The sequence below is a fragment of the Nocardia thraciensis genome (assembly GCF_054782435.1).
Genome location: NZ_BAAGSM010000033.1, coordinates 284988 through 340864 on the forward strand (window position 1 = coordinate 284988; position 55877 = coordinate 340864).

The 55877-nt window shown below is 68.1% G+C and carries 56 protein-coding genes (2 of these 56 cut by a window edge); 27 read left to right on the forward strand and 29 right to left on the reverse strand.

Annotated elements, in window-relative coordinates:
• The 3 genes from ACYVLQ_RS22465 to ACYVLQ_RS22475 form a co-directional block, all read right to left on the reverse strand.
• Positions 1 to 327: the 5' portion of an acyl-CoA synthetase gene (locus ACYVLQ_RS22465; protein WP_460699469.1), read on the reverse strand. Its footprint begins 1326 nt before the window's first position; 327 of the gene's 1653 nt are visible here — the first part of the coding sequence; the start codon lies at positions 325 to 327; its stop codon lies beyond the left edge, outside the window.
• Positions 328 to 671: 344 nt separating this feature from the next.
• Positions 672 to 2213 (reverse strand): acyl-CoA synthetase, encoded by a 1542-nt coding sequence (locus ACYVLQ_RS22470; protein WP_460699470.1) that lies wholly within the window; start codon positions 2211 to 2213, stop codon positions 672 to 674.
• Positions 2214 to 2243: 30 nt separating this feature from the next.
• On the reverse strand, positions 2244 to 3281 hold the full coding sequence (locus ACYVLQ_RS22475; RefSeq protein ID WP_460699471.1) for an LLM class F420-dependent oxidoreductase: 1038 nt from the start codon (positions 3279 to 3281) through the stop codon (positions 2244 to 2246).
• An 82-nt stretch (positions 3282 to 3363) separates the two neighbouring features.
• Here ACYVLQ_RS22475 and ACYVLQ_RS22480 point away from each other — a divergent pair, with 82 nt between their 5' ends.
• From ACYVLQ_RS22480 to ACYVLQ_RS22500, 5 genes are read left to right on the forward strand one after another with little or no spacing between them, the layout of a single operon-like run.
• On the forward strand, positions 3364 to 4362 hold the full coding sequence (locus tag ACYVLQ_RS22480; protein WP_460699603.1) for a Zn-ribbon domain-containing OB-fold protein: 999 nt from the start codon (positions 3364 to 3366) through the stop codon (positions 4360 to 4362).
• Positions 4363 to 4377: 15 nt separating this feature from the next.
• Positions 4378 to 5409 (forward strand): thiolase domain-containing protein, encoded by a 1032-nt coding sequence (locus tag ACYVLQ_RS22485; RefSeq protein WP_460699472.1) that lies wholly within the window; start codon positions 4378 to 4380, stop codon positions 5407 to 5409.
• The gene (locus ACYVLQ_RS22490; protein ID WP_460699473.1) at positions 5406 to 6575 is read left to right on the forward strand and encodes a thiolase domain-containing protein; all 1170 of its coding nucleotides are present in this window, start codon (positions 5406 to 5408) and stop codon (positions 6573 to 6575) included. The genes ACYVLQ_RS22485 and ACYVLQ_RS22490 overlap by 4 nt, the downstream gene beginning before the upstream one ends.
• Complete coding sequence (locus ACYVLQ_RS22495) at positions 6572 to 7456, forward strand: TIGR03619 family F420-dependent LLM class oxidoreductase (protein WP_460699474.1); 885 nt, start codon at positions 6572 to 6574, stop codon at positions 7454 to 7456. The genes ACYVLQ_RS22490 and ACYVLQ_RS22495 overlap by 4 nt, the downstream gene beginning before the upstream one ends.
• Positions 7453 to 7869 carry a nuclear transport factor 2 family protein gene (locus ACYVLQ_RS22500; RefSeq protein WP_460699475.1) on the forward strand — a complete coding sequence of 139 codons (417 nt, stop codon included), beginning with the start codon at positions 7453 to 7455 and terminating at the stop codon, positions 7867 to 7869. Before ACYVLQ_RS22495 ends, ACYVLQ_RS22500 begins: the two co-directional genes overlap by 4 nt.
• 13 nt (positions 7870 to 7882) lie before the next feature.
• On the opposite strand, the gene ACYVLQ_RS22505 is transcribed toward ACYVLQ_RS22500, so the two are convergent.
• A complete protein-coding gene (locus tag ACYVLQ_RS22505; protein ID WP_460699476.1) occupies positions 7883 to 9139 on the reverse strand; it encodes a cytochrome P450 in 1257 nt (418 codons plus the stop codon).
• Positions 9140 to 9273: 134 nt separating this feature from the next.
• Between ACYVLQ_RS22505 and ACYVLQ_RS22510 the strand changes: the two genes are divergently transcribed.
• Together ACYVLQ_RS22510 and ACYVLQ_RS22515 are read left to right on the forward strand one after the other, a co-directional pair.
• Positions 9274 to 10440: a steroid 3-ketoacyl-CoA thiolase gene (locus ACYVLQ_RS22510; protein WP_460699477.1), complete on the forward strand. Its 1167-nt coding sequence runs from the start codon at positions 9274 to 9276 to the stop codon at positions 10438 to 10440.
• Between the two features lie 358 nt (positions 10441 to 10798).
• The gene (locus ACYVLQ_RS22515) at positions 10799 to 11215 is read left to right on the forward strand and encodes a helix-turn-helix domain-containing protein (protein WP_011207048.1); all 417 of its coding nucleotides are present in this window, start codon (positions 10799 to 10801) and stop codon (positions 11213 to 11215) included.
• Positions 11216 to 11469: 254 nt separating this feature from the next.
• Here ACYVLQ_RS22515 and ACYVLQ_RS22520 read toward each other — a convergent pair whose 3' ends face one another.
• From ACYVLQ_RS22520 to ACYVLQ_RS22540, 5 genes are all read right to left on the reverse strand, one after another.
• Positions 11470 to 12495 (reverse strand): hypothetical protein, encoded by a 1026-nt coding sequence (locus tag ACYVLQ_RS22520; RefSeq protein ID WP_460699478.1) that lies wholly within the window; start codon positions 12493 to 12495, stop codon positions 11470 to 11472.
• Positions 12496 to 12583: 88 nt separating this feature from the next.
• Positions 12584 to 13096, reverse strand: coding sequence for an ImmA/IrrE family metallo-endopeptidase (locus ACYVLQ_RS22525; protein ID WP_460699479.1), 513 nt, complete (start codon positions 13094 to 13096; stop codon positions 12584 to 12586).
• An 11-nt stretch (positions 13097 to 13107) separates the two neighbouring features.
• Positions 13108 to 14397: a hypothetical protein gene (locus ACYVLQ_RS22530; RefSeq protein ID WP_460699480.1), complete on the reverse strand. Its 1290-nt coding sequence runs from the start codon at positions 14395 to 14397 to the stop codon at positions 13108 to 13110.
• Between the two features lie 369 nt (positions 14398 to 14766).
• Positions 14767 to 15684, reverse strand: a complete 918-nt coding sequence (locus ACYVLQ_RS22535) for an SDR family oxidoreductase (RefSeq protein WP_460699481.1) — start codon at positions 15682 to 15684, stop codon at positions 14767 to 14769.
• 32 nt (positions 15685 to 15716) lie between these two features.
• Positions 15717 to 16496: an SDR family oxidoreductase gene (locus ACYVLQ_RS22540; protein WP_460699482.1), complete on the reverse strand. Its 780-nt coding sequence runs from the start codon at positions 16494 to 16496 to the stop codon at positions 15717 to 15719.
• 50 nt (positions 16497 to 16546) lie between these two features.
• Here ACYVLQ_RS22540 and ACYVLQ_RS22545 point away from each other — a divergent pair, with 50 nt between their 5' ends.
• The 7 genes from ACYVLQ_RS22545 (at position 16547) to ACYVLQ_RS22575 (ending at position 21606) form a co-directional block, all read left to right on the forward strand.
• On the forward strand, positions 16547 to 17311 hold the full coding sequence (locus ACYVLQ_RS22545; RefSeq protein ID WP_068022545.1) for an enoyl-CoA hydratase family protein: 765 nt from the start codon (positions 16547 to 16549) through the stop codon (positions 17309 to 17311).
• Positions 17311 to 18189 (forward strand): CoA transferase subunit A, encoded by an 879-nt coding sequence (locus ACYVLQ_RS22550; protein ID WP_460699483.1) that lies wholly within the window; start codon positions 17311 to 17313, stop codon positions 18187 to 18189. Before ACYVLQ_RS22545 ends, ACYVLQ_RS22550 begins: the two co-directional genes overlap by 1 nt.
• Positions 18186 to 18944 carry a CoA-transferase subunit beta gene (locus ACYVLQ_RS22555; protein WP_460699484.1) on the forward strand — a complete coding sequence of 253 codons (759 nt, stop codon included), beginning with the start codon at positions 18186 to 18188 and terminating at the stop codon, positions 18942 to 18944. The genes ACYVLQ_RS22550 and ACYVLQ_RS22555 overlap by 4 nt, the downstream gene beginning before the upstream one ends.
• Positions 18941 to 20014 carry an NAD(P)H-dependent flavin oxidoreductase gene (locus ACYVLQ_RS22560; RefSeq protein ID WP_460699485.1) on the forward strand — a complete coding sequence of 358 codons (1074 nt, stop codon included), beginning with the start codon at positions 18941 to 18943 and terminating at the stop codon, positions 20012 to 20014. The genes ACYVLQ_RS22555 and ACYVLQ_RS22560 overlap by 4 nt, the downstream gene beginning before the upstream one ends.
• A 10-nt stretch (positions 20015 to 20024) precedes the next feature.
• Positions 20025 to 20327 (forward strand): hypothetical protein, encoded by a 303-nt coding sequence (locus tag ACYVLQ_RS22565; RefSeq protein WP_460699486.1) that lies wholly within the window; start codon positions 20025 to 20027, stop codon positions 20325 to 20327.
• Positions 20328 to 20512: 185 nt separating this feature from the next.
• The gene (locus tag ACYVLQ_RS22570) at positions 20513 to 21394 is read left to right on the forward strand and encodes a helix-turn-helix domain-containing protein (RefSeq protein WP_460699487.1); all 882 of its coding nucleotides are present in this window, start codon (positions 20513 to 20515) and stop codon (positions 21392 to 21394) included.
• Positions 21391 to 21606 (forward strand): DUF397 domain-containing protein, encoded by a 216-nt coding sequence (locus tag ACYVLQ_RS22575; RefSeq protein WP_460699488.1) that lies wholly within the window; start codon positions 21391 to 21393, stop codon positions 21604 to 21606. The genes ACYVLQ_RS22570 and ACYVLQ_RS22575 overlap by 4 nt, the downstream gene beginning before the upstream one ends.
• Positions 21607 to 21675: 69 nt before the next feature.
• On the opposite strand, the gene ACYVLQ_RS22580 is transcribed toward ACYVLQ_RS22575, so the two are convergent.
• The 6 genes from ACYVLQ_RS22580 to ACYVLQ_RS22605 form a co-directional block, all read right to left on the reverse strand.
• Positions 21676 to 23679, reverse strand: a complete 2004-nt coding sequence (locus tag ACYVLQ_RS22580; protein ID WP_460699489.1) for a molybdopterin-containing oxidoreductase family protein — start codon at positions 23677 to 23679, stop codon at positions 21676 to 21678.
• Positions 23680 to 23730: 51 nt separating this feature from the next.
• Positions 23731 to 24882 (reverse strand): acetyl-CoA C-acetyltransferase, encoded by a 1152-nt coding sequence (locus ACYVLQ_RS22585; RefSeq protein WP_460699604.1) that lies wholly within the window; start codon positions 24880 to 24882, stop codon positions 23731 to 23733.
• Positions 24883 to 24928: 46 nt separating this feature from the next.
• A complete protein-coding gene (locus tag ACYVLQ_RS22590; RefSeq protein WP_460699490.1) occupies positions 24929 to 25543 on the reverse strand; it encodes a TetR/AcrR family transcriptional regulator in 615 nt (204 codons plus the stop codon).
• 101 nt (positions 25544 to 25644) lie between these two features.
• A complete protein-coding gene (locus ACYVLQ_RS22595; protein ID WP_460699491.1) occupies positions 25645 to 26382 on the reverse strand; it encodes a hypothetical protein in 738 nt (245 codons plus the stop codon).
• Between the two features lie 99 nt (positions 26383 to 26481).
• Positions 26482 to 27276 carry an SDR family oxidoreductase gene (locus ACYVLQ_RS22600; protein WP_460699492.1) on the reverse strand — a complete coding sequence of 265 codons (795 nt, stop codon included), beginning with the start codon at positions 27274 to 27276 and terminating at the stop codon, positions 26482 to 26484.
• 13 nt (positions 27277 to 27289) lie between these two features.
• Entirely contained in the window at positions 27290 to 28492 is a 1203-nt protein-coding gene (locus ACYVLQ_RS22605; RefSeq protein WP_460699605.1) for an acyl-CoA dehydrogenase family protein, read from the reverse strand.
• 87 nt (positions 28493 to 28579) lie between these two features.
• Here ACYVLQ_RS22605 and ACYVLQ_RS22610 point away from each other — a divergent pair, with 87 nt between their 5' ends.
• The 5 genes from ACYVLQ_RS22610 (at position 28580) to ACYVLQ_RS22630 (ending at position 34368) form a co-directional block, all read left to right on the forward strand.
• On the forward strand, positions 28580 to 30148 hold the full coding sequence (locus tag ACYVLQ_RS22610) for a FadD3 family acyl-CoA ligase (RefSeq protein WP_460699493.1): 1569 nt from the start codon (positions 28580 to 28582) through the stop codon (positions 30146 to 30148).
• On the forward strand, positions 30145 to 31035 hold the full coding sequence (locus tag ACYVLQ_RS22615) for an enoyl-CoA hydratase (protein WP_460699494.1): 891 nt from the start codon (positions 30145 to 30147) through the stop codon (positions 31033 to 31035). The genes ACYVLQ_RS22610 and ACYVLQ_RS22615 overlap by 4 nt, the downstream gene beginning before the upstream one ends.
• Entirely contained in the window at positions 31036 to 32166 is a 1131-nt protein-coding gene (locus tag ACYVLQ_RS22620) for an acyl-CoA dehydrogenase family protein (protein WP_460699495.1), read from the forward strand.
• A gap of 67 nt (positions 32167 to 32233) precedes the next feature.
• Positions 32234 to 33280, forward strand: a complete 1047-nt coding sequence (locus tag ACYVLQ_RS22625) for an acyl-CoA dehydrogenase family protein (RefSeq protein ID WP_460699496.1) — start codon at positions 32234 to 32236, stop codon at positions 33278 to 33280.
• The gene (locus ACYVLQ_RS22630; protein WP_460699497.1) at positions 33277 to 34368 is read left to right on the forward strand and encodes an acyl-CoA dehydrogenase family protein; all 1092 of its coding nucleotides are present in this window, start codon (positions 33277 to 33279) and stop codon (positions 34366 to 34368) included. The genes ACYVLQ_RS22625 and ACYVLQ_RS22630 overlap by 4 nt, the downstream gene beginning before the upstream one ends.
• Before the next feature lie 144 nt (positions 34369 to 34512).
• Here ACYVLQ_RS22630 and ACYVLQ_RS22635 read toward each other — a convergent pair whose 3' ends face one another.
• A complete protein-coding gene (locus ACYVLQ_RS22635) occupies positions 34513 to 35910 on the reverse strand; it encodes an amino acid permease (RefSeq protein ID WP_460699498.1) in 1398 nt (465 codons plus the stop codon).
• Positions 35911 to 36072: 162 nt separating this feature from the next.
• Here ACYVLQ_RS22635 and ACYVLQ_RS22640 point away from each other — a divergent pair, with 162 nt between their 5' ends.
• Together ACYVLQ_RS22640 and ACYVLQ_RS22645 are read left to right on the forward strand one after the other, a co-directional pair.
• Complete coding sequence (locus ACYVLQ_RS22640) at positions 36073 to 36825, forward strand: DUF427 domain-containing protein (protein WP_460699499.1); 753 nt, start codon at positions 36073 to 36075, stop codon at positions 36823 to 36825.
• Between the two features lie 157 nt (positions 36826 to 36982).
• Positions 36983 to 37672 (forward strand): TetR/AcrR family transcriptional regulator, encoded by a 690-nt coding sequence (locus ACYVLQ_RS22645; protein ID WP_460699606.1) that lies wholly within the window; start codon positions 36983 to 36985, stop codon positions 37670 to 37672.
• On the opposite strand, the gene ACYVLQ_RS22650 is transcribed toward ACYVLQ_RS22645, so the two are convergent.
• Together ACYVLQ_RS22650 and ACYVLQ_RS22655 are read right to left on the reverse strand one after the other, a co-directional pair.
• Positions 37669 to 37989, reverse strand: a complete 321-nt coding sequence (locus tag ACYVLQ_RS22650) for a hypothetical protein (protein WP_460699500.1) — start codon at positions 37987 to 37989, stop codon at positions 37669 to 37671. The genes ACYVLQ_RS22645 and ACYVLQ_RS22650 overlap by 4 nt on opposite strands.
• Positions 37989 to 39203: a Rieske 2Fe-2S domain-containing protein gene (locus ACYVLQ_RS22655; RefSeq protein ID WP_460699501.1), complete on the reverse strand. Its 1215-nt coding sequence runs from the start codon at positions 39201 to 39203 to the stop codon at positions 37989 to 37991. Before ACYVLQ_RS22655 ends, ACYVLQ_RS22650 begins: the two co-directional genes overlap by 1 nt.
• Positions 39204 to 39428: 225 nt before the next feature.
• Here ACYVLQ_RS22655 and hsaA point away from each other — a divergent pair, with 225 nt between their 5' ends.
• The 4 genes from hsaA to hsaB are packed head-to-tail and all read left to right on the forward strand — an operon-like array spanning position 39429 to position 42991.
• Positions 39429 to 40592 (forward strand): 3-hydroxy-9,10-secoandrosta-1,3,5(10)-triene-9,17-dione monooxygenase oxygenase subunit, encoded by a 1164-nt coding sequence (hsaA, locus tag ACYVLQ_RS22660; RefSeq protein ID WP_460699502.1) that lies wholly within the window; start codon positions 39429 to 39431, stop codon positions 40590 to 40592.
• 13 nt (positions 40593 to 40605) lie between these two features.
• Entirely contained in the window at positions 40606 to 41481 is an 876-nt protein-coding gene (hsaD, locus tag ACYVLQ_RS22665; RefSeq protein ID WP_460699503.1) for a 4,5:9,10-diseco-3-hydroxy-5,9,17-trioxoandrosta-1(10),2-diene-4-oate hydrolase, read from the forward strand.
• A gap of 3 nt (positions 41482 to 41484) precedes the next feature.
• Positions 41485 to 42384 (forward strand): iron-dependent extradiol dioxygenase HsaC, encoded by a 900-nt coding sequence (gene hsaC / locus ACYVLQ_RS22670; RefSeq protein ID WP_460699504.1) that lies wholly within the window; start codon positions 41485 to 41487, stop codon positions 42382 to 42384.
• Positions 42385 to 42400: 16 nt separating this feature from the next.
• Positions 42401 to 42991 carry a 3-hydroxy-9,10-secoandrosta-1,3,5(10)-triene-9,17-dione monooxygenase reductase subunit gene (gene hsaB, locus ACYVLQ_RS22675; protein WP_460699505.1) on the forward strand — a complete coding sequence of 197 codons (591 nt, stop codon included), beginning with the start codon at positions 42401 to 42403 and terminating at the stop codon, positions 42989 to 42991.
• 230 nt (positions 42992 to 43221) lie between these two features.
• Here hsaB and dmpG read toward each other — a convergent pair whose 3' ends face one another.
• Genes dmpG through ACYVLQ_RS22690 form a run of 3 tightly spaced genes read right to left on the reverse strand, consistent with a single transcriptional unit; the run spans position 43222 to position 45980 of the window.
• Positions 43222 to 44259 (reverse strand): 4-hydroxy-2-oxovalerate aldolase, encoded by a 1038-nt coding sequence (dmpG, locus tag ACYVLQ_RS22680; RefSeq protein ID WP_460699506.1) that lies wholly within the window; start codon positions 44257 to 44259, stop codon positions 43222 to 43224.
• 14 nt (positions 44260 to 44273) lie between these two features.
• Positions 44274 to 45185, reverse strand: coding sequence for an acetaldehyde dehydrogenase (acetylating) (locus ACYVLQ_RS22685; RefSeq protein ID WP_460699507.1), 912 nt, complete (start codon positions 45183 to 45185; stop codon positions 44274 to 44276).
• 9 nt (positions 45186 to 45194) lie between these two features.
• Positions 45195 to 45980, reverse strand: a complete 786-nt coding sequence (locus ACYVLQ_RS22690) for a 2-keto-4-pentenoate hydratase (protein WP_460699508.1) — start codon at positions 45978 to 45980, stop codon at positions 45195 to 45197.
• A 129-nt stretch (positions 45981 to 46109) separates the two neighbouring features.
• Between ACYVLQ_RS22690 and kstD the strand changes: the two genes are divergently transcribed.
• Both kstD and ACYVLQ_RS22700 read left to right on the forward strand, forming a co-directional pair.
• Positions 46110 to 47822: a 3-oxosteroid 1-dehydrogenase gene (kstD, locus tag ACYVLQ_RS22695; RefSeq protein WP_460699509.1), complete on the forward strand. Its 1713-nt coding sequence runs from the start codon at positions 46110 to 46112 to the stop codon at positions 47820 to 47822.
• Positions 47823 to 47954: 132 nt separating this feature from the next.
• Positions 47955 to 48818 (forward strand): MaoC/PaaZ C-terminal domain-containing protein, encoded by an 864-nt coding sequence (locus tag ACYVLQ_RS22700; protein ID WP_460699510.1) that lies wholly within the window; start codon positions 47955 to 47957, stop codon positions 48816 to 48818.
• Positions 48819 to 48973: 155 nt separating this feature from the next.
• Here ACYVLQ_RS22700 and ACYVLQ_RS22705 read toward each other — a convergent pair whose 3' ends face one another.
• The 8 genes from ACYVLQ_RS22705 to ACYVLQ_RS22740 form a co-directional block, all read right to left on the reverse strand.
• On the reverse strand, positions 48974 to 49483 hold the full coding sequence (locus ACYVLQ_RS22705; protein WP_460699511.1) for a hypothetical protein: 510 nt from the start codon (positions 49481 to 49483) through the stop codon (positions 48974 to 48976).
• Positions 49480 to 50754 (reverse strand): DUF58 domain-containing protein, encoded by a 1275-nt coding sequence (locus tag ACYVLQ_RS22710; RefSeq protein ID WP_460699512.1) that lies wholly within the window; start codon positions 50752 to 50754, stop codon positions 49480 to 49482. Before ACYVLQ_RS22710 ends, ACYVLQ_RS22705 begins: the two co-directional genes overlap by 4 nt.
• Positions 50751 to 51713 carry an AAA family ATPase gene (locus ACYVLQ_RS22715; RefSeq protein WP_460699607.1) on the reverse strand — a complete coding sequence of 321 codons (963 nt, stop codon included), beginning with the start codon at positions 51711 to 51713 and terminating at the stop codon, positions 50751 to 50753. Before ACYVLQ_RS22715 ends, ACYVLQ_RS22710 begins: the two co-directional genes overlap by 4 nt.
• Before the next feature lie 28 nt (positions 51714 to 51741).
• Positions 51742 to 52245 (reverse strand): hypothetical protein, encoded by a 504-nt coding sequence (locus tag ACYVLQ_RS22720; protein WP_460699513.1) that lies wholly within the window; start codon positions 52243 to 52245, stop codon positions 51742 to 51744.
• The gene (locus tag ACYVLQ_RS22725; protein ID WP_460699514.1) at positions 52242 to 53198 is read right to left on the reverse strand and encodes a DUF4129 domain-containing protein; all 957 of its coding nucleotides are present in this window, start codon (positions 53196 to 53198) and stop codon (positions 52242 to 52244) included. Before ACYVLQ_RS22725 ends, ACYVLQ_RS22720 begins: the two co-directional genes overlap by 4 nt.
• A gap of 480 nt (positions 53199 to 53678) precedes the next feature.
• On the reverse strand, positions 53679 to 54857 hold the full coding sequence (locus tag ACYVLQ_RS22730; protein WP_460699515.1) for a lipid-transfer protein: 1179 nt from the start codon (positions 54855 to 54857) through the stop codon (positions 53679 to 53681).
• Entirely contained in the window at positions 54854 to 55270 is a 417-nt protein-coding gene (locus ACYVLQ_RS22735) for a MaoC family dehydratase (RefSeq protein ID WP_460699516.1), read from the reverse strand. Before ACYVLQ_RS22735 ends, ACYVLQ_RS22730 begins: the two co-directional genes overlap by 4 nt.
• Positions 55267 to 55877, reverse strand: partial view of a bifunctional MaoC family dehydratase N-terminal/OB-fold nucleic acid binding domain-containing protein gene (locus ACYVLQ_RS22740; RefSeq protein ID WP_460699608.1) — the 3' portion only. Its footprint extends 322 nt past the window's final position; only the last 611 of its 933 coding nucleotides appear in the window; the start codon falls outside the window, past its right edge; the stop codon is at positions 55267 to 55269. The genes ACYVLQ_RS22735 and ACYVLQ_RS22740 overlap by 4 nt, the downstream gene beginning before the upstream one ends.

Here is a 55877-nt window from a genome sequence, read left to right on the forward strand (position 1 = left end):
GCGCCGCTCGTGAATCAGCGCGACCATATCCGAGTTGTCGATGATGTACTGCAACTCGTTCTCGACATATCGGAAGTTCACGTTGACCATCACGGCCCGCGCCTTGAACACCGCGATCATGGCCTCCACGGCCTCGATGGTGTTGCGGGAGTAGATGCCGACCTTGTCGCCCGGCCGCACACCCTGCCCCTGCAGGTAGTGCGCGAGCCGGTTGGCTCGATCCTCGAGCTCGGCGTAGGTCACCGAGCGAGTGTCGTCGGCCAGCGCGACGCGGTCCGGCACGAGGTCGATGGTGTGTTCGACAAGGTCCGCTATGTTGTGGCTCACAGGACAAAAATAGAACGTGTTCTTGGTCCTGACAAGAGCCAATTTACACCGTTTACGAATACCTCTGTTCGACGATAGGCCCCCGCCGGTGGCGCCGTGAGCGATTCGATGAAATACGTTGTGGTCCAACGACTTATGCCCCACCTGGCATCGCCCAGGTGGGTTTCAGCCGAGCACCCGACCGGACTACACCGGTCGACAGCACTCGCATCAGTACGGTTCTGTTATAACTGTTAGCTATTAATCTTCCTCACCAGTCATTCCGGCATGCTTTTGGCCGGAATCCACCTCGCATCGCAGAGATTCCGGCCAAAAGCGCGCCGGAATGACTGGGAGACAAAGCGCTACGCCTTCACATACCGATCCCGGATCTTGCGCTTGTAGAGCTTGCCGTTGGGGTCACGGGGCAGCTCGTCCATGTAGTCGATGCTGCGGGGCAGTTTGTACTTCGCCAGCCGACTTGCGGCGAACTCCATCAGCTCCCGCGTGAGGGCCGCGTCGCCGACCACACCCTCGGCGGGCTGCACGACGGCCTTGACCTCCTGACCCCAATCCTCATGCGGCAGACCGAATACCGCGACATCGGCGACCTTGGGATGGGTGATCAGCTCACCCTCGATCTCGACGGGATAGATGTTCACCCCGCCGGAAAGGATCAGATCCGAGCGCCGGTCGTGCAGGAACAGGTAGCCGTCGGAATCCATGTGGCCGATGTCGCCGACGGTGAACAGATCGCCGACGCGCGCATCCTCGGTCTTGGCCTTGTCCTTGTGATACTCGAAATTGGAGCCGCCCATCCGCATGTAGACCGTGCCGATCTCGCCGGGCGGCACCTCGTTGCCGTCGTCGTCGAGCACCTTGACCACGGCGTACGGCCACGCCTTGCCGACCGATCCGGGCTTCTCCAGCCACTCCGCACCGCTGATGGACGTCCCGCCGCCCTCGGTGGCGGCGTAGTACTCGGTGACGACCGGGCCCCACCACTCGAGCATTCGGCGCTTGGTCTCCTGCGGGCACGGCGCCGCGCCGTGGATCATGCAGCGCAGCGACGACACGTCGTATTTCGCGCGAACCTCCTCCGGCAGCGCCAGCAGCCGGTGGAACTGGGTGGGCACCATGTGACTGTGGGTGACGCGGTGCCGGTCGATCAGCCGCAGCATCTCCTCGGGTTCCCACTTGTCCATCAGAACGACCTTGTGCCCCAACTGAATCGAGATGGAGGCGAAGTTCAGCACCGCGGTGTGGTACAGCGGCGAGCCGCAGATATGGACGTGGCCGTCGAACGGCTGGATGCCGAACAGTCCGAAGAATCCGGTCGCCTGCGGCCCGACCACATCGGGGTCAGCGCCGGTGAGCGGACGCCGAACCCCCTTGGGACGCCCCGTGGTTCCCGACGTGTACAGCATCGGCGCACCGGTGGTGCGGGCGTCGGGCCGCCCGCTCTCCCCCGCACCCAGTTCCTCGAGCGGCCGAAAGCCGTCCACCGAACCAACCGAAAAACGCGCGTCCGCAGGAACTTTCGCCTCGTCGGCAGCACCGCGGGCGGCCGCGGCGAAACGCTCGTCGGCGACGAACGCCTTCGCCTCGCTGTCGCCGAGGATGTAGGCCACCTCCGGACCGGTGAGATGCCAGTTCACCGCGACGATGTACAGCCCGGCCTGATACGCCGCGAAGTACACCGCGAGCGCCTCGGCGGTGTTGTGCACCATCGACACCAGCACGTCCCCGGTGCGCAGGCCACGCGCCCGCAGGCCGCGGGCGAACCGGTCGGCCTGCGCGGCCAGTTCCGCGTAGCTGACCTCCCGGCCCGACGGATCGACCACCGCGATCTTTTCGGGTGCCGCGGCGGCAATATTCCACAATCCCAGCTGCTGTGCCTGCTCCATCGAAGTCACTCCTCGAACTTAGAACGTGTTCTACACATGGACAAGAGGTGCGAGGCGCTCGAATTGCGCCGTATCGCGCACCCCGACCAGGAGCATGGTGACCCCCGCCTGTTCCCACACCTTCAGCTGGTCGCGCACGTGCGCCTCGTCACCGATGATGGTGGTGTCGAGGATCAGCTCGTCCGGCACCGCGGCCGCCGCCTCCTCCTTCCGCCCCGACCGGAACAGGCGGGTGATCTCGTCGACCTGGTCGGCGTATCCCATGCGCCGGTACACCTGGGCGTGGAAGTTCAGCTCCTCCGCGCCCATGCCGCCGATGTAGAGCGCCATGAACGGGCGCAGCCGATCGAGTTCACCTCGGGTGTCGTCGGTGAGAATGACCTGCGCGGTGGCGGCGATCTCGAAATCCTCCCGCGAACGCCGGGCACCCGGCCGCGAGAAGCCCTCGTCGAGCCATTCGTCGTACATCCCGGCCAGCCGCGGCGTGTAGTAGATCGCCAGCCAGCCGTCCGCGATCTCGGCGGTCAGCGCCACATTCTTGGGCCCCTCGGCACCCAGCCAGATCGGCAGATCCGCACGCAGCGGGTGTGTGATCGGCTTGAGCGGCTTGCCCAGTCCGGTCGCGCCCGGCCCGGTGTAGGGCATCGGGAAATGCGGCCCCTCGCTCACCACCTTGCCCTCCCGCGCCAGCACCTGCCGGATGATCCCGACATACTCGCGGGTCCGCTGCAACGGCTTGGCAAACGGCTGGCCGTACCAGCCCTCCACCACCTGCGGACCCGAGACGCCGAGGCCGAGGATGTGCCGCCCGCCGGTGAGGTGGTCCATGGTCAGCGCCGCCATGGCCGTGGCCGCGGGCGTGCGCGCCGACAACTGCACCACCGAAGTGCCCAGCCGCACCCGGCTGGTCTGCGACCCCCACCAGGCCAGGGGCGTGAACGCGTCCGAACCCCACGATTCGGCGGTGAACACCGCGTCGAATCCGGTTTCCTCGGCGGCGGCCACGAGTGCTCCGACATTCGACGGCGGCTGGGCGCCCCAATATCCGAGCTGCAATCCGAATCGCATTCCACGTCCTTCCGTCGCATGGCTACTATTGCCACCAGAATAAGAACCTGTTCTACTCGATATCGTGACTCAGGGGAACACCATGACCGGCACAATCGCCGAGGGAAGTGGGCCTGGAACGGGAACCGTTCCGGACGTGCTCGCCGCAGAACTGCGCATGAAGTTCGACTACACCCGCTCGGTCGGACCGACCATCGGCCGGTTCCTGACCGGGCTGCGCGACGGCCGCATCGTCGGCGTGCGCGGATCCGACGGCCGGGTGTTCGTGCCACCGGCCGAATACGATCCGGTGACCGCCGATCAGCTCACCGACTTCGTGGACGTGGCCGATGTCGGCATCGTGCAGAGCTGGAGCTGGGTTCGAGATCCCTTGCCCGGCCAGCCTTTCGATCGTCCGTTCGCCTGGGCGCTGATCAAGCTCGACGGCGCCGACACCGCGCTGCTGCACGCGGTCGACGTGGCCTCCGCCGACGACCTGCGCACCGGGATGCGGGTGCGGGCGCGCTGGGCCGCCGTCCGCACCGGCAGCATTCACGACATCGCGTGCTTCGAACCCGGCGAGACCTCGGCCGCTCCGAGCGCGGCTGTCGAAACAGAGCCCGTCACGGGCATCGTCACCCCGATCGACCTGCGCTACAAGCACACCGCCGCGCCGCAGGAGACCGTCTACCTGCGGGCCATCGCGGAGGGTCGCCTGCTCGGCGCCCGCGCCTCGTCCGACGGCAAGGTGTACTTCCCGCCGCGCGGCGCCGACCCGCGCACCGGCGAGCCGACCGACGATTACGTCGAACTCGCCGACACCGGCGTCGTCACCACCTTCTGCATCGTGAACGTGCCGTTCCAGGGCCAGCGCATCAAGCCGCCGTACGTGGCCGCCTACGTGCTGCTCGACGGTTCCGACATTCCGTTCCTGCACCTGGTGCTCGGCTGCGAGGCGAGCGAGGTCCGGATGGGCATGCGGGTCAAGGCCTCCTGGAAGCCCCGCGAGGAGTGGACCCACGAGGGCCTGGACAACATCTCGCACTTCGAGCCCACCGGCGAGCCCGACGCCGACTACGACTCCTTCGCGCAGCATCTGTAGAGAGGCGCAAATACCTTGAGCGACAACACATCCGATATCGCGGTGGTGGGGTTCGCCCACGCACCGCACGTCCCCGAGACCTACGGCACCACCAACGGCGTCGAAATGCTGGCGCCGTGCTTCCGACACCTGTACGACAAGCTCGGCATCAGCGTCTCCGATATCGACTTCTGGTGCTCCGGGTCCTCGGATTACCTTGCGGGCCGGGCCTTCTCGTTCATCTCCGCGATCGACTCGATCGGGGCGGTGCCGCCGATCAACGAATCGCACGTGGAGATGGACGCCGCCTGGGCGCTGTACGAGGCGTGGGTGAAACTGCGCTCCGGACAGGCGAAGACGGCGCTGGTGTACGGATTCGGCAAGGCCTCCGCCGGGACACTGCGCCAGGTTCTCACCCTGCAGACCGATCCGTACCTGGTCGCCCCCCTGTGGCCGGACGCCACGTCGATGGCCGGGCTGCAGGCCCGGGCCGGGCTGGACGCTGGTCGCTGGACCGAGCGGGATATGGCCGCGGTCTCCGCCACCGATGACGCCGAGATCGAAAAGCGGCTCGCCGCACCGTATGTCGCCGATCCGCTGCGCGAGCACGATATCGCCCCGATCACCGACGGCGCCGCCGCGATCGTGCTGGCGGTGGGCGATCGAGCGCGCGAACTGTGCGAGCGCCCGGCCTGGCTGACCGATATGGCACATCGCATCGACACCCCCATCCTGGGCGCCCGCGATCTCACCGTCTCCGCCTCTGCCACTGCCGCTGCCCAGGCCGTAACCGGTGGCGACACTGGCGGATTCGATATCGCCGAGCTGCACGCGCAGTTCAGTCACGAGCAGCTGATCCTGAAAGAGGCTCTCGGCCTGGACGATTCGACCCGTATCAACCCCTCGGGCGGGCCCCTGTCGGGCAACCCGATGTTCGCGGCGGGCCTGGAGCGCATCGGCTTCGCCGCGACGCAGATCATGAACGGCGACGCCGGGCGCGCCCTCGCCCATGCGGCGAGCGGCCCTGCGCTGCAGCAGAACCTGGTGGCCAAACTGGAGGCACGATGACCAACCTCGCCGCGGTGCTCGGCACCGGACAGACCCATCACGTGACGAAACGATCGGACGTGTCCATGGCAGGCATGTGCCGAGAGGCGATCGACCGCGCGCTCGCCGATGCCGAGCTCACCATGGCCGATATCGACGCGGTCGTCGTCGGCAAGGCGCCGGATCTGTTCGAGGGCTCCATGATGCCTGAGCTGTTCCTCGCGGATGCGTTGGGCGCCACCGGAAAACCACTGCTGCGCGTGCACACGGCGGGTTCGGTCGGCGGCTCGACCGGCATCGTCGCGGCCAATCACGTCCAGGGCGGCGTACACGGCAAGGTGCTGGCGGTGGCGTGGGAGAAGCAGTCGGAATCCAATGCCATGTGGGCGCTGTCGAATCCGGTCCCGTTCACCAAGCCGGTGGGCGCCGGTGCCGGTGGATATTTCGCGCCGCACGTGCGCGCCTACATCCGCCGCGCCAACGCGCCGCTGCACATCGGGGCCATGGTCGCGGTGAAGGACCGCCGCAACGGCTCGAAGAATCCCCTGGCCCACCTGCAGCAGGCCGACATCACCATGGAGTCGGTGCTGGCCTCGCAGATGCTGTGGGATCCGATCCGCTTCGACGAGACGTGTCCCTCCTCCGACGGAGCCTGCGCGATCGTGCTCGGTGACGAGTCCTCGGCCGCGGCCGCGGAGGCCAGCGGAAAGAAGGTCGCGTGGGTGCACGGCACCGCGATGCGCACCGAACCGCTCGCCTACGCCGGTCGCGACCAGGTCAGCCCGCAGGCCGGGCGCGAGGCCGCGGCCGCGCTGTGGCGGCAGGCCGGGATCACCAATCCGCTGGAGGAGATCGACGCCGCCGAGATCTATGTTCCCTTCTCCTGGTTCGAGCCGATGTGGCTGGAGAACCTGGGCTTCATGCCCGAGGGCGAGGGCTGGAAGCTGACCGACGCCCGGGAGACGGAGATCGGCGGGAAGCTGCCGGTCAACCCGTCCGGCGGCGTGCTCAGCTCCAACCCGATCGGTGCCTCGGGCTTGATCCGCTTCGCCGAGGCGGCCAAGCAGGTGATGGGCCGCGCCGGGGACTACCAGGTCGACAACGCGCGCAAGGCCTTCGGGCACGCGTACGGCGGCGGTTCGCAGTACTTCTCCATGTGGGTCGTGGGCTCGGAGCGTCCCGAATGAAGTTCACGCTCGGTGTGGCGATGAGCCCGCTGGAGCAGTTGCCGGAGCTGGCGAAAACCGCCGAAGAGTGCGGGTTCTCGTCGATCGCGCTGCCGGATTCGCTGTTCTACATGCAGGAGCAGGCGGCGAAGTACCCGTACACGCCCGACGGCAACCGGTTCTGGGGTCCCGAGACCCCCTGGGCGGATCCGCTGATCGCCGCCACCGCCATGGCCGCGGCCACCAGCAGCATCCAGTTCTACACCAACGTGCTGAAGCTGGGCTCCCGCAATCCGCTGCTCCTGGCCCGGCAGGTCGGCTCGGTCGCGGCCCTGAGCGGCGACCGGTTCGGATTCGGGGTCGGAATCGGCTGGGCTCCGGAGGAATTCGAATGGTGCGGCGTGCCATATGCGCGCCGCGGCGCCCGCGTGGACGAGATGATCGAGGTCATCCGGCTGGTACTGGGCGGCGGGATGGTCGAATTCCACGGTGAATTCTTCGATTTCGGACCGTTGCAGATGAGTCCCGCGCCGAAGCGGCCGGTACCGTTCTACATCGGCGGGCATACCGAGCCAGCGTTACGCCGCGCGGCCCGTGTAGGCGACGGCTGGTGTTCGGCAATGATGAAATACAAGGACATCTGCAAAACCATCGGCAAACTCACCGCGCTCCGCGCCGAATACGACCGGACTGACCAGTCTTTCGAAATCCAGGTCGTATGTATCGATCGTTTCGGGCGCTCTGGCTACTCGGAACTTGCGGCCGCGGGAGTCACCGACACCATCGTGGTGCCGTGGGTGTTCGACGGCCTCGGCTTCGATGCCGACTTGGCCGCCAAGCAGGAGTCGCTGCACCGCTTCGCCGAGCAGTTCATAGCCGATCCGATCGGAGTTCCCGCATGACAACGACCACCGAACACCCCGCGCGCATCGCCGGGCGCGCCTCGCAGGCCGCGGTGCGCGCCCGCGACAAGGCCGCCTGGCTGGAGCTTTTCGCGGCCGACGGCATAGTGGAGGACCCGATCGGGCGTTCGCATTTCGACCCCGAGGGCAAGGGCCACCGCGGCCGCGATGCGATAGCGGCGTTCTGGGACAAGGCGATCGCGCAGACCGAGTCGATCGAGTTCGTCTTCGACGACTCCTTCGCCTGCGGTAACGAGGTCGCGTTCACCGGCCTGATCCGCACGCACATCGGCGGCCAGGTCATCGACGCCGAGGGCGTGTTCACCTACCGGGTCGACGAGGCGGGCAAGATCGCCGCCCTGCGCGCCTTCTGGGAGACCGAGCGGGCGATGAAGACGATGAAACCAGCGTGAAGGCGTCTTGTCGTCAGTGCGCCACCGGGCAGCCCGCGGTCTTGTAGTCGACCTGGAACTCCTTGATGCCGTTGAGCCAGCCCGACTGCAGGCGGCGCGGATCGCCGAGCTGGGAGATGTCGGGTAGGTGGTCGGCGATGGCGTTGAAGATCAGGTCGATCTCGAGCCGGGCCAGGTTGGCGCCGATGCAGAAGTGGGCGCCGGTGCCGCCGAAGGCCAGGTGCGGGTTGGGATCCCGCAGGATGTCGAAGGTGAACGGGTCGTCGAAGACCTCTTCGTCGAAGTTCGCCGAGCGATACATCATCACCACTCGCTCGCCCTTCTTGATCCGCACGCCGCTCAGCTCGGTGTCCTCGAGCGCGGTCCGCTGGAACGAGGTGACGGGGGTGGCCCAGCGGATGATCTCCTCGGCCGCGGTCTTGGGCCGCTCGGCCTTGAAGAGCTCCCACTGATCCGGGTTCTCGAGGAAGGCGATCATGCCGTGCGTGATGGCGTTGCGAGTGGTCTCGTTACCGGCCACCGCGAGCAGGATCACGAAGAAGCCGAACTCCTCGGAGGTCAGCGACTCCCCGTCGATATCGGCATTGACCAGCTCGGTCACGATATCGCTGGCGGGACAGCCCTTTCGCGCCTCGGCCATCTGATACGAGTAGCCGAGGATCTCCGCGGACGCGGCCACCGGGTCGGCGGTGGACTCGGGATCGTCGTAGCCGGTCATGTCGTTGGACCACTGGAAGACCTTCATCCGGTCCTCCTGCGGCACCCCGATCAGCTCGGCGATCGCCTGCAGCGGCAGCTCACACGCCACCTGCGTCACGAAATCGCCGGATCCGGCCGCCGCGGCCGTCTCGACGATCGACTTGGCCCGCGCCGACAGCTCGGCGCGCAGCCCGTTGATCGCGCGCGGCGTGAAGCCCTTGGAGATGAGCTTGCGCATCCGCGTGTGCTGCGGCGCGTCCTGGTTGAGCAGCACGAACCGCTGCAGCTCGATCTGCTCGCGGGTGATGTCGTCGTTGAAGCGCGGGATCGCGGTGTTCTCGAAGTTCGAGAACACGTCGCTGCGCCGCGACACCTCCTTGACGTCGGCGTGCTTGGTGAGCACCCAGAATCCCTCGTCCCGGAAGCCGCCGGTGCTGGGCGACTTGGGGTTCCACCAGATCGGGGCACTGCGGCGCAGCTCGGCCAGCTCTTCGACCGGCACCCGCTGGGCCCAGATCTCCGGATCCGTGACATCGAAACCGTCGGGAACGTTCGGCCGCGTCGTGCTCACCAGCTGTCTCCTTCGAATAACTGAAACAGGTTCTATCGCCATTGAAGCATAGGCGGTAGAACTAGTGAAGAAGCGGATAACTAGACTGAGAATGATCGCAGAACCTGTTTCAGTTTCTGCCCGAAAGGAATGACATGGGCACTCCCGTCATCGTCGAGGCCGCGCGGACGCCGATCGGCAAACGCGGCGGCTGGCTGGCCGGACTGCACGCCGCCGAGGTGCTGGGCGCCGCCCAGCGCGGCGTGCTCGAGCGCGCACACGTGGACCCGGCGCTGGTCGAGCAGGTCATCGGCGGCTGCGTCATGCAGGTGGGCGAGCAGGGCAACAACGTCACCCGCACCGCCTGGCTGCACGCCGGACTCCCCTGGCAGACCGGCGCCACCACCATCGACGCCCAGTGCGGCTCGGCCCAGCAGGCCAACCACCTGATCGCCGGGCTCATCGCCGCCGGCGCCATCGATACCGGCCTGGCCTGCGGCGTCGAGTCCATGAGCCACGTGCCGCTGGGCGCGAACGTCGGCGAGAACGCCGGGCCCCGCCGCCCCGCCAGCTGGGATATCGACATGCCCAACCAGTTCGAGGCGGCCGAGCGAATTGCCAAGCGGCGCGGCATCACCCGCGACGACATCGACGAATTCGGCGTTCGCTCACAGCGTCTGGCGGCGCAGGCCTGGGCCGAGGGGCGTTACGAGCGCGAGGTGCTCACCGTCACCGCGCCACAGGTGGACAAGGAGGGCAACCTCACCGGCGAGAAGTTGGACGTCGATCGCGACCAGGGCCTGCGCGACACCACACGGGAAGGCCTTGCCAAGCTGAAGCCGGTGCTCGAGGGCGGCATCCACACGGCCGGAACGTCGTCGCAGGTCTCCGACGGCGCCGCCGCGGTACTGCTGATGGACGAACAGGCCGTAGCCCGTGCGGGTTTGCGCCCGCGCGCCCGCATCGTGACGCAGGCGCTGGTCGGCGCGGAGCCGGAGTTCCATCTCGACGGTCCGGTGCAGGCGACCAGCCGACTGCTGGAGCGGTCGGGCATGAGCATGTCCGATATCGACCTCTTCGAGATCAACGAGGCGTTCGCCTCGGTGCCGCTCTCGTGGGCCTCGGTACACCGTCCGGACCTGGACCGGGTCAACGTCAACGGCGGCGCGATCGCACTCGGGCATCCGGTGGGCAGCACCGGATCGCGCCTCATCACGACGGCCCTGCACGAGCTGGAACGGTCGGACAAGTCGATCGCCATGGTCCTCATGTGCGCCGGTGGCGCACTTGCGACAGGCACGATCATCGAGAGGATCTCGTAACCCCCCGCTTTCAGGGGCAAAGGTTGAATCTTCATCCCCTAAACCGACAAACGTGGCGTACGACACACAATGCGCGGTACAGAAGGACGGATGAGATGTCAGCTATCCTGCGGCTACCGAAGGCCCGGCGAGCGAGACCCGCTCGACGGGCCAATACCGGGCTCCACCAGCGGTTCCCAACAACCGGTGCGGTGGCCCGCAAACGCCGCGGCCACAACCGCTTCCCGAACCGGTCGCCTGGAAGCTTCAAGGAAATCACGAATCAGGCGTAGGTTTTCAGTTACTCAGCCGCTAATATCAATGATACGTATCCGAGATAACGACTGTTAGTACAGCGAAGGGAATTGGGCGGCTCACAATGGCTGATTTCGCGGCGCGGCTGAACAAGCTGTTCGAAACCGTGCATCCCCCGGGGCGTAAGCCGCACACCAACGCCGAGGTGGCGGCTGCGCTGACGGCCTCCGGCCATCCGATCTCGAAACCGTATCTCTCGCAGTTGCGGTCGGGACAGCGGACCAACCCGTCCGACGAGACGGTGGCCGCGTTGGCGAAGTTCTTCAAGGTCAAACCGGACTACTTCTTCAACGACATCTACGCTGCCAAGATCGATCACGATCTCGAGCTGCTGTCCCAGCTGCAGGGCTATGGACTGCGTCGGTTGTCGAGTAGGGCGTTCGATCTTTCCGAGGAATCGCAGAACCTCCTCACCTCCATGGCGGAGAAGCTGCGAGCGAGCGAGGGTCTGCCCGAGATCCCGCCGGACGGCACGGAATAGCAAGTCCCACAAGGCGACACAGTGCGGTGACTCGGAGCCGCGCTGTGTTTGTTTTGCGGCTGAGACCGAAGCGGGAACGCTTCGGCCTCAGCTGTGTCCGCACTCGGCTCGGACCCGCCGGGTCCATGCCATGCCCGGACGCACTTCCGGCAATGTGACCCACGCCGCAATACCGGTCGGTCGGGCGAATCCCCGGCGTCTGTGATTCGATCTGCCCGCGCCGAACATTGTGACCGCCGGGGCACCAGCGTTGTTCAGCCCCGCTGGGACGCGGCGGGCCGCGGCTCGGCCGGGGTGGCGTCGAAGGCCCGGGCGATGGCGCGCACCCAGCCGCGCGGGCTCATGCCCTCGGGCGGCCTGATCCAGCGCGCGTCGACGATCACGTCCCCGAGCGGATGGCGCGCCCAGTACGCGACCTTGTCGGCCCGCTCGCTGACCGACCCCGCCGGCTCGCCCGCGACCACCAACTCCATGCCGCCGCCGGACTGGACGTAGAGCGCGTCCATGATCTGCGCGACCTGATCGGAGGCCCTGAGCTGCGTGCTGGAGGGGGTTTTCTCGGAGGCCACCACCTCGGGGAAGCGGCCGACCATCGTGCGATGCAGGGGCCGAATCTGCCGCAGCAGCAGGCGCGCTCGCGCCCACAGCTCGATCACGATCCAGACCGCGCCGATCGCGATGAGCAGGCTCGCCACCTGCCACGCGGGCCAGTACCACCCCGCCTGCCCCGGTCGGGCCGGTGCCACATCCATGGCCAGGCGGCGGATCGACAGCACCGCCAGCACGCCGACCAGGATGGTTCCCGAGGTGTAGAGGGCGATCCCGCGGCCCAGGCCCGTCCAGTCCAGATTGCGCAGGCCGGTGAAGGCGACGAAAACGCACGCCAGCAGCGTCACCACCCAGCCGAACAGGATCGACCACGCCAGCGTGATCGCGATGGCGACGATTCCGGCGGCGTAGATGAGCGCGCCGATCTGGCGCAGGTTCTGCCGCGACACGACCGGCCAGGCCGCCGCGGCCACCACCGAGGTCGCCACGGAGAACAGCAGCCATGCCGACACCTGGATCCGGTCGGCGAGCATCTGGCCGCGAATTCCGTTGGGCAGCAGGTGGTCCAGGGCCACGCCGACCTCGGGGATGGATACCGTGGCGGCCGCGGCGACCGCCGCCACGGCGACCACGATCGCGACCCGCGCGGTCGTGGCGGGCTTCACCAGGACGCGTCCGACGCGGGCGCCGGCGGCCATCCAGACCAGCAGGGCAGTCAGCCAGAACGTCATGCCGTCACCTCGCTCGAGCTGTGTCCCAGGTCGGATGACCGAGGGCCCTCCGTGGTTACGCAGGCTGCCGCCTCCGGGCCTGACTCGCTCATCCGAGTGCCTCGTCGAATCGCAGGACCGAGACGCCGGCGCCCCGGTTGTGGAATACGCGCAGCCGGGTCATCAGCATGCTGGCGAAGGTCTCTGCCTCCCACTCGCATTGGTCGTCCTCGCCGTCGTCGACGATCTGCTGGTGCGCGCGCTGGCTGAGCATGTAGGCGATCAGGTCGTCGTCTGCCTCCAGGGTCACCGCGGGAGCCGGTTCGCCGGGATGGTCGAAGATGATGTGCCCCAACTCGTGTGCGAGCGTGTGCTCACGGCTCGGCAGCGCCGAGGCCAGCACGATGATGTCCTTGTCCGGGTAGCTGCGGCGCTGTCCGCAGACGCCGGGACCCAGTTCGCCACTGGCGATCTCGATCGGGCGGCGGCGCTCCGCCGAGATGGCCAGCACCACCTCGTCGAGTGTGGTGGCGTCGAAATCGGCGGCCACCGCGCAGACCGCGTCGACGGCGGCCGCGACCCGGCGATAGGAGCGATTACTTTGCGTGCGACTGTCCGTCATCGGTCACCCCCTCATGCCCTCGGTCCGAAGAACTCCGCACGGGCGGCGTCGATGCGCGCCTGCGCGGCCGAGGCGCTCTGGAAGCTCACCGCGCCGGATCCGGCCGCGGCCAACGCCATCGCGGCCACGCCGCCGACGACGCTCAGCACCTTGATGGGCGGCAGCAGGCCGCTGTCGGCGGTGGGGCGCACATTCGGCTGCGCCTGCACCGGCGCGGGCGGCGCGGCGGGCGGTGGGGGTGGCGCGGGCGGCGGGGGCGCCGCGGGCGGGGCGGCCACGGGAACCGGTGGTGGCGCGACGGCGGGGAACGCCGGAACGGGCGGTACCGGCGCGGGCGGCACGGCGAGCGGCGGCGCGGGCACGGCAGGCGGGGGCGGCACCGGAACCGGCTGCAGGAGCAGCAGCAGAAGCAACGGCGACATCACCGCCGCCGAGCCCACCGCGGCAGAACCGGTCGCCGCCGAGCCCGTGCCGAGCAGCGCGGCCATTGCCGAACCCGTCCCCACAGCAGCGGAACCCGTTGCCGCAGAACCTGTCCCGAGCAGCGCGGCCAGCGCCGAACCCGTACCGACCGCAGCGGAACCCGTTGCGGCCGAACCGGTGCCGAGCAAGGCAGCCAATCCCGAACCGGCGCCCACCGCGGCGGAGCCGGTAGCGGCGGAACCGGTGCCCAGCAGGGCCGCCAGCGCCGAACCGGTACCCACGGCAGCGGAACCCGTTGCGGCGGAACCGGTTCCGAGTAGCGCGGCCAGGGCGGCTCCGGCGGCGGAACCCGTGCCCGCGACGGTCGGGCCGACCACGGACCCGGCGCCCGCGAGCGCCGAACCCGTTCCGGCGCCGGCGGATCCGACCGCGGCCGAACCGGTGACGCCCGCCGCGGAGCCCGTACCGAGCACCGCGGACCCGGCGCCCGCACCCGCGGAACCCACCGCGGCGGAACCCGCGCCCGCGGTGGCGCCGAGGGCGGCGGATCCGGTGCCGAGCACACTGGCCGAGCCGGTGCCGAGGAGCGCGGGCAGATCGAGCAGCCCGATGTCGGCGGCCGCGGTGTCCTGCGCCGGCGGGGCCTCATCGGGTCGCGACGCCGAGACCTCGCTCGGCGGAATCACCGGATCGGTCGAGCGGCCCGGGATGGAGAGGGGAGCGCCGTCGTCCTTGCCGCTCGAGCCCGACCCCGGACCACCGGGGCCGCACTGCGGACAGGGGTTGGGCTGCGCCTGCGCCGCCAACGGGCCCAGTAGGCCGCAACCGGCGACGATCCCGGCCACTGCCACTACGCGCGCTATGCGACCCATGGTCATGCGCTTGCCTTCCCCTCATCTTTCAGCGCAGATCTGCACCCGGTCGCGATCACATCCGGGAATACAACGGATGTCGATCATCATAACTGCCGAGTGTTTGCTCGCGCAGTGGGATGGTGTGACCTGCCCCACGGCGCTGTGAGCACCCGAATCGCCCGAAGGCGGCGACGACCGGGACGTGGACGGGAATCGGGCTGCACCCCGGCGTCCACCGATCGCCGTTCCGAGATACCTGCTGGCATCCGGGCTCTTGCTACTCGCACAGGATGATTCGGTGCCGGAGACCGGCCGGATCGCCGCCGCGGGAAGGTTGCGGCGCGTCGCGCGATTCGGCCGTGGCGTGTCGGACCTGCGGCAATCGCCGCGGGATCAGGCGCCGTAGACCGGCTCCGGCGGCGTCGACTTGGCAATCAGCTCGCGTACCGCGGGCCCGAGTTCCGCCGGTTCCCAGCGCGCGCCGCGATCGACCGGCACGCCGTGCCGCCAGCCGTCGGCGAGCGCCACCTTGCCGCCCTCGACCTCGAACATCCGGCCGGTCACACCGGCCGAATCCGGGCTGCCCAGCCACACCACGAGCGGGGAGATGTTCTCCGGGGCCATGGCGTCGAAGCCCTCCTCCGGCGCGGCCATCATGTCGGCGAAGACGGTCTCGGTCATCCGGGTGCGGGCGCTGGGGGCGATGGCGTTCACGGTCACGCCGTAGCGCCCGAACTCGGCGGCGGCGGTGATGGTCAGCCCCGCGATCCCGGCCTTGGCCGCGCCGTAGTTGCCCTGTCCGACGCTGCCCTGCAGGCCCGCGCCGGAACTGGTGTTGATGATGCGGGCGTCGACCGGCCGCCCTGCCTTCGACTCCGCGCGCCAGTACGCGGCGGCGTGCCTCATGGTGGCGAAGTGGCCCTTGAGATGCACCCGTACCACCGCGTCCCACTCCTGCTCGGACAGGTTCACCAGCATCCGGTCGCGGACGATACCGGCATTGTTGACCAGCACGTCCAGCCCGCCGAAGGTCTCGACGGCCTGGTTGATCAGGCGCTCGGCCCCGGCCCAGTCGGCGACGTCGTCACCGTTGACGACCGCCTTGCCGCCCAGCTCGAGGATCTCCTCGGCCACCTGGGCGGCGGGCGAATCCGTGCGGGGGCTGCCGTCGAGTTCCGCGCCCAGGTCGTTGACCACCACATTGGCGCCCGCGGCGGCGAAGGCCAGCGCGTGCGCGCGGCCGATACCGCCGCCCGCCCCGGTCACGATGACGGTGCGCCCGGCACAGATCCGATCGGTGTTGTCTGCCATATTCGTCGCTCTCATTTCGGTTGTGCTGCTGGTCAGGAGTCGTTGACGGTGGCGGCGTCCAGGAACGCCGGGCGCTCACCGCCGCCGTGCACGAGCAGCGAGGCGCCGTTGACGTAGCCCGCCAGCGGGGAGGCCAGGAAGGCCGCCACCCGGCCGATGTCCTCCGGCGCGGCCATACGCCGCAGCGGGACGGTGGCGCCGACGGCGGCGACGCCCGCCTCGTCGCCGTAGTGCAGATGGCTGGATTCCGTGTTCACCATGCCGACGATCACCGAATTGACCCGGACCTTCGGCGCCCACTCCACCGCCAGGGAGGTGACCAGGTTGTCCAGCCCCGCCTTGGCCGCGCCGTATGCCGCGGTGCCGGGCGAGGGCCGGTGGCCGCTCACGCTGGAGATCATCACGATCGAGCCGCCGCCGTGCTGCTCCTGCATCACGGCGTTGGCGGCCTGCGAAACCAGCAGTGGGGCAAGCAGATTCAGCTCGACGATCTTCGAGTGGAAGTTGCGGCTGGCCTTGGCCGCCAGGGCGAACGGGGCGCCGCCCGCGTTGTTGACCACGTGGTCGATCCGGCCGTACCGCTCCACGATCCCGTCGATCAGCGCGGGCACCGCGTCGCCGTCGCGCACGTCGCAGGGCAGGAAGTCCGCCGTGCGGCCCGAGCTCTCGATCGGGGCATCCGCCGGGCGGCGCGCGCAGGTCACCACGGTCGCGCCCGCGTCCAGGAACATCCGGCTGATACCGGCCCCCACTCCCCGCACGCCGCCGGTGACCAGAACGACGGCTCCGGAGAGGTTCACTTCGATTGCCACCGTGATAACCTACCAAGCACTTGCTTGCTTTGCCAACGAATGGACATGCGATGGGGATCAACCGTCACACCGAGACCTCGGGGATCGAGGTCGTCACGATCGACTACCCGCCGGTCAACGCCCTGCCCACGGCCGGCTGGTTCGGAGTGGCCGACGCCGTTCGGGCGGCCGGGCGCGAGCCGGAGACCAAGGTCGTGGTGCTGCGCGCGGAGGGCCGCGGGTTCAACGCGGGCGTGGATATCAAGGAGATCCAGCGCAATCCGGGCCACCAGACCCTGATCGACGCCAATCACGGGTGCTACGAGGCGTTTTCGGCCGTGTACGAGTGCCAGGTGCCGGTGATCGTCGCGGTGAACGGCTTCTGCCTGGGCGGCGGCATCGGCCTGGTCGGCAATGCCGATGTGATCGTCGCCTCCGACGACGCGACCTTCGGCCTGCCCGAGGTGGAGCGCGGGGCGCTGGGCGCGGCAACGCATCTCGCGCGGCTGGTGCCGCAGCACATGATGCGGACGCTGTTCTACACGGCGAGCACGGTGACCGCGCAGCAGCTGCAGCACTTCGGCTCGGTGTACAAGGTGGTCCCGCGCGCCGAACTGGATTCCGCCGCAATGGAAGTCGCCAAGAACATCGCGGCCAAGGACGGCCGAGTCATCCGCGCCGCCAAGCGCGCCCTCAACGGGATCGATACCCAGGACGTGCACCGCAGCTACCGGTTCGAGCAGGGCTTCACCTTCGAGCTGAACCTGGCGGGCGTGGCCGACGAGATCCGCGACCGGTTCGATGCGGACTTGGCCGCGAAGCGGGGTGAGAACTGATGCGCGACAAGCGAGTAAGCCTCGACGAGGCGGTCGGGCAGCTGCGCAGCGGCATGACCGTCGGGATCGGCGGCTGGGGTTCGCGCCGCAAACCGCTGGCCTTCGTGCGCGCGCTGCTGCGGTCCGATGTGACCGACCTGACCGTGGTCTCCTACGGCGGCCCGGACCTCGGCCTGCTGTGCTCGGCGGGCAAGGTGCGCAAGGCCTATTACGGCTTCGTGTCGCTGGATTCGGCGCCGTTCTACGATCCGTGGTTCGCCAAGGCGCGCACGGGCGGCGAGATCGTGGTCCGCGAAATGGACGAGGGCATGGTGAAGTGCGGACTGCAGGCCGCGGCCGCCAGGCTACCGTTCCTGCCGATCCGCGCGGGGCTCGGTTCGGATGTGCTGAGTTTCTGGGAGGGCGAGTTGCGGACGGTGCGGTCGCCGTACCCGAATGCCGACGGCCGCACCGAAACTCTGGTCGCCATGCCCGCGCTGACGCTGGACGCGGCGTTCGTGCACATGGACCTGGGCGACAAGCACGGCAATGCCGCCTACACCGGGGTCGACCCGTACATGGACGACCTGTTCTGCCTGGCCGCCGAGCGCCGCTTCCTGTCGGTGGACCGGCTGGTGGAAACCGAGGAACTGGTGAAAGCCGTTCCGCAGCAGGCGCTTCTGCTCAACCGCATGATGGTCGACGGCGTGGTGGAGGCGCCCGGGGGCGCGCACTTCACCTTCTCCGGCAGCTACGGCCGGGACGAGAAGTTCCAGCGGCACTACGTGGAGGCCGCCAAGGAGGCCGACACCTGGGCCGCGTTCAAGGCCCGGTTCCTGGATGTGCCCGAGGACGAATATCAGGCCGCCGTCCGCGAATTCGACGAGGAGCGCCGATGACCGACACCACCACCACGACGCGCGCCGAGGTGTGCGCGGTCGCCTGCGCCGAGATCTTCCGCGGCGCCGGGGAGATCATGGCCAGCCCGATGTCGCCGACCCCGACCATCGGGGCGCGGCTGGCGCGGCTGACCTTCGAACCCGATCTGCTGCTCTCCGACGGGGAATCGCAACTGCTCGCCGAGACGCCCGCGCTGGGTGCGAAAGCGCCTGTGGAGGGCTGGATTCCGTTCGGAAGGGTCTTCGATGTGGTCGCGTCCGGGCGGCGGCATGTCGTCATGGGCGCCAACCAGCTCGACCGGTTCGGCAATCAGAATCTGTCGGCGTTCGGGCCGCTGCAGCAGCCGACCCGGCAGATGTTCGGGGTGCGTGGCGCGCCGGGCAATACGATCAACCACGCCACCAGTTATTTCGTGCCCCGGCACAGCAAGCGGGTGTTCTGCGAGCAGGTCGATATCGTCTCCGGAATCGGTTACGACAAGGTCGATCCCGAGAATCCGGCGTATCGGTTCCACCATCTGCACCGCGTGGTGAGCAATCTGGGCGTGTTCGACTTCGGTGGACCCGACCACACGCTGCGGGCGCTGTCGCTGCACCCGGGGGTGACGCCGGACGAGGTCGCCGACAACACCTCGTTCGAGGTGGGCGGGCTGGATACCGCCGGGACCACCCGGCCGCCCACCGAAGAGGAACTACAGATCATCCGGACCGTGCTGGACCCCAAGGGGATTCGCGACAAGGAGGTTGCGGGATGACGGCGCGGCTCCGGACTCCGCTCACGGAACTGGTCGGCATCGAGCATCCCGTAGTCCAAACGGGAATGGGCTGGGTGGCCGGTCCACGGCTGGTCGCGGCCACCGCCAACGCGGGCGGCCTGGGCATCCTCGCCTCCGCGACGATGACGTACGCCGAACTCGAGGCGGCGGTCGCGAAGACCAAGGCGCACACCGACAAGCCGTTCGGCGTGAACATCCGCGCCGACGCTACCGACGCGCCGGAGCGGATCGAGTTGCTGATCCGGGAGAAGGTGCGCGTCGCGTCGTTTGCGCTGGCGCCCAAAAAAGAACTCATCGCGCGGCTCAAAGATGCCGGGGTAGTGGTGGTTCCGTCGATCGGTGCGGCCAAGCACGCGGTGAAGGTGGCCTCGTGGGGCGCCGATGCGGTGATCGTGCAGGGCGGCGAGGGCGGCGGGCACACCGGCCCGGTCGCCACCACGCTGCTGCTGCCTTCGGTGCTCGACGCGGTCGATATTCCGGTCGTGGCCGCGGGCGGGTTCTTCGACGGGCGCGGCCTGGCCGCCGCATTGTCCTATGGCGCAGCGGGTGTCGCGATGGGCACGCGTTTCCTGCTCACCCAGGAGAGCACCGTGCCCGACGCGGTGAAGCGGGAGTACCTGAACCGCGGCCTGCAGGACACCGTGGTGTCGCTGAAGGTCGACGGCATGCCGCACCGGGTCCTGAACACCGATCTGGTTGAGCGACTGGAGCATTCGGGCCGCTGGCGCGGGCTGGCGGCAGCGGTCTCCAACGCCGTGAAGTTCAAGGGCATGACCGGCATGAAGTGGTCGACCATCGTCCGCGACGGCCTGGCCATGCGTAAGACCAAGGACCTCACCTGGTCCCAGGTCATCATGGCCGCCAACACCCCTATGCTTCTGAAATCCGGCCTGGTCGAAGGCAATACCCACGCGGGTGTCCTCGCTGCGGGCCAGGTCACGGGCATCATCGAGGACCTGCCCACGGTCAAGGAACTCGTCGACCGCATCGTCGGCGATGCCGCCGTGCGGATCGACGCGCTCGCCGCCCTGCGCCACGAGGTCGGGTAGGTTCACGGTTGTGCGTACATCGAACAGCAGTATGTCGTTCCGGCGTGGCATCAGCGGGCTGATGCTGGCCGGTGCGGTGGTCGCGGGTGTGCTGGCGGGCCCGGCGGCCACGGCATCCGCCGACAACGGCGTGCCCCTCACCAGCGAGGTCGAGCAGTCCCCGGTGGCCAACGACGGCTGCACCTTCTCCTCGGTCGGCGGGTCGTGCAGCGACCCCGGGCCGGTGGGCGGCGCCCTGATCGCCTTCCGGAATTGGCTCGTCAGCATGGGTTACGGCACCGGCAGTTCATCGCTGTCCGCCTACTTCTTCTGACATTCCGCGCCAGGTCCCCTGATATGGATGTTTTCACCTGGGCGGCGGCACTCGGCCCTATGGGTTTTCTCCTGGGAGAACAGGCCGGACCGACACCATTGCTCTGAAGCTTCCGTGATTGCCCCGCCTCCATGGCAGTGTCATGCCGAAATCACATGACTGCTGATGGGAGCGGGGTAAACACAATGCAAGGTGTCGGCAGCACACTTCCGCGGCGGCGGCTGGGACGCCTGCTGCGCGACTTGCGGCATCAGACGGGTATTACGCTGGAAGAGGCGGCGCATCTGATCGAACTCAGCCCCAGCTCACTCCAGCGCCTGGAAACCGGGCAGGCCACGCGCATTCGATTGGTGGATATTCGGGAGCTGTGCAGGCTCTACGACGCCGATGAGGTGACGGCGGCCGGGCTGCTCGGGCTGGCACAGCAAGCAACGGAGAAATCATGGTGGAACGCGTACGGCGGCCTGATACCTCCTGACTTCGATGTATACGTCGGATTGGAAAGTGCTGCGCGGCAGATCTTTTCGTACACTCCCGATGCGGTTCTCGGGCTCTTGCAAACTCCCGCATATGCCCGCGTTCTGGCTCGCAGTGTGTATCCGAACGACTCCGACGCCGAGATGGACCAGCGGATGGAGTTGAAGCTGAAGCGACAGGCAAAGCTCACCCGCAAGCGCCACCCTGTCCGCTTGAGTGTCGTTCTCCTCGAGTGTGCCCTGCGCCGGATGGTCGGTTCACCCCGGATCATGGCCGCCCAACTCCGGCATCTCGCCGATATGAGCACCAGGCCCAATATCGACCTGCGAATCCTGACCTACCGCGCAGGAGTGCCGTTGGGTGACCCGATCGGGCTGTTCACGATTCTCGAATTCGGCACCGACAACAGGGGCGAAGTGCTCGAACCACCCGTTGTGTACCTCGAAAACTTCACCGGCGATCTGTATCTGGAGACCCCGGACGACGTTCAGCGCTACCATGAAGCCCACCAGGCGATTCGACGGGCTGCGTTGGACAACGTCGCAAGCCGGAACTTCATCCGCCAGATTGCTAAGGAGTTCGTTGCGTGAGCAACTTCAACGACGTTGATTTATCGAATGTGGTGTGGCACACAAGTTCCCGCACTTCGGGCGGCAAGGACTGCGTCGAGGTCGCCTTCCTCCCCGACGGCTCCATCGGCGTCCGAGACTCGAAGGACCGCACCGGCCCCGCCCTGCGCTTCTCCGGCAGCGAGTGGGACACCTTCACGGCGGCACTGACGAACACAGATCTCACTCCGTAGGCGACCGGTCGGCAGAGCCGTGCGGGAACAGTGCCTCTGCCGACCACACCCGCGGCAGCACTGCTGAGTTCAAGGATGCGCTCTTGGGGGTGATCCGTTTCGACCCTCCTGGCGGTTGATCGTCACCTGAACTCGGTTGTCGTGGAAGACCGCTCCCCCGCCGAAGTCCGAGTCTCGTTCGTCGATGGTGGCGTTGACCGTGGCTCCGCCGGTGAATTTCGCCCAGCGGCCCTTGGGGGTGGCGGCGACGCCGGGGCGCACGCGATCGGAGACTTCGGCCGTGGCTTCGAAACTGCCTCGGTCGTTCGAGACGAGTACCGGTGCGCCGTCGGCGATTCCGCGGGCCGCCGCGTCGTCCGGATGGATCGTGACGCGGGGTTCGCCTGCGCGGCGGCGTAGTTCGGGGTTGTTGCCGAAGGTGGTGTTCAGGAAGTAGTGGGAGGCCGCCGAGATCAGGATCAGGCCGTCGCCCGGGTCGGACGGCGGGGTGTATCCGGCGAGCGGGTCGTGCCCGGCCTGGGCTGCCCGCGGCGATACGAACTGCAGTTTGTCCACAGGCACCGGACCCGGCTCTACCTTCAGGAATCCGTCGGCACGCAGCCGCTCGAAGTCGTATTGCTTCAGCAGTTGCCGGGCCAAGTCCTCGTCGGAGTCGTAGACCGACGGTTCGGTCACGCCCATGCGGTGGGCCAGGCGCCGGAAAGTCTCGGTGGTGGAAAGGCATTCGCCGGGCGGCTCGACCGCGGGCTCGTTCCACACCAGGTACATGTTGCCGTAGGCGGCCAGCACATCCAGGTGCTCGGGCTGCATGGTGGCGGGGAGCACGATATCGGCGTAGTCGACGGTGTCGGTCGGGAAGTGTTCCAGCACAACGGTGAACAGGTCCTCCCGAGACAGGCCCTCGATCACCCTGTTCTGGTGCGGGTTCGAGCCGACCGGATTGGCGGCGATCACGAACAGCGCCTTGACCGGGGGATCGTCGACCTCCAGCAGGCTGTCTCCGAGCCGCGTCTGCGACAGCGTGCGGACCGGATTCGGCAGCAGGTCGAACCGCACCAGCTCCGGGAGATCCAGCGTGAAGTGTCCGCTGGTCGAATAGTGCAGTCCCCCACCGGGAATCGCCCAGTCGCCGGTGACGCCCGGCAGGCAGGCCAGGGTGCGCAGCGCCATGCCGCCACCCGCGTGGCGCTGGATGCCCTGTGAGGCGCGGATCGCGGTCGGCCGGGTGGTGGCGATCCGCTCGCCGAGCGCCACGATCTGTTCCTCCGACAGGCCGGTGATCGCCGCGGTTCGGTCGGGGGTGAATTCTTCTATGCGCGCACGGAATTCGGGCCAGCCGACGGTGCGTTGGGCGAGGAATTCGGTGTCCTCGGCGCCCATCGAGACGACCACGTGCATCAGCCCGAGAGCCAGCGCCGCATCGGTCCCCGGCAGCGGCGCCAGGTGCTCGTCACAGCGCTCCGCCGTGCGGGTCCGGACGGGATCGATCGCCACCGTGTGAGCGCCGCTGTCCTGGATGAACTTCCACACGTGGTGTCCGGAGGTGAGCGGGTTGGTCCCCCACAGCAGGATCAGCTTCGATTTCGCGAAGTCCTCCGGATCCATGCCGCCCGAGGTGCCGAGCGTGTATTTCGCGCCCAGTGTCCCCGAGATCGAGCAGATCGTCGGATCGAGCAGCGACGAACCGAGCACGTTGAAGAATCGCCGCCCCGAAAACCCTTCCAGCCCTTGGATATAGCCCAGGCTGCCGGTCCCGTGGAACGGCCAGACCGCCTCGCCGCCGTACTCGTCGATGATCCCGGTCAGCCGCGCGGCGATCTCGTCCAGCGCCTCGTCCCAACCGATCCGCTCGAGGCGCCCCTCTCCCTTGCGCCCCACCCGCCGCATCGGATACATGATCCGGTCCTCCGCATGCAACTGCTCGAGATACCGGTTCACCTTCACGCACAACGCGCCCCTGGTCACCGGATGGTCCTTGTTCCCCCGCAGCCCGACCGCCACCCCGTCCTCGACGGTCACCACCCACGAGCACGCATCAGGACAATCCAGCGGGCAAGCACCCAGCACCTTCACCCCACCGATCGTAACCCCGGCCGAAAGCACGCCGGGGACGCGGAGCGGTGGTCAGGTCAGGCGTTCGATGATGGTTACGTTGGCGGTGCCGCCGCCCTCGCAGATGGTGAGGAGGCCGTAGCGGCCGTTCACGCGTTCCAGTTCGTTGAGGAGGGTGGCGAAGAGCTTGGCGCCGGTGGCGCCGAGGGGGTGGCCGAGGGCGATCGCGCCGCCGTTGACGTTGACCTTGTCGGGGTCGGCGCCGGTCTCCTTCAGCCAGGCCAGCACCACCGAGGCGAAGGCCTCGTTGATCTCGATGACGTCGATATCGTCGATGGTCAGGCCGGTCTTCTCCAGCGCCCACCTGGTGGCCGGGATCGGCGCGGTGAGCATGAAGACGGGATCCGCGCCGCGGGCGCTGACGTGGTGGATGCGGGCCCGGGGGCGCAGGCCGTACTCGGCGACCGCCCATTCGGAGGCGAGCAAAGTCGCGCTCGCACCGTCGGAGATCTGGCTGGCCACCGCCGCAGTCAGCGGGCTGCCGTCGCTGAGCGGCTTCAACCCGGCCATCTTCTCGAGGCTGGTCTCGCGCGGACCCTCATCGATCCAGAAGTCGCCGACCGGCACGATCTCGCGGTCGAACTTGCCCTCGGCGATGGCCTTGCGGGCGCGCTCGTGGCTGCGCAGCGCCCACTGCTCCATATCCCGGCGGCTGATGCCCCACTTCTCGGCGATCAACTGGGCGCCGTTGAACTGCGACACCTCGCCGGTGCCGTAGCGGTGGTCCCAGCCCTGCGCGCCGACGAACGGCGATTCGAAGCCGTACTCCTTGCCCGCCAGCATCGCCGCCGAGATCGGGATGGCGCTCATGTTCTGCACGCCGCCCGCCACGATCACCTCGGCGGTGCCGCTCATGATGGCCTGGGCGCCGAAATTGATTGCCTGCTGGCTGGATCCGCACTGCCGGTCGACGGTGACGCCCGGAACGACCTCGGGATACCCCGCCGCCAGCCAGGCGGTGCGCGCGATATTCCCGGCCTGCGGGCCGATCGCGTCCACACAGCCGAAGATCACGTCGTCGACCTGGATCGGGTCGATCGTATTGCGCCCCAGCAGACCCCGCAGGACACCCGCGCCCAGATCGGCCGGATGCACACCGGCGAGCGACCCGCCGCGCTTGCCGATCGGGGTGCGCACGGCATCGATGACGTACGCCTCTCGCAAGGGCGAGTACTGCGGTCGGGCGGATGGTGCAGACATGACGAAACTCCTACTTGCGTTGCTGCGCTTCAGGATTGGTGAGGCCATCGAGCACGATGGTCAGATACTGCTTGGCGAGGCTGTCGACGGTGATGCGGCCGCCGGGCTGGTACCACCGCACAGCTACCCACACGGTGTCGCGCAGGAAGCGGTAGGCGAGTTCGATATCCAGTTCGGGGCGGAAGCTGCCGTCCTCGACGCCGCGGGCGAGCACCTTGTGCCACAGCTCACGGAACTCCTGATTGTACTCGTCGATGTAGGCGAAACGCGGTGTGCCGCTGAGCCTTTTCGCCTCGGCCTGATAGATGGCCACCGCGGCGTGCCAGCGGTCGAAGGATTCGTAGGACGCGATCACCAACGCCTCCAACGTATCTCGCGGCGACAGGCCGGAGTCGACGATCTCCCGATAGCGGCCGAACAGATCGTCGAGGAAGCCGCGCAGGATCTCGTCCACCATCGACTCCTTGGAGTCGAAGTGGTGGTAGAGGCTGCCGGATAGAATTCCGGCCGCGTCGGCGATGTCCCGGACCGTGGTCGCACGGAGCCCGCGCTCGGCGAACAGACCGGCCGCCAGGGCAAGCAGTTCGTTGCGACGTGCGGATTTGGATGCGTCGGGAGCGGTCACCCGCCTATAGTACAACCAAGCATTTGCTTGGTCCACGCCCGCTCCCCCACCATCCCGCCAAGCGAGCACGCCGGAATATGAGGTCGAGCGCGTGGCCGGAATCAGCGGAACGAGTAGCGCAGGGGCGACGAGACCGAGAGGTCGGCCAGTAGGCGGTCGCAGATCACCACCGGCGACACCCCTGCCCGCGCCATGCGCGCCACCAGTGCCAGCCGCCGCTCGCAGCTGTCCCATTCGACGGTCAGCGGCCCGCGGCCAGGGCCCGCGTCGACAGTCGCCATGGCCCGCGGTGGGCCGACCGGCATGGGCTGCTCGCTGATCTTCAACACCATGCCGCGCTGCCAGGCGCGGTAGGTCTCCATATCGGCGCCGATCACCAATTTGTCGGTGGCGGCGCACAATCCCTCGGCGATCGTGTCGGCGAAGGCCACGCGGTCGAAGCTGAACTGGCGGCAGCGCCGCACCACCTCCAGCAGGTCGGCGCGCACCTCGCGCAGCAGCTCGTGCTGTTTGCGGCGATGCCGATCCTCGTCGGACTCGTCGGCGTGGGCCACGTGTTCCAGCCCGATGCGCTGGGCACGCATGCGGTCGCGCGCCAGGTCGGCACGCAACGCGCCGCGCGGATCGCGGGCGACGCCGATCTCGTCGACCGAGTGCTGCTCCAGGATCTGGGCGGCACGCATCGCGGTCGCGCATTCGGAGGTGTGATCGAGCAGTTCCGCACCGAGGGTGAGCGCGGCCAGCACGATGCTGTCCAGCCGTCGACGGGCCAGCACAACCTCGCGTACCAGCTCGAGTTCCAGCTCTTCGTTGTCTTCCTGACGACGGTCCAGCCCCATGGGTGGTCCCTTCGCAAATTTAGGAACCGGCCCTCATCAGGATTGCACACCCGGGGGTGCTCGGGGCACCCAATTTTCACCGTCTCCGGCGCGGCAACGTCAGGCGCGCTGACTGCTCACCGAAACCACCTCGCCGGTCAGGTACGAGGTGTAGTCACTGGCGAGCATGGCGATGGTGGCCGCCACCTCCCACGGTTCGGCCGCGCGCCCGAACGCCTCGCCCGCGGCGAGCCGGTCCAGCAGATCGGCCGAGGTGACCTTGTCCAGGAACGGGTGCCGGGCGATGCTCGGCGCGACCGCGTTGATCCGCACGCCGAGTTCGGCGGCCTCCACGGCGCTGCACCGGGTCAGCGCCATCACGCCCGCCTTGGCGGCGGCATAGTGCGCTTGACCGTGCTGGGCCCGCCAGCCGAGCACGCTGGCGTTGTTGACGACGACGCCGCCGTGCCCCGCGCCGCGGAAGTAGTTCAGTACCGCGCGGGTGCAGCGGAAGGTGCCGTTGAGCGTGATGTCGAGGACGCGGTTCCACTGCTCGTCGGTCATGTCGACAACCGGTGTCTCCCCGCCCAATCCGGCATTGTTGACCATGATATCGATGCGGCCCAGGCGCTCTGCCGCCGCCCGGATCAGCTCGTCGACCTGTTCGGTGCTGGTCACGTCGCACACCACCGAACTGACCCGGCGGTCCGGATAGGCGGCCGCCAGCTCCTCCTCGGTCTGCCGCACGCGCCGCTCGTGCCAATCGGAGACGACGACGTCGGCGCCCTCGTCGAGCAGGCGACGCGCGGTCGCCGAGCCGATGCCGGTCCCGGCGGCGGCGGTGATCACGGCGTTGCGACCGGCGAGCAGGCCGTGGCCGGAAATCGGCTGGGGCGCAACGGAAAGGTCTGTCACGGGATGGTCCTTCCTACCGAGCCTCACGCGGCAGACCGAGCACGCGTTCGGCGATGATGTTGCGCTGCACTTCGTTCGAACCGCCGTAGATGGTGTCGGCGCGGCTGAACAGGAACAGGCGCTGCCATTCGTTCAGGTCGTCGGGCAGCGAGATCAGGCCGGGCGCGCCCAGCACGTCCATGGCGAGTTCACCCAGACCGCGATGCCAGTTGGCCCACAACAGTTTCGACACCGACGCCTGACCGGCGGCGGTCCGCGGGTCCACCGTGTCGTGGCCGGACTCCAGCGTGCGCAGAGCGTGTGCCCGCAGCACCCGCAACCCGACCCAGGCCTGGTCTATCCGCTCCGCGATGACCGGATTCTCCAGGGCGCCATTGGCTTTCGCCACCGCCTCCAGGTCGGCCAGCTCCCGGGCGAAGCGGATCTGCTGCCCTACGGTGGAGATGCCGCGCTCGAAGGTCAAGGTGCCCATGGCGACCTTCCAGCCGTCGCCGGGCTCACCGACCACCAGATCGGCCGCGGTGCGGGCGTCGTCGAAGAAGACCTCGTTGAATTCGGCGGTTCCGGTGAGCTGGATGATCGGGCGCACCTCGATGCCGGGCTGCTTCATCGGCACGAGCAGGTAGGACAGGCCCTTGTGACGGGACGAGCCCGGTTCGGTGCGGCAGATCGCGAAGCACCAGTCGGCGACGTGCGCCAGCGAGGTCCAGATCTTCTGTCCGTTGATCGCCCACTCGTCGCCGTCGCGGCGCGCGGTGGTGGTCACGGCGGCCAGGTCCGAACCCGCGCCGGGTTCCGAATACCCCTGGCACCACAGCTCGGTGACGCTCTTGATCCCGGGCAGGAAGCGCCGCTTCTGCTCCTCGGTGCCGAAGGCCAGCAGCGTCGGGCCGAGCAGTTCCTCGCCCAGGTGCGACACCCGGCTGGGGGCGTCGGCCTTGGCGTATTCCTCGTGAAAGATCACCTGCTGACGCAGGGTGGCGGCGCGGCCGCCGTATTTCTCGGGCCAGCCGAGGCAGGTCCATCCGGCGGCGGCCAGGTGGCGGTCCCACTCCAGCCGCTCGTCGAACGCCTCGTGCTCGCGGCCCGGACCGCCGAGCCCGACCAGGTCGCGGAACTGTCCGTTCAGGTTTTCGGCCAGCCATTCGCGCACGTCGGCGCGGAATTCGGCATCCTGGGAGGATTCCGCCGCGGTACCCGGATCGTGGGTCTGGATCACACTCACTCCGGTAGAGTAACCTACCAAGCACTTGCTTTGTATACCGACAGATTCTGATTCGCGGCTCGCCGCGGGAGGACGACCGTGACAACCCCTGTGCAGACCACTCCCCTCGCCCTGCAGGAGGCGGCGCGCACCTTCGGCGACGCGCCCGCCGTGCACGACGGCGACGTCCAGCTGAGCTGGGTGCAGTTGCTCGATGCGGTCCGGCGGACGGCCGGGGCGCTGATCGCCCGCGGTGTCGAGCGCGGTGACCGGATCGCCATCTGGGCGCCGAATACGTACCACTGGGTGGTGGCGGCGCTGGCCTCGCACTACGCCGGTGCGGCGCTGGTTCCGCTGAATACTCGATACGTCGCCGCCGAGGCGGCGGAGACCTTGGAGCGCGTGAACGCCAAGGCGCTGTTCGTGGCCGGGCCGTTCCTGGGGCGCGATCGGCTGGCCGAATTGCGGGATGCGGCACCGGATCTGGTGATCGATACGGTCATCGTGATTCCAGGGGACAGGCCCGGCGAGCCCCCCGAATTTCCGGCAGATGGGAACGCGGTCGTCGAATGGTCCGAGCTCGAGCGCCTCGCCACGCAGGTCTCGCGGGATGATGTGATCGTGCGCGGGGAATCCGTTGGCCCCGAGGATATCTCGGATATCCTGTTCACCTCCGGCACCACGGGCCGCAGCAAGGGCACCCTGGTCGCGCATCGGCAGGCCCTCGACGTGGTGCGCGCCTGGTGCGAGTGCTCGACGGTGAACAGCTCCGACCGGTACCTGGTGATCCCGCCGTTCTTCCACAACTTCGGCTACAAGGCGGCCATGATCGCCTGCCTGGTCACCGGCGCCACCATCGTGCCGCAGGCGACGTTCGACGTGCCGGAGACGATGCGGATGGTGCAGCGGCAGCGCATCACCGTGCTGACCGGACCGCCCACGATCTACCAGACCATCCTGGAGCACCCCGCCCGCGCCGATTTCGATCTGAGCAGCCTGCGGGTGGCCGTCACGGGCGCCGCGACCGTCCCGGTGGTGCTGATCGAAAGAATGCGCAGCGAACTGAAATTCGATGTGGTGGTCACCGCCTACGGACTCTCGGAATCCGCCGGATTCGGCACCATGTGCCGACCCGACGACCCCGCAGAGGTGATCGCGGGCACGTCGGGCGGGCCGATCGCCGGATTCCAGCTGCGCATCGACGACAACGGCGAGCTGCTGATGCGCGGGCCGAACGTCATGCTCGGCTACCTCGACGATCCCGAGAACACCGCCAAGACCATCGATCCCGACGGCTGGCTGCACACCGGGGATGTCGGAATCCTCGACGAGCGCGGCTATCTGAGGATCACCGACCGGCTCAAGGACATGTACATCGCGGGCGGCTTCAACGTCTACCCGGCGGAGATCGAACAGGCGCTGGCCCGATTGGACGGGGTCGCCGAATCCGCCGTGATCGGCGTGCCGGACGAGCGGATGGGCGAGGTGGGCAAGGCCTACATCGTGCGCAGGTCCGGCACCGCGCTCACCGAGGACGACGTGATCGCCTATGCCAAGCAGACATTGGCGAACTTCAAGGTGCCCCGCTACATCGAGTTCCGCGACCAGCTGCCCTACAGCGCCGCCGGAAAGGTACTCAAGCGGCAACTACGGGAGGAGATTTCGTGACCGAGAACCCCGACGGGCAGATCCCCGACGAAGGCGAGGTCGTCACCTACGTACGCCGCGGGCCGGTCGCGATCGTCACGATGAACCGGCCGCGGTACCGCAATGCGCAGAACTCGGTAATGACCTACGCGCTCGACGCCGCCTTCACCCGCGCCGTGGAGGACGCCGAGGTCAAGGTGATCGTGTTGGCGGGCAACGGGAAACACTTCTCCGCCGGACACGACATCGGCACGCCGGGACGCGACCACCACGTGCACTACGCGAACAAGGCCGCGCTGTGGTGGGACCACGTCGACCGCCCCGGCGGCGATCAGCGCTTCGCCCGCGAGTCCGAGGTCTACCTGGGCATGTGCCGCCGCTGGCGGGAGCTGCCCAAGCCGACGATCGCGGTGGTGCAGGGCGCCTGCATCGCGGGAGCGCTGATGCTGGCGTGGTCGTGCGATCTCATCGTCGCCTCCGACGACGCCTTCTTCTCCGATCCCGTGGTACGCATGGGAATTCCGGGTGTCGAGTACTTCGCCCACCCCTGGATGCTCGGGCCGCGGCGCGCCAAGGAGATCCTGTTCACCGGTGACCGGTTCACCGCCGCGCAGGCCTACGAGTGGGGCATGGTCAACCGGGTGGCGCCGCGCGAGGAGCTCGAGGCACAGGCCCTGGAACTGGCCGAAAAGATTTCCGCCATGCCGCAATTCGGGCTGGCGTTGGCCAAGAAGGCCGTCAACCAGTGCGAGGACCTGATGGGCATGCGCGCGGGAATGGACTCGGTATTCGGCCTGCACCACTTCGCGCACGCCCACAACGCCGAGGTCGGCGCGGACTCGCTGGGCGGCATGAACGCGAAATCCATGAAAGCCAGTGCGGCACAGAACCAGAACGGGGCGAAGTAGATGAACCTGGACTACGACGCGGCCACCGAACAGTTCCGGCTGGAGGTCCGGGAGTTCCTGCGCACCAACGTTCCGGCGACCCCGCTGCCGTCGATGGACACCCAGGCGGGTTTCGAGGCGCACCGGGAGTGGGAGCGCACGCTGGCCGAGGCGCGTTTCTCGGTGGTGTCCTGGCCGACCGAGTACGGCGGGCGCGATGCCTCGCTGCTGGAATGGGTGCTGTTCGAGGAGGAGTACTACGCCGCGGCGGCCCCCGGACGGGTCAGCCAGAACGGCATCTTCCTGCTGGCGCCAACGCTTTTCGAGCACGGCACGCCGGAGCAACTGGAGCGTATCCTGCCGCGGATGGCGCGCGGCGACGACATCTGGGCGCAGGCATGGTCCGAACCGGAGGCCGGTAGCGACCTGGCGGGCATTCGGTCCAGCGCGCGGCGGGCCAACGGCGGCTGGATCCTCAACGGCCAGAAGACCTGGAGTTCGCGTGCGTCGTACGCGGATTGGGGTTTCGGGCTGTTCCGCAGCGATCCAGAGGCCGAGCGGCATCGCGGGCTCACCTACGTGATGTTCCCGCTGTCCGCGGACGGTGTCACCGTCCGGCCCATTCCGCAGCTCGACGGCGAGCCCGGCTTCGCGGAAATCTTCCTGGACAACGTCTTCGTCCCCGACCGCGATGTGATCGGCGCGCCGAACGAGGGCTGGCGGGTCGCGATGAGCACCTCGAGCAACGAGCGCGGCCTCTCGCTGCGCAGCCCGGGACGGTTCAACGCGACCGCGCGGCGCCTGTTGGAGCTGTGGCGCAGCACCGCCGATCTGTCCGACACCGAGGCGCGCAATCGCGTGGTGGACGCGTGGGTCGGCGCCGAGGCCTACCGGCTCAATACCCTCGCCACCGTGACCCGGCTGTCCGAGGGCGGCAAGCTGGGCGCGGAATCGTCGGTCAACAAGGTGTTCTGGTCCGAACTCGACATCGCCATGCACGAGACCGCCCTGGACCTGCTGGGCCCGGCCGCCGAGCAGCGCAGCGGATGGACCGACGGATACCTGTTCTCCCTGGCGGGGCCGATCTACGCGGGCACCAACGAGATTCAGCACAACATCATCGCCGAGCGGCTGCTCGGCCTGCCGCGGTGACAGGTCGGAGGCGAATCATGCTCGCGCAGTATCACTCCCACGCTATCACCCCCGATTGGACCGCTCGATGAGATTTGCACCAGCACCCGAACAGCGCGATTTCGCCGACAGCCTGCGCAAGATGTGCGATGCGGCGGGGACGCCGGGCATCATCCGGGCCTGGGCCGGTGGCGACCACCGCGGCGGCCGCGGCCTGATCCGCCAGTTGGCCGGTGCGGGCACGCTCGGTCTGGCCATCGACGAGGATCACGGCGGCATGGGCGCCGAGGCGATCGACCTCGTGGTCGCGCTGCGGGAGATCGGCCGGGCGGCCGTACCGGGGCCGCTGGTCGAGACCGCCGCGGTGATTCCCACACTGCTGCAGGCGCTTCCGGACTCAGCGCTGGCGCGGCGGTGGCTGGCGGCCTTCGCCGACGGACAGGCGCTGGGCACGATCGCGCTGACGCCGCAGACGCCCGCGGTGGACGCCGACACCGCCGAGGTGGTGCTGGTGGCCGACGGCGACCGGCTCTACACCGCCCACCGCACCGAGCACATCCGGTCGGTGGACGCGGCGCGGCGCCTGTTCGCCGTCGCCACGGATGTTGTTGTCGCCGAAGGGGATGCGGTGCGTCCGGCGGTCGATGCGGCGTTCGACGCCGGGGCGCTGGCGGTCGCGGCGCAACTGCTCGGCGCGGGCCGGGCGCTGCTGGACACCAGCGTGGCCTACGCCAAGCAGCGACACCAGTTCGGCAAGCCGATCGGGCAATACCAGGCGGTCAAGCACCACCTGGCCGATGCGCTCATCGGGCTGGAGATGGCGGAGCCGCTGCTGCATCGCGCTGCGCTGAGCCTGAATTCGCCCGATCGCGCCCGCGACGTGTCGGCGGCGAAGCTGGCCTGCGGCGAGGCGGCCTATCGCACCGCGCGCATCGCGCTGCAGGTGCACGGCGCCATCGGCTACACCGCCGAATGCGACGTATCGCTGTGGCTGACCAAGGTCACCGCCCTCCGGTCCGCGTGGGGCACAGCAGATTTCCACCGTGCGCGGATTGCCGCCGCACTGCGCGAGGGAGCATCGGTGACCGGATATCTCGGCGACAAGGTCCGAAACCAACTGGGAGGCCAGGTATGAGTGACGAGGCGGAGCTGCAGGAACTCGCCGCCACCGTCCGGGCCGTCCTGGCCAAGCACGGGGACAGCTCCGTGCTGCGGCGTGCGGTCGAGGGTGAGCCGGGATACGACGAACAGCTGTGGACGTTGCTGTGTGAGCAGGTCGGCGTTGCGGCGCTGGCGATTCCGGAGGAGTTCGGCGGGATCGGCGCCGGGCTGACCGCTGCCCTCGTCGTAGTCGAGGAGCTGGGCCGCACCCTGCACGCGCCGCCGATGCTCGGCTCGGCGGTGCTGGGTACGCAGGCATTGCTGCTGTCCGGCAACACCGATGCCTGCGCCCGGCTGCTACCCGAAGTGGCCGAGGGCGCCCGCACCCTGGCGCTGTGCTGGGCGGGGCCGCGCGGCTGGGACACCCCGGGCGTACGGGCGGAGAACGGAACTCTCACCGGCACCGCGCATTACGTGGTCGACGGCGCCGTGGCCGATACTCTGATCGTGCTGGCCGCCGATGGTGTATACGAAATCGACGCCGACGCAGCGGAAGTCGCCCGCACGGTGTCGCCGACCATGGATCCGACCCGGCGCCTCACCGAGATCGCCTTCGCCGCCGCACCCGCCCGGAAGCTGGGCGGCGACGCGGCCACAGTCACCGCCCGGCTGCGCGATATCGCCTGGGCCGCACTGGCTGCCGAGCAGGTCGGCGCGGCGGACCGGTGCCTGCGGCTGACGGTCGAATACACCAGATCTCGCGTGCAGTTCGGCCGCGCGATCGGCAGCTTCCAGGCGCTCAAGCACCGGATGGCCGATATGTACGTGCTGGTGGAATCGGCCCGCTCGGCCGCTTACACCGCGATCGCGGGCCTGCCGGAACCAACGGCCACGGCGCCCGCGACCTCCGCGACATCGTCGGCCCCCGACGCGGCTCTGGACCTCGCCGCCGCCCGCATCCACTGCACCCAGACCTTCACCACAATCGTCGGCGAAATGGTCCAAATGCACGGCGGCATAGCCATCACCTGGGAACACGACGCCCACCTCTACTTCAAACGAGCCCACGCCGACACCCAACTCTTCGGCGCCCCCGCCCGCCCCCTAGCCCGCCCGGCCTAACCCCTTCCCGCACCCCACTGGCCCACGTCGATGACCACGACCCCGCCGAGCACAGCGAGGCGGAGGCAGCAGCCATCACCGCGGGCGACGACTGAGCAGTTTTCGTCACCTCATATTCAGGCTGGGGTGCGGGGGTCGCTCGGGTTAGTGGGTGAGTATGTGTACTTCCCGGACCGGTGGGGTTTTGCCGAACTTGGCGCGCAAGGGGTAGATCGCTGCGACAACCACCAAAGTTATTGTGGAGGAGATCAATTGGGTGCGCATCGAGGACATCAGAGCCGCGGAGAACAGGACCGCGGCCAGGACGGCGATCACGAGCCAGCTGAGGTATGGGTAGAACCAGAGGCGGTAGGTGAGGGCGGAGGGGTCCTCGCGTTGCAGGCGGGCGCGTAATCGCAACTGGGAGAACATCACCGCTAGGTACAGGAAGGCCAGCAGTACGCCGATCGAGTTCACCAGAAACGTGAAGACCCGGTCCGGCGAGACGTAGGAGGCCACCACCGCGCACCAGGCGGCGACGGTACCCAGCAGCACGGCGCGAGCGGGCACGCCGCGGCGGTTCACCCGCACCAGTCCGGCCGGGGCATCGCCGTCGCGGGTCAGCACGTAGAGCATCCGCGAGGATACGTAGATCGCCGAATTCAGCACCGACAGCACCGCGGTCAGGATCACCACCTGCATGACGGTGCCCGCCGCGGGCACGCCCATGGTGTCCAGCGCGCTGACGAACGGACTGGTCAACACCTTCGCGTCGTCCCACGGCAGGATCGTCACCACCAGCAGGATCGACGCCACGTAGAACAGCGCGACCCGCCACAGCACATTGCTGGTGGCGCGCGCCACCGCCTTGCCGGGCTCGGCGCTCTCGGCCGCGGCCAGCGTCACGATCTCGGTGCCGCCGAAGGCGAAGATCACCACGACGATCGCCGACAGCACGCCGGTCCAGCCGTTCGGCGTGAACCCGCCGTGCGCGGTCAGATTGCCGAACCCGGCATCGCCGTTCGGCCACAGTCCCAGCACGTAGAGCACGCCCAGGATCAGGAACACCACGATCGCGGCGACCTTGATGGAGGCGAACCAGAACTCGAATTCGCCGAACGAGCGCACGGAGATCAGGTTGACCGCGGTCATCACGAGCAGCAGCGCGGCGGCGAGCACCCACTGCGGCAGGTCGATCCAGTCGGACAGGATCGCGGCGCCCGCGGTGGCCTCCGCGCCGACCAGGATCACGTACATGTACCAGTAGAGCCAGCCGACGGTGAATCCGGCGAAGGGGCCCAACGCGATTCGCGCGTATTCGGCCAGCGAACCCGCCACCGGGCGGGCCACCACCATCTCGCCCAGCGCCCGCAGCACGCAGAGCACCAGCACTCCGGCCGCCGTGTAGGACAACACCGCCGCCGGGCCCGCGGTCTTGATCACCGAGCCGCTGCCGACGAACAGCCCGGCCCCCACCGCGCCGCCGATCGCGAGCATCGTCATATGCCGACGGCGCAGGCCGGTGCGCAGGCCGTCGCGCTCGGCGCCGCTCGTGTCGTTCATTGGTTACCTTCTGTTCGCCCGGATGTTGCCGTGACACCCTATCGAGCCCGCCCGGAGCCGCGAACGCGCAGGTGGCAAGGGCTGCCGCCCAGGGTTGTCCGGCCTGCCCGCACGCAGGCGGAGCCCTGGAGGGTTCACCGTCCGGGAGTACCGTCGATGGGTATGACCGAAACAACGCGGGGGCGGGTCCGGACCGAACGCGGCCACAAGCGAGTGCGGACCTACATCGACGGTCGGCTGGTGATCGACACCACCGCGCCGACGCTCGTCTGGGAAAGCCCTTATTACCCGACCTACTATCTGCCCGCCGCGGACCTTCGCGCCAAACTGGAGCCGACCGGATCCACCCGGCACTCCCCCAGCCGCGGCGAGGGCGTGGAGTACGACGTGGTGGTCGACGGCATCACCAGATCCGCTGCGGCCGTGCGTTATCCGGACTCGCCGATTCCGGAGCTGCAGGATCTGGTGCGGCTGGACTGGGATCTGATGGACGAATGGTTCGAGGAAGATGAGCCGGTGTACGTCCACCCGCGCGACCCCTACACGCGCGTCGACGTCCTGGTCAGCTCCCGGCACGTGCGAATCGCCATCGCCGGACAGACCGTCGCCGAATCCCACGCGCCGCACATCCTGTTCGAAACCGGCCTGCCGCCAAGGTATTACCTGCCGCTGACCGATGTCCGGACCGAACTGCTGACGTCCTCCTCGAAGCGGACCCGCTGCCCGTACAAGGGCACGGCCGAGTACTTCAACATCCGCATCGGCGATGCCGAGTACCAAGACCTGGTCTGGATCTACCGGACCCCGCTGCCGGAAAGCCAGAAGGTCGCCGGGCTGGCCTGCTTCTACGACGAGAAGGTGGACGTCTTCATCGACGGCGAGAAGCAGGAGCGGCCCAAGACGCCGTTCGGCTAGGCCTCCCCCCAGCAGCTCGTCGACCAACGACGGCAGCACAGTGCCGATCGGGACGGCAGTTCCGCGATCGGGTCCTTGGTCCACACCCCGCGCGGCCCGCGGAAGTCGGGGATGCCCACTTTTGATACGCTCATGTATCCGAACAGTGAGGGGAGGCCTGCCGGTGCCGACGTCCACCGAGACCGGGCAGCCGACCGCGGGCACCGCCGAGCAGCGCGGACGGCGCATGACCAAGCGCCGGGCGCAGACCCGGCAGCGGCTGCTGGACGCGGCCTTCGAGGCGTTCGCGGACGAGGGGTTCGGGCGCTGCACGGTCGAACAGATCTGCGAGCGTGCGGGGTTCACGCGCGGCGCGTTCTACTCCAACTTCACCTCGCTGGAGGAATTGTTCCTGGCCATGTGGGAACAGCGGTCGCAGCAGCTGCTGCACGAGCTGACCGCGGTCCTCGAGGGCGGCGGCACCGATGTGACCGACGTCCGATCCGGAGTCGAGGAGGTACTACGCGCGGTTCCGTTGGACGAGAAGTGGTTTCGGATCACCTTCGAGTTCACCGCGCACGCGCTGCGCAATCCGCCGCTGCGCCGGGTGATGGCCGCGCGCGAGGAGGCGATCGTCGCGGCGCTGCTGCCGGTGCTGGAGGAGTTGCTCGGCCGCGCGGGGCGCCGGGTCACCGATCCGGTGGCGCTGGGCCGCGCCCTGGTCGCGGTGCACGACGGTACCGCCACCCAGTGCCTGATAGAACCGGACAGCAGTGCTGCCCGCGAGCAGCGGATAGACCTGTTCACCCACATCACGCTCGCGTACAGCGAGGCGCACTCGCATGTGCGCCAAGTCCGCCCGTCCTAGTCGTCGACCGGGAGCACACCGTCGTCGACGGCCTGCTCGATCGCCTGCTCCAGGTTGGGGCAGGTGTCCGGGCGGCCGGGCCCGCGGGACAGCTCCTTGAACACCGGGCAGTGGTCGGCGGGGCTCGCCGTCCACTGCACCGACTTCTGATGGGAGCTGGCCTTGCGCACCAGGACCTGGGCGCCGCAGGTCCCGCACGCGATCGGCGTCAGCCCGTTCTCGAGGTAGTGGCGCTTGTCGACCACGGTCTGGGCGCGCACCTCGGCCCGCCGCTCCGGCCGGTCCGCGAAGTCCGGTGCTTTCGCCCAGGTGGCCATCAGACTCCCGCCTCCGCGGCCTCGGACTTCGCGGCCTCCTCGGATTCCCGCTTGCGGCGCAGGTTTTCGGCGACCTCCGCCTCCCATGCCTCGTTCGCCTTGGAGGTATCGACCTCGAATTCGAAGCGCTGCGTCATCTTCGGGTCGATATCGGCGACGTCGACGTAGAACTGCTCGTACCAGCGGCGCAGCTGGTAGACCGGGCCGTCCTCCTCGACCAGCAGCGGATTCTCGATCTTGGACTTGTGCTTCCAGATCTCGACGTCCTGCAGGAAGCCCTCGCTGATGCCCTCGGTCATCTTTGCCGCCAAGCGATCCGCCATCTCACCGTCGACGCCGGTCGGCTTCTCCAGGCTGACGCCCCACTGCAGCACGAACGAATCCTGCGTCACCGGGTAGTGGCAGTTGATCAGGACGCTCTTGACCTCGTACCCGCTGTAGATGTTGATCAGCGGGTTGATCATGTAGGAGGGGCCGAAATACGAGGCCTCGGACTTCAGCAGCGTGTCCCCGTTGAACTTCGCCGCCATGCCGATGTCCGGACGGCCCTTGGTCTCCAGGAACTGCGTGGCGATATGGCCCTCGAAGATGTTCTTGAAGTACGTCGGGAAGGCGAAATGGATGTAGAAGAAGTGCGCCATGTCGACCACGTTGTCGATGATCTCGCGGCAGTTGGCGCCCTCGATCAGCAGCGAATGCCAGGTCCATTCGGTCCATCCGCTGTCGAGCTGTTCGCTCGGATTCCCGTCGGCATCGGTCCACGGGCCCTCGATGTACGGGATGGTGACGTCGTCCGGCGGCGGATTGCCCTCGTGGTCGTGCCACACGAACAGCTGACCGTTGCGCTCCAGCGTGGTCCACGCCCGGGTCTTGGCCAGCGGGGGCACCCGGCGGCCGTACGGAATCCCGGTGCAGCGACCGTTGCCGCCCCAGCGCCAGTCGTGGAACGGGCAGGCGACGGAGTCGCCCTTGATCTCGCCCATGCTCAGATCGCCGCCCATATGCCGACAGTACGAATCGAGCACCTGCAGTTCGCCCTTGCTGTCGGCGAAAATCACCAGCTTGGTGCCGAATATCGAGATGGCATGCGGTTTGCCGTCCCGGAACGGCGCGGCCAGGCCGAGGCAATGCCATCCCCTCGCATACCGGGTGGGCGCGGTGCCGACATCGATCTCACGAACCTTCCCGCCGCTCCGCTGTGGGGTTACTGCCATGGCGATCCCTCCTCTACAAGCACTAGAACACGTTACAAAATTGTGCGGCGCAGCGCCAGCTATTCCGTCGACTACCAGGCAAAGGCTCGTCCTGAGATGCTGGGGGTACCCGTTCTCGACAGGAATAAGAACGTGTTCTAGTCTCAAGACTAGTATCGGTCTCACCGCAGGCTTCGGGGCCGATAACCCCGTTGTCGATCGACCAGGCAAGGAGCAGCCCCCGAGATGACGCAAGAAGTAGTAGAGCGGGTCGAAGCGCTGTTGCCGATGCTGCGCGAGCGTGCGCAGGAGGCAGAGGATCTGCGCCGCATTCCCGACGAGACCATGAAGGCCCTGCAGGCGACCGGGTTCTTCCGGCTCGTGCAGCCGCGTCAGTGGGGCGGCCATGCCGCCGATCCCGTCGTCTTCTACGACACCGTCCGCAAGATCGCGAGCGCGTGCGGTTCCACCGGCTGGGTCGCGGGCATCATCGGCATCCACAACTGGCATCTGGCGCTGTTCGATCAGCGGGCGCAGCAGGACGTGTGGGGCGAGGACACCGAGGTGCGGATCTCGTCGTCGTACGCACCGATGGGCGCGGGCCTGGTCACCGAGGGCGGCTACACGGTCAAGGGCTCCTGGGCCTGGTCGTCCGGCTGCGACCACGCGGACTGGGTGGTGGTCGGCGGGCCCGTGATCAAGGACGGCAAGCCGGTCGACTTCGGCAGCTTCCTGATCCCGCGCAGCGACTACCGCATCGACGACGTGTGGAACGTGGTGGGCCTGCGCGGCACCGGCAGCAACACCATCGTGGTGAACGACGTCTTCGTCCCGCGGCACCGCTTCCTCAGCTTCAAGACGATGTCCGAGCTGAAATCGCCCGGCCTGGAACACAACACCGATCCGCTGTACAAGATGCCTTGGGGCACCATCCATCCCACCACGATCTCGACGCCCATCGTCGGCATGGCGTACGGCGCCTACGACGCGCACGTCGAGCACCAGGGCAAGCGGGTGCGTGCCGCCTACGCCGGGGAGAAGGCCAAGGACGATCCGTTCGCGAAGGTGCGGATCGCGGAGGCCTCCAGCGATATCGACGCCGCCTGGCGCCAGCTCTCCGGGAATCTCTCCGAGGAGTACGCGCATATCGTTGCGGGCGAAGAGGTTCCGTTCGAGCTGCGGCTGGCCGCCCGGCGCGACCAGGTGCGCGCCACCGGCCGGGCGATCGCCTCGATCGACAAGCTCTTCGAGAGCTCGGGCGCCACGGCGCTGGCGAACGACACACCGCTGCAACGGTTCTGGCGGGATGCGCACGCGGGCAGGGTGCACGCCGCCAACGATGCCGAGCGGGCGTACGTCGCCTTCGGCACGGGTACGTTCGGCCTGCCCGTCACCGACACGATGGTCTAGGAGAGACTGCCGAATGACGACGACAGCGGAACTGACCTTCGAATCGACCTCGCGCTACGCGCAGGTGCGACCGGATCTGAAGCTGCACTACCACGAGGCGGGCGTCGGCAACGGGCCGACGATCGTGCTGTTGCACGGCGGCGGTCCCGGCGCCTCGTCCTGGTCCAACTTCTCCCGCAATATCGGCGTGCTGGCCGAGAACTTCCATGTACTGGCCGTGGATCAGCCGGGATTCGGGCTGTCGGACAAGCCGACCGAGCATCCGCAGTACTTCGTGCACAGCGCGTCGGCGCTGAAGGATCTGCTCGATACGCTCGAGATCACCGATCGCGTGCACCTGCTGGGCAATTCGCTCGGCGGCGGTGCGGCGGTGCGGTTCGCGCTCGACTATCCCGACCGCGCGGGCAAACTCGTGCTGATGGGGCCGGGCGGGTTGAGCACCAACCTGTTCGCGCCCGATCCGACCGAGGGCGTGAAGGCGCTGGGCAAGTTCAACGTCGAGCCCACGCGGGAGAACCTCGAGGCCTTCCTGCGGATCATGGTCTTCGATCAGAAGCTGATCACGCCGGAGTTGATCGAGGAGCGGTTCGCCTCGGCCGCCGCGCCGGAGTCGCTGGCGGCCACGCGCGCGATGGGAAAGTCGTTCGCCTCGGCCGATTTCGAGAAGGGCATGCTCTGGCGCGAGGCCTACAAACTGCGCCAGCCCGTGCTGCTGATCTGGGGCCGCGAGGACCGGGTGAATCCGATCGACGGCGCCCTCGTCGCCCTGAAGACGATTCCTCGCGCCCAGTTGCATGTGTTCGGCCAGTGTGGACACTGGGCGCAGCGAGAGCGGTTCGACGAATTCAACCGGTTGACGGCCGACTTCCTTGCCCCCAAGGAGAAGTGACATATGAGCATTCGAGCGCTCGGATACATGCGCATCGCCGCCACCGATGTGGCGGCGTGGCGGGAGTACGGCACCAAGGTGCTCGGCATGATGGAGGCCGACGGGCCCGATTCCGAGGCCCTCTACCTGCGCATGGACGAGTTCCCGGCGCGGCTGGTGATCGTGCCGGGTGAGTCCGACCGGTTGCTGGTCTCGGGTTGGGAGGTGACCGACGGCCCAGGGCTGCAACGACTTCGGGAGACCCTCACCAAGGCCGACGTCCCGTTCACCGAGGGCACCCCGGAGGAGCTTGCCGAGCGTCGCGTCGAGGGCATGATCCGGTTCGAGGACCCGTCCGGCAATACGCTGGAGGCGTTCTACGGGATGCAGTATCTCGCACGGCGTTTCGTCAGCCCCTACGGGCACAAGTTCGTCACCGCCGAGCAGGGCCTGGGCCACGTGGTGCTCACCTGCAACGACGATGCTGCGGCACAGGCGTTCTACCAGGACATCCTCGGTTTCCGGCTGCGCGACTCGATGCGGCTGCCCCCGCAGATGGTCGGCCGCCCCGCCGATGGCGACCCGGCCTGGCTGCGGTTCTACGGCTGCAACCCGCGCCACCACGCGCTGGCGTTCCTGCCGCTGCCGAATCCGACCGGCATCGTGCACCTCATGGTCGAGGTGGAGAACTCCGACGACGTCGGCCTCTGCCTGGATCGCGCGCTGCGCAAGAAGGTGAAGATGTCGGCCACCCTCGGCCGCCACATCAACGACAAGATGCTGTCGTTCTACATGAAGACGCCCGGCGGGTTCGATATCGAATTCGGTTGTGAGGGACTCGAAGTCGAGGACGAGAACTGGATCGCCCGGGAGTCGACCGCGGTCAGCCTGTGGGGTCACGACTTCAGCATCGGGTTCAAGTAGGGCAGGAGAGAAGAACATGACGGCGGACGGCTTGGCGGGCACCGATTCTCCCGAGATCGATGCGCGGCAGTACCGGAATGTGCTGGGGCAGTTCTGCACCGGCATCACCGTGATCACGACGCTCGATCCGGAGGGGGCGCCGATCGGGTTCGCCTGCCAGTCGTTCGCCGCGCTGTCGCTGGACCCGCCGATGGTGCTGTTCTGCCCCACCAGGCACTCTCGCTCCTGGGCCGCGATCGAGGCCAACGGCAGCTTCTGCGTCAACATGCTCGCCGAGGAGCAGCAGCCGGTGTGTGCCCGCTTCGGCTCCCGCGAACCGGACAAGTTCGCGGGAATCGATTGGCACACCACGGATCTGGGGCTTCCGGCCCTCGACGGCGCGTTGGCCACGATCCAGTGCACTGTGGCGAACGTGCTCGACGGCGGCGATCACTTCGTGGTGTTCGGCCGAGTCCAGGCCCTGTCGGAGTCCACGGACTCCGACAGGCCGCTGTTGTTCTACCGCGGCCAGTACACCGCCATCGAACCCGAGAAGACCGTGCCCGCCCCCTGGCGCGCCGACCTCGAGCACTTCCTCACCACCACCACCCTGGACACCTGGCTGTAGATTCACCTACAGCCACCACGACCAGCTCGAAGCGCGCGACCGCAGACTGCGTCATGCCCGCCCCGTCCGCGAGCATGCTCTGCCACAGCAGGATCGCGCGCGTCGATTATGCACTGATGCGGCAGAAGGCGGACGACTTCTTCGGCGACGCAGATGGTGTCGACGACAGCCGAAGAGCCGCGGACGGATACCTTCCGCAGCTCTTCGACAGGTGGGGCGGCCGTCGCCGCTCAGGCGGTGGCGGACTGTTGTTCGCGCTGCAACTCGAGGGCGATGTCGATGAGTTGGTCTTCCTGGCCGCCGACGAGGTTGCGTTTGCCTGCGCGGACGAGCATTTCGGCGGCGGAGACGCCGTAGCGTTCGGCCTGGCGTTCGGCGTGCTTGAGGAAGCTGGAGTACACGCCGGCGTAGCCCATCATCAGGGACTGGCGGTCGAGCAGGCATTCCTGCGGCATGGCCGGGCGGACGACGTCTTCCGCGGCGTCGGCGATGGCGAAGAAGTCGATACCTGTCTTGATGCCGAGCTTGTCGCAGACGCCGATGAAGGCCTCGACGGGGGTGTTGCCCGCGCCCGCGCCGAAACGCCGTGCGCTGCCGTCGATCTGCTTGGCGCCCGCGCGGACGGCGTAGATCGAGTTCGCGACGGCGAGGTCCAGATTCTCGTGGCCGTGGAAGCCGACCTGGGCATCGTCACCGAGCTCGGCGACCACCGCGGCGATGCGGTCGGAAACCTGTTCGAGCACAAGGGCGCCCGCGGAGTCCACCACGTACACGCACTGGCAGCCCGCGTCGGCCATGATGCGGGCCTGCTTGGCCAGCACCTCCGGCGGCTGGGTGTGCGACATCATCAGGAAGCCGACGGTCTCCAGGCCGAGTTCCCGTGCGAGGCCGAAGTGCTGGATGGACACGTCGGCCTCGGTGCAGTGCGTGGCGATGCGGACGATCGAGGCGCCGTTGTCCTGGGAGACCTTGATGTCCTCCTTCACGCCGACGCCCGGCAGCATCAGGACCGCGATCTTGGCCTGCTTGGCGGTCTGCGCCGCGATCGTGACCAGTTCCTGCTCAGGGGTTTTCGAGAAGCCGTAGTTGAACGAGGAGCCGCCCAGGCCGTCGCCGTGGGTCACCTCGATCACGGGCACGCCCGCGCCGTCGAGCGCGGTGACGATATCGCGCACCTCGGTGGCGGTGAACTGATGGCGCTTGTGATGCGACCCGTCCCGCAGCGAGGTGTCGGTGACACGGATGTCGAGTTCGTTGCTGAAAGGCATTGTCCTACTTCTCCTTACACCCGAGCCGAGACGATCTGACCGGCGACGACCTCACCCACGCGGGTGGCGGCCGCGGTCATGATGTCGAGATTCCCGGCGTAGGGCGGCAGGAAGTCACCCGCGCCCTCCACCTCCACGAATACCGAAACCTTCGCCATCCCACCGGAAACCACGGACGGCTCGTCGAACTGCGGCTCGTTGAGCAGCCGGTAGCCGGGCACGTACTCCTGGATGTCGGCGACCATGCGGTGGATCGACTCGGTGATCGCACCGGTGTCGGCGTCCTCGGGGATCGCGCAGAAGATGGTGTCGCGCATGATCATCGGCGGTTCGGCGGGATTCAGGATGATGATCGCCTTGCCGCGCCGGGCGCCGCCGATGGTCTCCACGCCCCGGCTGGTGGTCTTGGTGAACTCGTCGATATTGGCGCGGGTTCCGGGCCCCGCCGACACCGAGGACACCGATGCCACGATCTCGGCGTAGGGCACCTCGACCACCCGCGAGACGGCCGCGACCATCGGAATCGTCGCCTGCCCACCGCAGGTGATCATGTTGACGTTCGGCGTATCCAGGTTGTCGCCGAGGTTCACCGGCGGCACCACGGCGGGACCGACGGCCGCGGGCGTCAGATCGATCGCGCGAATCCCGGCCGCCTCGTACTTGGGCGCGTACTCCCGGTGCACGTAGGCCGAGGTGGCCTCGAACAGCAGCTCCGGCTTCTCCGCCTGGGCCAGCAGCCAATCCGCGCCCTCTGCGGAGGTCTCCAGCCCGAGCCCGCGGGCTCGCTTCAAACCCTCACTGTCCGGGTCGATTCCGATCATCCAGCGCGGCTCGATCCGCTCCGACCGCAGCAGCTTGTACAGCAGGTCGGTACTGATGTTTCCGGAGCCGACAATGGCGGCACCGACTTTTCCGTTGGAAGCCACGAGTATCTCCTAGCTGAATTGCAGACGGACGGAACCGAGTCCGGTGAACTCGGCGAGAAAATCGTCGCCCGGGCGGGCGTCGATGGCACGGGTGCAGGAGCCGGGCAGCACGATGTCGCCGGCCTTCAGCCGCACGCCGAAGGAGGCGACCTTGCGCGCCAGCCACGCCACCGCGATGGTCGGATCGCCCAGCACCGCGTCGCTGCGGCCCTCGGCGACCACCTCACCGCTGCGGGTCAGCTTGGCGTCGATCTTCTTGATATCCAACAGGTTCGGCTCGACCCGCTCCGTTCCCAGCACCCAGCCCGCCGACGACGCGTTGTCGGCGATGGTGTCGCACAGCCCGATCTTCCACTCCTTGATGCGGGTGTCGATGAGCTCGATGGACGGCGCGTAGGCAACCGTCGCGTCGTGCACGTCGGCCTCGGTACACTCCGCGCCGGGCAGATCCCTGCCGAGCACGAAACCGACCTCGACCTCCACGCGCGGATACAGATACTTCGAGGTGTCGACGGCCACGTCCTCGAACACCTGCATCTCACCCAGCAGATGCCCGTAGTCGGGCTCGTCCACCCCCATCATCTGCTGCATCGCCTTCGACGACAGCCCGACCTTGTGGCCGACGACCCGCGCGCCGCCCGCCAGCCGCTGCCGGATGTTGATCAGCTGGATCTCGTAGGCATCGACCACATCGATGCCCGGATGCCGCGCGACCAGCGGGTCGATCGGCACCCGGTCACGCTCGGCGACCGCGAGCTCCGCGGCCAGTTCACTCCGTACCGCGTCGGACAGCACGCTTGTTCCTTCCACTGGGGGCCGGTCGGTGACCGAGACGGCAAACTGAAACGAGTTTCCAGCGAAAACCGAGGACAGTTGCGCCGTCTGCCACACCAATATAGACCGAACCGAGACTGATTCTATAACGTGTTCTACATGACTGATCGGGAATACGACGTGGTGGTGGTCGGCAGCGGCGCCGCCGGGATGACCGCCGCGCTCACCGCCGCCCACCACGGGCTCCGCGTGGTGATCATCGAAAAGGCCGCTCACTACGGGGGATCTACGGCACGCTCCGGCGGCGGCGTCTGGGTTCCCGGCAACAAGGCGCTGCGGGCGTCCGGGCGACCCGACGACCGCGAGGAGGCGCGCCGCTACCTGCACAGCATCATCGGTACGGGGGGCGGGAAAGGCTCCGCGGTGCCGAAGGAGCGGATCGACACCTACATCGACCGGGGCGCGGAGGCGCTGGACTTCGTGCTCGACCACACGCCGCTGCGGCTGCAGTGGGTGCCCGGCTACTCCGACTACTACCCGGAGGCGCCGGGCGGCCTGGGCGCCGGGCGCTCGTGCGAGCCGAAGCCGTTCAACGCCAAGGTGCTCGGCGAGGAGCGGTTCAAGCTGGAGCCGCCCTATGCCAAGGCGCCGCTCAACGTCGTCGTGATGCAGGCCGATTTCGTCCGGCTCAACCTGATCAGGCGCCACCCGAAGGGCATGATGCGCGCCATGCGGGTCGGTGCGCGCACCTACCTGGCCAAGTGGACCGGCAAGCACATTCTCGGTATGGGCCAGGCCATCATCGCGGCCATGCGCAAGGGGCTCATGGACGCGAACGTACCCCTGCTGCTGAACACGCCGATGACCAAGCTCGTCATCGACAACGGCGTGGTCACCGGTGTGGAGGCGCTGCAGGACGGGAAGCCGGTCACCTTCACCGCCCGGCACGGCGTGGTCCTGGGCAGCGGCGGCTTCGAGCACAACGCCGAGATGCGCACGAAGTATCAGCGCCAGCCCATCACCACCGAGTGGACCACCGGTGCGGCCGCCAACACCGGTGACGGCATCGTCGCGGGCATGGAGGCGGGCGGCGCGGTCGGCTTCATGGAGGACGCGTGGTGGGGACCGACCATCTTCAAGGGCGGCAAGCCCTGGTTCGCGCTGGCCGAGCGGAATCTGCCCGGCGCCATCATGGTCAACGCCGACGGGAAGCGATTCGGGAATGAGTCGGCTCCTTATGTCGAGGCGGTGCACACCATGTACGGCGGCGAGTACGGGCAGGGCGCCGGGCCGGGCGAGAACATCCCCACCTGGCTGGTGTTCGACCAGCGCTACCGCAACCGCTACATCTTCGCCTCGCTGCAGCCCGGCCAGCGCATTCCGTCTCGCTGGATGGAAAACGACAACATCGTCAAGGCCGACAGCCTCGAGGAGCTGGCGAACAAGATCGGCGTGCCCGCGGACGGCCTCGCCGCGACCGTCGCCCGGTTCAACAAGTTCGCCGAGACCGGCAAGGACGAGGATTTCGGCCGCGGCGAGAGTCACTACGACCGGTACTACGGCGATCCGACCGTGAAGCCAAACCCCTGCCTGGCGGCGCTGGAGCAGGGCCCGTTCTACGCGGCCAAGATCGTGCCCGGCGATCTCGGCACCAAGGGCGGGCTGGTCGCCGACACCGCCGGCCGGGTGCTGCGGGAGGACGGCAGTCCGATCGAGGGCCTCTACGCCTCCGGCAACAGCTCGACTCCGGTCATGGGCCACACGTACGCGGGGCCCGGCGCGACCATCGGCCCCGCCATCGCCTACGGGTATCTGGCGGTACTGGATATCGTCGAGAGGAAGAAGCAGGCAGCGAGCAAGTAGAACCGACTCGTCATTCCGGCACGCTTTCGGCCGGAATCCGCTCGCATCTGGGCACTCCTTCCCGTATGGATCCCGGCCAAAAGCGTGCCGGAACGACATAGGTGGAGGGGCCGGAACAAAGGAGAGAGAACGATGCCTATCGATCCGAAAGTAGCTCTGGGAGCGGCGCTTCCGGAGCTGGAGTTCGCGTGGACGCCGTCCGACGTGCAGCTCTACCACCTCGGCCTGGGGGCCGGGGCGCGCTGGACCGATACCGGTGAGCTGCGCTATCTCGACGACCGCGCGCCGCAGGTGCTGCCGACGTTCGCGACCGTGGCGCCGACGCTGGGGGTGACCGAACCGCCGAAGGTCAGCTTCCCCGGCGTGGAGATCGATCTGGCGAAGGTGGTGCACGGGAGCCAGGAAGTCGTGGTGCACAAGCCGATTCCGGCCGCGGGGAAGGCGAGGAGCACCGGTCGGATCAGTGAGATCTGGGACAAGGGCTCAGCCGCGGTGGTCGTGCAGGAGACCACGGTCTCCGACTCGGACGGTGATCCGCTGTGGACCGCGCGCTCCTCCATCTTCGCCAAGGGCGAGGGCGGCTTCGGCGGCGAGCGCGGGCCCAGCAACAAGTCCGAATTGCCGGACCGCGCACCGGATTTCGACGTCACCACGCCGACGTTGCCGCAGCAGGCGCTGCTGTACCGGATGTGCGGCGACCGCAATCCGCTGCACTCGGACCCCGGATTCGCCCGCGCCGCGGGCTTTCCCAACCCGATCCTGCACGGCTTGTGCACCTACGGGCTGGTCTGCAAGAACGCCGTCGACACCGTGCTGAACTCGGATGCCGCCCGGGTCACCGGATTCCGCGCACGCTTCGCCGGGGTCCTGTACCCGGGCGAAACCATCCGCTCCCGAATCTGGCTGGAAGGCAACGAACTGACCATCGCGGCCACCGTGGTAGACCGCGAGGACGCCCCGGTCCTGGCCGAGGTGAAGCTGACCTTCACGACCTGATTCGAGGGCGTCACTCCGCGTCCGGGAAACCCGTCGCGAACAGGATGGCGATGGCGACGGAGCAGATGACGGCGATGATCGGGATAGTCCACATCCCTCCGACACTACAAGGCGTAGTACTTAGCGGGGGTTACGGAACCCGGTCATGTGGTCATTCACACAGCGGCTCGTCCCCGATCCCCATCATCCCCGGCACGCTTTCGGCCGGGATCCACCGCAGTCTCGCCCGCGCCGCCCGCATGCCAACGCCCGCTGGTCAAACCCTGGATGATCAGGGCGTACAGCACCACCACCACGATCGGGGCGGCCAGGGGCACCCAGGCCAGTTGCACCGGGACCAGGGCGGCGGCGACGGCGGCGGACGCGAAGACCAGCGCGCCCGTGACCGACGGCAGCGTGGTCGGGACCACCCCGGCGGGCGCGTGCACGGTCGCGGTATTGAGCAGGTAGGTGGTGGCCACCAGGCCGGTACCGGCGGCGGCCAGGGCACCGGTGTCGTCCCAGGCGAGCGCGCCCAGCGCCACCAGCACGGCAAGCACCGCACAGGCCCGGAACCGCCAACCCGCCACCACCGCGACGGCCGCGGGAATCGCCGCCCACGGCAGCACGACCGCCACCGCGGCGGTCAGCAGCAGGCCGGACAGCACGGCCAGGAATTTCGTCATCGCCGCACCCGCACCACTCGGCGATGCTCGGGGATCAGCCGCATCACCTGGTCGAGCCGGGTGTCCTCCGGCCAGGCCACGATATCGACGCCCACCGTGCCCATATCGCGGTACATAGATGCCCGCTCCAGCTGCCACATGCGCGCCATCGTGGCGTCGAGGCCCTCGTAGAACGGGGCGCCGCGCAGCACGTCCACGACCACCACCACGTGCCCCCGCTTGCGCAGGTCGATCAGGGCCAGCGCGAACTGCGTGTCCAGCAGCGTCGAGAACGCCACCACGATCGCGCCGAGCGGCACCGCCGCGTGCGGCGCCAATGTGCCGGAGGTGACGATGTGCTCGTCGCCGACCGACAGCACCGTGTCGACGATGCGATAGAACTGCCGGCGCCCGATATCCGGCCGCAGCCAGCGCGGGGCCTGGCCCAGGCAGACCACCGCGGTCCGGTCACCGGCCTGCAGCGCCGACTGCGCGACCTGCGCCGCGCCGCGCACCGAGAGCTCCAGCGAATCCGCCGCCGGGCCGGGCGCCTGTAGCGAAGTATCCACGAGCACAACGACATCGGCGGCACGGTTGGTGAGCCGCTCGGTGACGTAGAGACGGCCGCGGCGCGCACTCACCGGCCAGTTCACCGTGCGCAGCTGATCGCCCGGCGCGTACGCGCGGATATCGGCGTACTCCACGCCAGGTCCGTGCCGCCGGGTGAGGTGGGTGCCGATGCGCTCGGGAAGATCGGTGCGCGGCAACCGCATTCGCTGCGGATCGGCGATCGGGTACACATAGACCTCACCCGCGGGCATCGTCACCGAGGCCACGGCCAGTCCCGCCGGACTCAGCGCGGTGACCCGCGTCGTCACCGGGTAGCGACCCCAGCGCCCGGTCGACAACGCCAGCCGCAGACCGGCCGGAGCCGGGCCGGAGTCCACCGCCTCCTCCACTCGGACCTCGAGCCCGTGCGTCTGCCGGGTCGTACACCGCAGCAGCGCGTTTCCGTCCTCGACGAAGGCGGCGACGCTCAGCACCACCTCCTCGGATTCGAAGCAGCGCAGCACGCCCGCGCCGTCGACCTGAATCCTGGTGCGCGACACCTGCCACGGCGCGGTCGCCAGCACCCCGAGCATGGGCGCCGCGAACACCAGCAGCTGCCAGCGTTCCAGCATCACCGCGAGCACCAGCACCGGCGCCGCCGCACTCGCCAGCATGAATACCAGAGGAGCCGGTCGCCAACGTAATTCGGCCTCGGCGACCGAGCTGGTATCTCGATGCCTCATGTGACGGTGGCGCGCGGGACGGGCAGGCGGCGCAGCAGCTCGGTGATCACATCCTCGCCGCGAATGCGCCGCACCCACATCTCCGGGCGGAGGGTGATGCGATGCGCGATGGCCGGAATGGCCAGGGCCTTCACGTCTTCGGGGACGACGAAGTCGCGGCCCAGCAGCAGCGCGCGGGCGCGGGCCATCTGCACCAGATCCAGTTCGGCGCGTGGGCTGGCGCCCACCTCCACCTGTGGGTGGCTGCGGGTCGCGGCCGCCAGCGCCACCACATAGGTGACGACATCCGGATGCACGGTGACGAATTCGACCGCCTGCCGCATCTCCAGCAGGCCCTGCGCGTCCACCACCTGCCCTACCTGCGGCGGTACCGAACCGCGCTCCAAGCGGCGGCGGATCATCTGCGTCTCGTCCTGCTCGGACAGATACCCCAGCCGCAGCTGCACCGCGAACCGGTCCAACTGCGCCTCGGGCAGCGGGTAGGTGCCCTCGTACTCGATCGGATTGTCGGTGGCCAGCACGATGAAAGGCTGTGGCAGCGGGAACGTTTCGCCGTCGATACTGACCTGGCCTTCGGCCATCGCCTCCAGCAGCGCCGCCTGCGTCTTGGGCGGGGTGCGGTTGATCTCGTCGGCCAGCAGCATATTGGTGAACACCGGGCCGCGACGGAAATTGAAACGGCCCGAGTTCATGTCGTAGATGGTGGAGCCGATCAGGTCCGCGGGTAGCAGATCCGGGGTGAACTGCACGCGGGTGAACTGCAAACCCAGTGCGGCGGAGAAGGATCGGGCGATGAGCGTCTTACCCAGCCCGGGTAGGTCCTCGATCAGGACGTGTCCGCCCGACAGCACCGCCACCATGATCAGCTGCAGCTCTTCGCGTTTGCCGACCACGACGCGCGCGATCTCCCGCAGCACCGCCTCGCTGCGCTTGATGGTCACGTCCATCGGTGTCGTCATGTTCGTACTCGCACTCATCTCTACCTTTTCACATCGACTGCAGCCTGCGCAGAATCTCGTCCAGTGCCGGGCGGCCCGGCGCGCGGCTGTTCTGGTCGCGCAGCGCCGAATTCGCCGGATCCACCCAGCGCCACAGTTCGGGGCCGAAGAGCAGTATTCCGGCGGACTCGGTGGCACGGCGGTTCTTGGAGATCCGGTGACCGCTCGACAACTCGAATTCCTTGGCCAGCAGCGGGCGCAGGTGACGGTCCCAGTCGGCGCGCGAACCGTCGGCCCGCTCGGCCAGCATCTGCGCGCGGGCCCGCCAGTGCCGCAACATCTCCGCGGGTCCGTTGTCGATCTCGTCGTCGCCCGGTCCGGCCGGCGTCTCGGCACGCGAGCGCTCGACCAGCGACCACAGCAGCAGACCCAGCGCACCGAGCACCGGCACCCCTGCCAGCAGCGCCAGCAGTTCGCGCTGATTGCCGAGCGCGATCAACTCGAGCACGACGATCACCGCGACGGCGCCGCCGACTATCACCGAGCGGGTCATGACATCGCCTCGCTCACAATCGATTCGCCTTGTAGATCGTTCAGCACGATGCGCAACAGTTGCTCGGCCCGCATCCGCTGCCACTCCAGCATCGAGTGCGGGCTGAAGCGCGCCTCCTCGAACAGCGCCACCAGTTCCCGGGCGGACGCGTCGTGCAGCGCGCCGCGCTCGAACGCGCGGGCCAGCACCTCCGACGGGGTGTCCGAGATCAGCGGCGCCACCTCGCGCGCCTGGGCCAGGCCGCGTTCCATGGCGCCGTAGCAGGCGATGATCGCGGTGCGGGCGTCCTGCCCCGACGCGATCATCGCGGCCAGGCCCATCTCGGCCACCTGCGCCAGCGATACCGGCGGCTCGGTGGGCATCGGATCGGGTGCGGCGGCCTGCGGCGTCAGGCGGCCGCGGGTCCCGATGGCGACCACGACCAGACCGACGATGGCCGTCAGCACCAGCGCGGCGGCGGAAATCCCGACGAGCACCAGCGCCCGGCCGCTGAGTTCCGGAGTTCCCGAGAACGGCTGCGTCGTCGGAGGTGGGGTCTGGACCGGCGTCGTGGGCGTCGGGCGCGCCGCGGGCGGCTGCTGCGCCTCGTCGCCGGTACCGCCCGTCAACAGGTACACCACCCAGGTCAGGGCCGCGAACAAGGCCAGTACCGCCAGTGCGGCCAGGAGTATCAGCCCCACCCGCCGCAGTTGTCCCGGCCGCCGGACGGTATCGCGATCGTGGTCGGGCATGGCCAGCGGCAGGCGGTGCTGGCTGGTGATCACCCCCGCCAGCAGGATCACGATCGACACCAGCGCCAGCACCGGCATCAGCGCGACGGTGACCGCCGAGGGTGGCGAAACCGCTTGCGGCCCACCGGTACCCGGGACGTATCCGCGCAGCGCGAAAACGGCGAGCGTCAGCAGCGCGATCGGTACGATCGCGCGCGGTATCGCCGTCCTGACCCCACTCACGCCTTCACCTCGCCGATGCTCGGCTCCGCGGCGCGCGGGGCGCACTATATCGACGGACGCTCGCAAGCTCACTCACGAGCCTCTCCCAAACTCCGGTACTGCAAAGCAGGCACATCGTTACATGCCGAACGGTCCGTCAGCAGGGAAATCGCGACACCCGGCGCACTCGAATCCGGTCTACGCCCCTTGCTGGTAGTTGACGCGTGCGCAAACTGTGAGAAACCACAATCCTGCTGCGGCGCAACCCAGTTGCGTCACAGGGAGCTAACGCCGGGATGCGAACGCCATATTGCGATAGCTCGGGGTTTCGCGGTCATTCCGCGGTGCGGTAAGTCCCGCGGACCGTCCACGGCCACCACGTCCAGCCGAGCGCGCAGCAGCTCGATCGTGGGCTGAAAACGATGGTGCAGCAGCAACCAAGGGTTCGCGGTTGCGTCTGGTCGAGCAGGTGCGCGGATTCGTTCGCTGACTCCGCTCGGCTCAGGCGGCGGTGAGGACCAGGCCGGAGGTGGGGACGCCGGTGCCCGCGGTGACCGCGATGTTGGACAGGCCCGCTACCTGGTTGACCGAGGCGCCGCGGATTTGGCGGACGCCCTCGGCTATGCCGTTCATGCCGTGGATGTAGGCCTCGCCGAGTTGGCCGCCGTGGGTGTTCAGGGGCAGGCGGCCGCCGAGTTCGATGGCGCCGTCTGCGATGAAGTCGCGGGCCTCGCCGCGGGCGCAGAAGCCGAGTTCCTCCAGCTGCATCAGTACGAAGGGGGTGAAGTGGTCGTAGAGAATGGCGGCCTGCATATCCTCGGGCCGCAGCCCGCTCTGTGCCCAGAGCTGATCGCCGACCAGTCCCATCTCCGGCAGCCCGGTCATGGCGTCACGGTAGTAGCTGGTCATGACGTACTGGTCCGCGCCGGAACCCTGTGCGGCAGCGGCGATCACGGCCGACTTCTGCGGCAGATCCCGGGCCCGTTCGACACTCGTGACCACGATCGCCACGCCGCCGTCGGTCTCCTGGCAGCAGTCCAGCAGATGCAGCGGCTCGGCGATCCAGCGGGAACTCTGGTGCTCCTCCAGCGTGATCGGCTTGCCGTAGAAGTGCGCCGCCGGGTTCACCGCCGCGTGCTTGCGGTCGGCGACCGCGATGCGACCGAAATCCGCACTGGTGGCGCCGTATACGTGCATGTACCGCCGTGCCACCATGGCGACCTGAGCCGCCGGTGTCCCCAGGCCCTGCGGGTACGCCCAGGCCGCATCGACGCCGGAGGAGGTGGCGGCGGTCGCCAAATGCGTTGCGAACTGGCCGAATCGGTGACCCGAGCGCTCGTTGAACGCGCGGTAGGCGACCACCACGTCGGCGACGCCGGTCGCGACAGCCATCGCCGCCTGCTGCACGGTCGCGCAGGCCGCCCCGCCGCCGAACGGAATGTTGCTGAAGAACTTCAGATTCGGGATACCGGCCGCCCGCGCCACGGCGGCCTGGGTGTTGGTGTCCATCGTGAAGGTGGTCAGGCCGTCGACGTCCGCGGGCTTCAGACCCGCATCGTGCAGTGCGGCCGTCACCGCCTCGGCGGCCAATCGCAGTTCGCTGCGCCCGGAATCCTTGGAGAAGTCCGTGGCGCCGATGCCGACGATGGCGGACTTACCGCTCAGTCCAGAGTTGGTCATGCCGTCTCCTGCAGTGCGATAACGGCTTTCGCCGTGATGTGGTCTCCGAGGCTGTCGCGGCCCACCACGTCGATATGGATCTCGCCGCCCTCGACCGCGGTCACGGTGCCGCTCAGCGTCAGGGTGTCGCCCGCGTACAGGGGCACCCCCAGCCGCAGTTCGAGCGACTTCACGCGGGCGCCCGGCCCGGCCCAGTCGGTGACGAACCGCTGCACCAGCCCGGTGTCGGTGAGGATGTTGACGAAGATGTCCTTCGAGCCGCGTTCGACGGCCTTGTCCCGGTCGTGGTGCACGTCCTGGAAGTCTCGGGTGGCCAGGGCGGTGCTGACCACGAACGTGGGATCGGCATGGACGACCAGCTCGGGCAGCATCGAACCGGCCTGCACGGCACCGGGTTCCAGTGTGGCCGTCATGCGCTCACCTTCCAATACGGCAGCGTGTTGTCGTCGTCGAGCTTCTCGAAGGCCGCCTCGACCGGCTGCCCGATGCGCACCGCATCGGGTTCGATGCCGCGCAGCTCACCGAGCATCCGCACACCCTCCTCCAACTCGACCAGCGCCACCACGTAGGGCACCTGCCGTCCGGGCACCTTCGGCGCGTGGTGCACGACGTAGCTGAACACCGTGCCGCGGCCGGAGGCCACCACGTAGTCGGTCGTCTCGGTCTTGTCCTGCCACAGCGCGGGCACCGGCGGATGCCGCAGCGTGCCGTCGGACAGTCGCTGGATGCGCAGTTCCCCCGCCTTCGTCCCCTCCCAGAAGAATTCGGTGTCCTTCGAGACGGTCGGGCGGGCCCGCTTGCTCAGATCGTCCTGCGCGGCAGCCGGTTTCGCCGTACCGGGCGCGAACTTCAGCATCCGGAACGACATCTCGGTGACGGCCTCGTCGCCGACGTACCAGGTCAGGATGTAGGTGGCGAACCAGCCCTCGCCGAGCGCGGTGCGCTTGGGCCCCACCAGATCCTGCAGCCGGGTGCGCGCCTCGACCCGCTCGCCCAGCTCCAGATACCGGTGATAGGTCT

Excerpts from the sequence above, each read along its gene's own strand:
- ACYVLQ_RS22470 (WP_460699470.1), bottom strand. The coding sequence starts at position 2,213 with ATGGAGCAGGCACAGCAGCTGGGATTGTGGAATATTGCCGCCGCGGCA.
- ACYVLQ_RS22475 (WP_460699471.1), bottom strand. The coding sequence starts at position 3,281 with ATGCGATTCGGATTGCAGCTCGGATATTGGGGCGCCCAGCCGCCGTCG.
- ACYVLQ_RS22480 (WP_460699603.1), top strand. The coding sequence starts at position 3,364 with ATGACCGGCACAATCGCCGAGGGAAGTGGGCCTGGAACGGGAACCGTT.
- ACYVLQ_RS22490 (WP_460699473.1), top strand. The coding sequence starts at position 5,406 with ATGACCAACCTCGCCGCGGTGCTCGGCACCGGACAGACCCATCACGTG.
- ACYVLQ_RS22495 (WP_460699474.1), top strand. The coding sequence starts at position 6,572 with ATGAAGTTCACGCTCGGTGTGGCGATGAGCCCGCTGGAGCAGTTGCCG.
- ACYVLQ_RS22500 (WP_460699475.1), top strand. The coding sequence starts at position 7,453 with ATGACAACGACCACCGAACACCCCGCGCGCATCGCCGGGCGCGCCTCG.
- ACYVLQ_RS22510 (WP_460699477.1), top strand. The coding sequence starts at position 9,274 with ATGGGCACTCCCGTCATCGTCGAGGCCGCGCGGACGCCGATCGGCAAA.
- ACYVLQ_RS22515 (WP_011207048.1), top strand. The coding sequence starts at position 10,799 with ATGGCTGATTTCGCGGCGCGGCTGAACAAGCTGTTCGAAACCGTGCAT.
- ACYVLQ_RS22520 (WP_460699478.1), bottom strand. The coding sequence starts at position 12,495 with ATGACGTTCTGGCTGACTGCCCTGCTGGTCTGGATGGCCGCCGGCGCC.
- ACYVLQ_RS22525 (WP_460699479.1), bottom strand. The coding sequence starts at position 13,096 with ATGACGGACAGTCGCACGCAAAGTAATCGCTCCTATCGCCGGGTCGCG.
- ACYVLQ_RS22530 (WP_460699480.1), bottom strand. The coding sequence starts at position 14,397 with ATGACCATGGGTCGCATAGCGCGCGTAGTGGCAGTGGCCGGGATCGTC.
- ACYVLQ_RS22535 (WP_460699481.1), bottom strand. The coding sequence starts at position 15,684 with ATGGCAGACAACACCGATCGGATCTGTGCCGGGCGCACCGTCATCGTG.
- ACYVLQ_RS22545 (WP_068022545.1), top strand. The coding sequence starts at position 16,547 with ATGGGGATCAACCGTCACACCGAGACCTCGGGGATCGAGGTCGTCACG.
- ACYVLQ_RS22550 (WP_460699483.1), top strand. The coding sequence starts at position 17,311 with ATGCGCGACAAGCGAGTAAGCCTCGACGAGGCGGTCGGGCAGCTGCGC.
- ACYVLQ_RS22555 (WP_460699484.1), top strand. The coding sequence starts at position 18,186 with ATGACCGACACCACCACCACGACGCGCGCCGAGGTGTGCGCGGTCGCC.
- ACYVLQ_RS22560 (WP_460699485.1), top strand. The coding sequence starts at position 18,941 with ATGACGGCGCGGCTCCGGACTCCGCTCACGGAACTGGTCGGCATCGAG.
- ACYVLQ_RS22570 (WP_460699487.1), top strand. The coding sequence starts at position 20,513 with ATGCAAGGTGTCGGCAGCACACTTCCGCGGCGGCGGCTGGGACGCCTG.
- ACYVLQ_RS22595 (WP_460699491.1), bottom strand. The coding sequence starts at position 26,382 with ATGGGGCTGGACCGTCGTCAGGAAGACAACGAAGAGCTGGAACTCGAG.
- ACYVLQ_RS22620 (WP_460699495.1), top strand. The coding sequence starts at position 31,036 with ATGAACCTGGACTACGACGCGGCCACCGAACAGTTCCGGCTGGAGGTC.
- ACYVLQ_RS22625 (WP_460699496.1), top strand. The coding sequence starts at position 32,234 with ATGAGATTTGCACCAGCACCCGAACAGCGCGATTTCGCCGACAGCCTG.
- ACYVLQ_RS22630 (WP_460699497.1), top strand. The coding sequence starts at position 33,277 with ATGAGTGACGAGGCGGAGCTGCAGGAACTCGCCGCCACCGTCCGGGCC.
- ACYVLQ_RS22635 (WP_460699498.1), bottom strand. The coding sequence starts at position 35,910 with ATGAACGACACGAGCGGCGCCGAGCGCGACGGCCTGCGCACCGGCCTG.
- ACYVLQ_RS22640 (WP_460699499.1), top strand. The coding sequence starts at position 36,073 with ATGACCGAAACAACGCGGGGGCGGGTCCGGACCGAACGCGGCCACAAG.
- ACYVLQ_RS22650 (WP_460699500.1), bottom strand. The coding sequence starts at position 37,989 with ATGGCCACCTGGGCGAAAGCACCGGACTTCGCGGACCGGCCGGAGCGG.
- ACYVLQ_RS22655 (WP_460699501.1), bottom strand. The coding sequence starts at position 39,203 with ATGGCAGTAACCCCACAGCGGAGCGGCGGGAAGGTTCGTGAGATCGAT.
- hsaA (WP_460699502.1), top strand. The coding sequence starts at position 39,429 with ATGACGCAAGAAGTAGTAGAGCGGGTCGAAGCGCTGTTGCCGATGCTG.
- hsaD (WP_460699503.1), top strand. The coding sequence starts at position 40,606 with ATGACGACGACAGCGGAACTGACCTTCGAATCGACCTCGCGCTACGCG.
- hsaC (WP_460699504.1), top strand. The coding sequence starts at position 41,485 with ATGAGCATTCGAGCGCTCGGATACATGCGCATCGCCGCCACCGATGTG.
- hsaB (WP_460699505.1), top strand. The coding sequence starts at position 42,401 with ATGACGGCGGACGGCTTGGCGGGCACCGATTCTCCCGAGATCGATGCG.
- dmpG (WP_460699506.1), bottom strand. The coding sequence starts at position 44,259 with ATGCCTTTCAGCAACGAACTCGACATCCGTGTCACCGACACCTCGCTG.
- ACYVLQ_RS22700 (WP_460699510.1), top strand. The coding sequence starts at position 47,955 with ATGCCTATCGATCCGAAAGTAGCTCTGGGAGCGGCGCTTCCGGAGCTG.
- ACYVLQ_RS22705 (WP_460699511.1), bottom strand. The coding sequence starts at position 49,483 with ATGACGAAATTCCTGGCCGTGCTGTCCGGCCTGCTGCTGACCGCCGCG.
- ACYVLQ_RS22710 (WP_460699512.1), bottom strand. The coding sequence starts at position 50,754 with ATGAGGCATCGAGATACCAGCTCGGTCGCCGAGGCCGAATTACGTTGG.
- ACYVLQ_RS22715 (WP_460699607.1), bottom strand. The coding sequence starts at position 51,713 with ATGACGACACCGATGGACGTGACCATCAAGCGCAGCGAGGCGGTGCTG.
- ACYVLQ_RS22720 (WP_460699513.1), bottom strand. The coding sequence starts at position 52,245 with ATGACCCGCTCGGTGATAGTCGGCGGCGCCGTCGCGGTGATCGTCGTG.
- ACYVLQ_RS22730 (WP_460699515.1), bottom strand. The coding sequence starts at position 54,857 with ATGACCAACTCTGGACTGAGCGGTAAGTCCGCCATCGTCGGCATCGGC.
- ACYVLQ_RS22735 (WP_460699516.1), bottom strand. The coding sequence starts at position 55,270 with ATGACGGCCACACTGGAACCCGGTGCCGTGCAGGCCGGTTCGATGCTG.